Here is a 57,671-nt window from a genome sequence, read left to right as displayed (position 1 = left end):
ACATCATTACTGCGTTACGTTACAATAGGTACTTTAAAGCATTTAACTATAGCCAACCGCAGGACGACTTCATTTGTATAGCACTGATTTTAACCAAAAACGTAAATTTATTGTCAAATTAGGTAAGATGCTGCACAAGTACGGCACACCTGCATATCGGTTAGAGGCCCATTTAACGGAGCTAACTTCACATCTGGGTATAAAGGGTTCGTTTATTATCTCGCCAACGTCTATGACTTTTGTGCTTTGGACCGATGGTCATGAGCAAGAGTACACCCATGCTTCTCGTGTAAACCCAGGGGATTTAGATTTGGGCGCTTTATCTCGAACCGATGAACTGGTTGATCAGGTGCTCAGTGGCCAAGTTGGCTTAGTTGAAGCCGATTCGTTGCTCGACATTATTGATGCCCGCCCCAGCTCTTACGGTAAGCTGGCTACCGCCATTGCCATGATGGGATCCGGTGGTGCCTTTGCGATGTTAATGGCCACCAGTTGGAATGATGTGCTGTGGTCGTCTTTATTGTCGCTATTGGTTTACTTATTTATGCTATGGGCGGCACACTCGCCACGCATTAACAATATGCTGGAGCCTCTGGTTGCTCTGGCCGCAGCGATCGGTGCTTGTGCAATTAGCAGCTATATCGATCCGGGTATTAATATTCGTCTTACGGTGCTTTCGGCCATTATTTCATTTATTCCCGGCTTGGCGCTGACCATAGGTTTTGCCGAATTAGCTGCACGTCATCTGGTATCGGGTAATGCCCGGATCATGGACGCTTTAATGCTGTTGTTTAAATTATACTTTGGCGCTTTTTTAGGGATGGCGATTGGCTTTAAATTATTTGGTATTGTCGATTTTGTTAAACCCGAACCGATTTCACGGTATTTTGCCTGGTTGGCGGTGGGTATCTTAGTTAGCTCGTTGATTGTGTTATTTAAAAGTCGTGGAAAGTATACGCTGTGGTCTTTGGCTGCGGGCTTTATTGCTTATGGGGTTAGTATTACCGGCGCCAATGCTTTTGATTACACCATGGGGGCTTTTTTAGGCGCTTTCGCTGTTGGTATCTATAGCAACCTGTTTACCCGTTTAGCCAAGGCTCCGGCAGTTATTGTCGCCATGCATGGACTGATTGTGCTAGTACCAGGAAGTAAAACCTATATTGGCTTAAACTCTTTGATTTCTGGGCAAGACTTCGTTGTTTCAGATCGGGTGGGGCAACAAACCTTTTTGATTTTAATGGCGTTGGTCGGCGGGCTTATCTTTGCTAATGTGGCTTTACCGCCGAAGAAAAGCTTGTGATAAAACAGTAAAATGGAAACTTTTGGTAACAACTTAAAAAAAATGCCAGTCAGTTAAGCTGGCTGGCATTTTATAAGCAGAAATTAAAGGTATCATTCGTTGCCGCGTTGCGTATTAAACACATTACGGCTCGTTCGTTTTAATTAAAACTCAGCGTTTCCTGGAGTGCGCGGGAAGGCAATCACATCTCGTACGTTACCAACACCGGTAACATAAGAGACTAAACGCTCAAAACCCAACCCAAAGCCTGAGTGCGGCACGGTGCCATAACGACGTAAATCGCGATACCAGCCATAATCTTCTTTGTTTAAACCCATTTCAGCTAATCGTGCATCAAACTGCTCTAAACGCTCTTCACGTTGGCTACCACCGATAATCTCACCAATACCCGGGGCTAATACGTCCATCGCGGCGACGGTTTTACCATCGGCATTTAAACGCATATAGAAGGCTTTAATGTCTTTCGGGTAGTTTTGCATAATGATGGGTGCACCAATATGCTCTTCGGCAAGGTAACGCTCATGCTCTGATTGTAAATCGACACCCCATTCGACAGGGTATTCAAACTTCTTGCCACAGGTTTTTAAGATCTCAATGGCGTCGGTGTAATCCATCCGCACGAAATGAGAGTTAACCACCTGTTCTAAACGCTCAATGGCTTTAGGATCGATACGCTCAGCAAAGAAGGCCATATCATCAGCACGTTCAGTTAATACGGCTTTTAATACGTATTTCAGTAAGTCTTCAGCCAGTTGGGCAATGTCTTTTAATTCGGCAAACGCCACTTCGGGTTCAATCATCCAAAACTCAGCCAAATGCCGGCTAGTGTTAGAATTTTCAGCACGGAAGGTTGGGCCAAAGGTGTAGATTTTTGACATAGCACAGGCGTAAGTTTCTCCGTTTAATTGGCCGGATACGGTCAGGTAAGTTTCTTTACCAAAGAAATCTTTACTAAAATCAATAGCGCCTTTGTCATCACGCGGCAAGTTCTGTAAATCTAAGGTGCTGACCCGAAACATTTCGCCGGCGCCTTCGGTGTCAGAGCCGGTGATCAACGGCGTGCTGATCCAAAAATAGCCTTGTTCATGGAAAAACCGATGGATAGCTTGTGCTAAACAGTGACGAACGCGAGTTACCGCGCCCATGATATTAGTGCGAGCCCGCAAATGAGCATGCTCGCGCAGATATTCCATACTATGGCGTTTGGGGGCCATCGGGTAGGTGTCTGGATTTTCTACCCAGCCGACGACTTCAACATGATCTGCTTGAATTTCAAACGCTTGGCCTTGACCTTCTGAACGAGCAATAACGCCAGACACAATAACTGAACATGATGTCGTTAAGCGTTTAACTTCCGTTTCATAATTGGTTAATTCTGCGGGCACTACCGCCTGAACGGCATCGAAACAACTGCCGTCGTGCACAGCTAAAAAGGAAATGCCAGCTTTCGAATCGCGGCGGGTTCTGATCCAACCTTTTACAGTTACTTTATCGCCAATCGAATAGTGACCGGCCAAAACGTCTTTTATTACGGCATGCGTCATGCAAACAACTCCCGAAGGTGCAATGGGGCGAGGGCTAAGCCTCTAATGATAAAAACAGCAATGATACTTTGCTAGTGGCTGAAAACAAGCAAAAAGTGGCGCTGTAACCAAAAAGTCTTGTTATCAAAGCGAGTAGGTGTTTTGCGGCCAATCACGACACAGCGATTGAAGGGTTGTTAAGTGAGATGTGGCGGTTGCAGAAAAACAGCGCAAAACAGCTTAACCGCCGTGTTTATTGATAAATGCCGACTAATTGTACTTGCGCTTGTTCCAACGAAGGTAAGGCTAAAAGCTGTTGACCGCTGCTGTCTAAAATCACTGTTTGTCCGACAGCCCAAAGACGGCTGTAACGGCGATCTTTATCCACCACAAAAGCTTGCAAGGTATCGGTTAGACGCAAACGTTTCCCGTCGGCATGCGAGCTGATCAGGGTCAGTTTTGTACCTTTACGCTCTTGTAACTCGCCACTTTGATAACGCGCTTGAAAGGAAAAGCCGGCAATAAACAGCTCGTTACTGCCTGTTTTTAAATTACGGCCGCTAATCAGTACCGGCGTACCCGCCAAACCAAATTGTGTGGCGGTGACGCGCCAAACTGTGCCATCAGAGAGTGTCAGTTGATTGTTATCATAACTGGCGATCTCAGCGACTAAATAGCTCAGCGGATCGCCGGGTAAGGGGCTTTGCTGCTGTTGTGCTAAAGCGCTACCGGCAGCTAAGCCGATAGCGAATAGAAGCCAAGTCAGCGCTGCGGTTCTCAAGGTTGGGTTGCCTGATAAAGCGTTTTAATCCAGCGCGCTTCAGTAATAAAATTCCAATGCCACGCATTAAACTGCTCGCCTAAACCTCGGTCGATCATTTGTTGCTCGGTGAGTCCTTCAGCACGCCAAGCTACAACTTGTGCCATGGTTTGCTCCATCATCTTCAGTTCTTTAGCTAAACCGGCTTTGTTAGTTAAATCACCATGACCAGGGATGACTTGGGTGTTGTCATCAATACGCTGTAGCACATAACGGGTGTTTTCAATGTACTGCTGCACATTGCCGCCATTACCAAAATCGATGTACGGGAAACGACCTTGAAACATTAAATCGCCCATATGTACGATGTTAAACTGTGGGAACCAGACCAGGATATCGCCATCAGTGTGACTGGCAGGCATGGGCTCAAGCATTAATTCAATGTTGCCATGTTTGATGTTTAACACTTTATCAAAGGTCGTTTTAGGTAAGCCCGCTGGGTTGAAGTTACTGTCATTGCGTAGCCGAGTCAGTACATTTACATGCGCAATAATATCGGCATTAGCGGCTAAGGCTGCATTACCACCGACATGATCGCCGTGCATGTGGGTGTTAATCAGGGTTGTGAGCTCACCTGGGCTAAGGGTTTTTAACTTGGCGCGGATTTTATCTGCCAGCTCAACATACTGACTGTCAATTAACAGCACCGAATCGGCAGTGGTCACTGCCGCCATATTGCCACCGGCTCCGGTTAACATGTAAATATCTTTTGCTAGCGTTGCTGAATTAATTTGAACATCAGCAAAACGATCAGCGAAAGCGAATTGGCTGGTAACTAACAAACTAACCGCGGTGACTAGGGTACGCAACTTCATACAACACTCCTACTATAGGGAAGACAAGTTTAGGTTAGTTGTGCTTACGCTAGACTAACGCATCTGGTTCGATGTAGCGTATTTATTTTTGTACAGCCGCATTAAGCGGCTACCGTGAGCATCGCTGCTGTTAATTTACTCAGTTCCTGCGCGCTAATGGTAAAAGGCGGCATCACGTAAATCAAATGGTTAAACGGCCGGATCCAGACGCCTAGCTCGACAAACTGTGCTTGTAACAGCGCAACATCAACCGGCTGATGCATTTCAAATACGCCAATGGCACCTAACACCCGTACCTCTTTTACTTTAGCAAAGTGTTTAGCTGCTGCAAGCTCTGTGTTTAATTGCTGCGCTATGGCCGCAACTTGCTGCTGCCAGTCGTGCTGCGCAATCAGTTTTAAGCTGGCGAGTGCGACCGCACAGGCCAGCGGATTTGCCATAAAGGTGGGGCCATGCATTAAGCCACCCGCGGCACTTTGGCTAATACCCCGTGCTACTTCATCTGTGCACAGTGTCGCGGCCAAGGTTAAATAACCACCGCTGAGAGCTTTGCCTACACACATAATATCGGGTGCGATGTCCGCATGCTCACAAGCAAATAATTTGCCGGTACGGCCAAAGCCCGTGGCAATCTCATCGGCAATCAATAACACCCTATACTGATTACACAGCGCGCGAGCCCGGCGTAAGTACTCCGGATGATAAAAGCGCATACCCCCATAGCCTTGTACAATCGGCTCAAGGATTAATGCGGCAATGTGTTGGTGTTCAGCGGCAAGCAGCGTCTCGAGCGGTGCCATGCACTCTGCAGAAAATGGCTGGTCGAACGGGCACGCGGGTGCCGGCAAAAAGAAGTGTTGTGGTAATAGCTCACTGAACATGCTGTGCATGCTATCGGTAGGATCGCATACCGCCATCGCCGCAAACGTATCACCATGATAGCCCTTACGTAGGCTAATTAACTTGGTTTTCTGTGGCGTGTCACTGGCTTGCCAGTATTGCAGGGCCATTTTTATCGCTACTTCGACGGCAATTGACCCACTATCCGCTAAAAATACCTTGCTTAGGGGCGCGGGTACCATGCTGAGCAATTGCTGACACAACTGCACGGCGGGGGCATGCGTAATGCCGCCAAACATCACATGGGCCATCTTGGCGAGTTGCTCGGTAACGGCGGCATTTAATACGGGATGATTATAACCATGTACCGCCGACCACCATGACGCGGTGCCATCAATTAAGCGACGGCCATCTTCTAAAATGAGTGTACAGCCCTCAGCCGCTGCAACAGGATAAACAGGCAAAGGGTTTAGCATAGACGTGTAGGGATGCCAAATATGTTGCCGATCAAAAGCCAAATCAGTGCTCATAAAATAATCATTAGTAAAGTTTTTGGGGTGGTCAGCGTTGACAAGCTGGCCGCTAGCGCTAGACTAGCCGAAAAAAACCGTGATCACAAATCTCGCAGGGACCTATTATGCAGGCGAATACCGCAGCTCCATCACCACAAGATACCTCCGCTTCTACCGCTCAAGCCGCTGCGCCGGTGCGGCATAATTGGTCACTGGCCGAGGTTAATGCACTGTATGCATTACCCTTTAATGACTTATTATTTCAAGCACAAACTGTGCATCGTGCTCATTTTAAACCAAATGAAGTGCAAATCAGCACGCTGTTATCCATTAAAACAGGAGCTTGCGCCGAAGATTGTAAATATTGCCCACAAAGCGGCCATTACAATACCGGTTTAGAGCGCGAGCGCTTAATCGAAGTAGAAAAAGTGTTACAGCAAGCTCAAGCGGCTAAGCAAAAAGGCGCTAGCCGTTTTTGCATGGGCGCGGCTTGGAGTAACCCTAAGCAACGCGATATGCCTTACATTATTGAAATGGTGCGTGGCGTTAAAGCCATGGGGCTTGAAACCTGTATGACATTGGGTATGTTAGAAGCCGAGCAAGCTCAAACCTTAGCGTCCGCTGGTTTAGATTACTACAACCATAACCTCGATACATCGCCAGAATTTTACGGTGAAATTATTACGACCCGCACTTATCAAGACCGGCTGGATACCTTAACGCATGTGCGTGATGCCGGGATGAAAGTGTGTTGTGGCGGCATTGTCGGTATGGGGGAAACCGCCAATGATCGTTCAGCGCTATTAATGCAACTGGCTAATTTACCTGAGCATCCGCAAAGTGTGCCAATTAATATGTTGGTAAAAGTAAAAGGCACACCGCTGGAAAACGTTGATGATTTAGACGCTTTCGAATTTATTCGCACCATTGCCGTGGCACGTATTATGTTACCGCAAAGTCATGTACGTTTATCGGCGGGGCGCTCGCGGATGAATGAACAGATGCAAGCATTATGTTTCTTTGCAGGTGCCAACTCGATTTTCTATGGCGATAAATTACTAACCACAGAAAACCCAGAAGCGGATGCGGACATGCAGCTATTTGCTAAGTTAGGGATCAACTCAGCACAGCAGCATGATGTTTCAGATGAAGCGCATGAACTCGCTTTAGCGGATGCGATTAAAGAGCAGCAGAACCCACCGTTATATCACGCTGCTGGCTAGGAGTGGCGAATGCACCTGAGTCAGTTAGAGCATGCTTTACAACAACGCCGCAGCGAGGGTTTACTGCGGCAAAGCCAAGTAATAGCCGATTATAAAGGCCGCTATTTAGAAGTCGGTGGTCAATGTTATTTAAACTTTTCTGCCAATGATTATTTAGGCTTAGCGAATTCAAGTAAAGTAAAAGCCAGTTATGCCGCCGGCGCTGAGCGCTATGGTGCGGGCAGTACCGGCTCGCCGTTAGTCACTGGCTATCATCACATTCATCAGCAGCTGTCAGCGCAACTTGCCGCATGGCTCGGTTTTGAGCGTGTGCTGTTATTTAGCTCAGGTTTTGCCGCCAATCAAGCCATGTTACAAAGCTTGGTGGCCAGTAACGATCTCTTGCTGTTAGATAAGTTAAGTCATGCCTCATTAATTGACGCTGCCCTGGCACATAAAGGGCGTTTTCGCCGCTTTGCCCATAATGATTTAAACGCCTTAGCACGCCTGTTACCGGAAACACCTGACGCTGGAAATCACAGTCTTGTGGTCACGGAAGGCGTCTTTAGTATGGATGGTGATAGCCCCGATCTTGTGGCGCTATCTAAGCTCTGTCAGCAACGGCAAGCGGCTCTGCTGCTAGACGATGCACATGGCTTAGGGGTGCTAGGTGAACAAGGCCGCGGCAGTTGGCAGGCACAGGGATTAGCTTCGCAACAGTTGTATTGCTACATGGCTAACTTTGGAAAAGCGCTTGGCGTGGGTGGGGCTTTTTTGGCGGGAAGCAAAACAGTTATCGACTACATTGAACAATTTGCACGACATTATATTTACAGCACGGCTTTGTCACCTGCGTTATGTGCAGCGGTAAGCCAAAGCATTGAGTTGGTACAAACCGAACAATGGCGCCGGGATAAATTACAAGACAATATTCAATTATTCCGCAGCTTAGCGGCAGAGGCCGATTTACCCTGTTTACCCGCGACAGGGGCTATCCAAGCCATTATGCTGGGTAGCAGCGAGCGCGCTGTTGCCCTAAGTCAGCAATTGAAACAATTAGGTATTTGGCTTACCGCCATACGGCAACCGACGGTGCCCGCCGGCAGCGCCAGGTTACGCGTGACGCTTAGCGCGTCACATCAGGCCGAAGATATTCAGTTTTTAATCAAGATGTTAAAGCAGGCGTTAGCATGTTAGCGCAGCCGTTGCAAGTGGCCAGTTGTTTTAGTAAAGCCGCTGGTAGTTATGTCGATGCTGCGCGTTTGCAACGGCAAGTTGCGCAGGCGGCATTGACGCAATTAGTGTCTTTTGGCAAACCGCTGGGGCATTTACTGGACATCGGTTGTGGTCCTGGTTGGTTACACCCAGAGCTATTATCACTGGCTCAAAAAGTCACCGCGGTGGATTTAAGTAGCGGGATGTTAGCCCAGGCGCAAGCTCAGCAATTACCCATCCATTATTTGCAAGCTGATGCCGCGGCGTTGCCACTGCCAACGGCCAGTGTTGATCAGGTATTTTCGAGCCTGATGTTGCAATGGTGTCCTGCGCCGCAACAGGTGTTTGCTGAAATAGCCCGGGTACTTCGCCCTGGCGGGCAATTTGTGATCACCACCTTGATCGAGGGTACCCTGACTGAAATGGCACAAGCCTTTGCCGCCGTTGATGAGCAGCCGCATATCCATGCCTTTTTAAGCCTAGCCGATTTACAGCACGCCATCTCGGGCGTGGCGTTAGCCTGCTCAATACAAACGACCTGCTATCAGTTACCTTACGCTGATATTTTTGCTCTAGCCAAAGAATTAAAAGCCTTGGGGGCGAATCATCTGGCTAATCGAGCACAGCGCGGTCTCACAGGTAAAGGTTATTGGCAGCGGGTCAGTGCCGCTTATCCACAGTCTGCTGTCGGTATCCCCTTAATTGCCAGTTATTATGTGGTACAAATTAGCGGGACTAAACCGCTTTAAGTGTATTCAACACCCCGGTTATTTTCGTTTTAGGAACACAGGCTATGAGCGCAAACAGCTTTTTTGTTACAGGCACCGATACCGATGCGGGGAAAACCTTTGTCAGTACGTTATTACTGCAAGGTTTTCAATCACTTGGTATAAGTGCTGTTGGCGCGAAACCGATAGCGGCTGGCGCAGAAATCAATGAAGCCGGGCAACTTGTGAACAGTGACGCGTTACTGTTACAGCGGCATTCCGGTATCGCGTTACCTTATTCACAGCTTAATCCATTGTGTTTTGCCAAAGCATGCGCACCGCATTTTGCTGCGGCAGAGCTGCAACAACCGTTATCAGAAGCGGTATTATCCGCACAGCGACAACAGTTAGAGCAAAGCGGTGCCGAAATTGTGTTAATCGAAGGCGCGGGTGGCTGGTTATTACCGATCAGTGCTGATCGCTACCTGGCCGATTGGGTGCAAGCAGAAAACCTGCCGGTATTGCTGGTGGTAGGCGTAAAACTGGGCTGTTTAAATCATGCTGTACTGACCGCACGTGAGTTAACCCGCAGTGGTTGTCAGGTTATAGGTTGGGTAGCCAATATACTGCAGCCAGAGATGTTATTTCTTGCACAAAACATGGCTGATCTTACGGCACGATTACCTTGGCCGTTACTCGCTACGGTGCAATTTCAGCCCTCAGTGAGCGAGCAACAAGCCGTGGCACGCACGCTGGCGCACGCTACGGCTAAGCAATTGATACCAACTTAACTTGCGTTGTTTAATAAGGGGCGACTTAACGTGGCCGCAAACTGTGCCGTTAATTCAGTGTTCTCGGCAATCGCTTGTTTTGTTCCCGCCAAAAACCAATAGCCTCCGGCTTGACCTAATTGCACAATTTGATTGTCTGTGATCTTAAGTGCAGTGCCCTCGGGTAAGCCGATGATTGGCACACTGGGGTTTAACTGCATAAATTCAGCGAGACGCATATCACGCGTTTCACCATGAAAATCAGCGGTTACCACATCGGTATAATGCGGGTTTAATTGCGCATTTAAAAAATGCAAAGTGGCAAAAGACGGGGGTTCGACAATCGGCATGTCATTAGTGGTGCGGATAGTTTCACCTGCGATATTGGCGCCAGCACTCCAGCCAATATAGGGCATACCATTGGTTACGCGTTGCCGAATGGCGTTAATAAGATCGTTTTTATACAAGAGGTTAACTAGCTGGAAGGTATTACCACCGCCGATTAAAATGGCTTCGGCATTAAGAACCGCAGCTTTAGCATCGGCTTGTTGATGTAGTGCATCGACGCGGATATTCAAGCTCGCTAAGGCGGCTTTCACGTTAAGATAATATTGTTCGTGACTGATGGTCACGCCGGCATAAGGAATAAACAGTACCGAGGATACTTTACTCAAATGGGTTTTGATCCAGGCTAAGTAGGGTGTCAAATATTCGCTGTTATTGGCACGTGAGCTACTGAGTAATAACAAGTTCATAAACTAGTCCGAAAGGTCATTTTTGCAAATGTTACCTGAAAAAGTGAAATATTTCTGTGACTTTGTTAAACCTTAAATTGATTTTGTGGTCTTTGCCCATATATTACTAAACAGTGATCATTATGAGGTAAAAAAGCATGAAAAGAGTATTGTTGTTCTTAGCAACAAACTTAGCCGTTATTCTGGTGCTAAGTATTGTGCTCAATGTGGTATTCAGTGCGTTGGGTATTGATCCTAGCAGTATTGGTGGTTTATTGGTGTTTGCAGCCATTTTTGGTTTTGGTGGCTCCTTTATCTCACTATTAATGTCGAAATGGATGGCGAAACGTTCTACCGGTGCGGTAGTGATTACGCAACCACGAAATGCCACTGAACATTGGTTAGTTAACACGGTAGCAAAACAAGCCAAAGCGGCCGGCATTGGTATGCCAGAAGTGGCCATTTATGACTCGCCAGAGATGAATGCCTTTGCCACAGGGGCAAATCGTAATAATGCCTTGGTTGCGGTTTCAACCGGCTTGATGCGCAGTATGAGCGAAGATGAAGTTGAAGCGGTACTGGCACATGAAGTGTCGCATATCGCGAACGGTGACATGGTCACCTTAACCTTGATCCAAGGTGTGGTGAATACCTTTGTTATTTTCTTAGCACGCTTAATTGCTGGGGTGATCCGCAATAACAATCAGCAAATGGGTACCTTTGCTTATTACGGTATCGTGATTGTGTTAGAAATGGTGTTTGGCATCTTGGCTAGCATTATCGTGATGTGGTTCTCGCGTCAACGCGAATACCGTGCGGATGCCGGAGCGGCTCGGATTTCGGGTCCGAACAAAATGATTAAAGCGCTGCAGCGTTTACAGAATAATCATGAAAGTCAGCTTGAGGGCAGTTTAATGGCCTTTGGGATCTCAGGTAAGAAAGCTAAATCAGAATTGTTTTTAAGCCATCCGCCTTTAGAGAAACGGATTGCGGCACTGCGTAACAGCCGCGAATTTTAAGCTTAACTAGCCCTACGATTGTAGGGCTTTTTTTTTCTGTTTAGCTTGTTATGCTAAAGCCTATTTTATTGCTAAGGAGCTGTTATGTTTGCTGCACCGATGATCCCTGCCTTTTATCCACCACGGCGTATTTTAATGGGCCCAGGCCCTTCCGATGTGCATCCTCAGGTGTTAGCCGCCCAGGCCAAACCGATTATTGGCCATTTAGATCCGTTGTTTGTCAGCATGATGGATGAATTAAAACAGTTATTGCAATATACGTTTCAAACCCGCAATGAGATGACGCTGGCCATTTCAGCTCCGGGTTCAGCCGGTATGGAAGCCTGCTTTGTAAATTTGGTGGAAGCGGGTGACAAGGTTATCGTTTGTCGTAATGGTGTTTTTGGCGAGCGGATGCGCCAAAATGTTGAGCGTTGTGGCGGTATTGCGGTAACGGTTGATTTTAAATGGGGCGAGCCGGTGCAACCGGCTGCGGTGGAAGCGCTGCTAAAGGATCATCCGGATGCGCGTTTTTTAGCCTTCGTGCATGCTGAAACCTCCACCGGGGCGTTAAGTGATGCCAAAACACTGTGTGCTTTAGCCAAGCAATACGGCTGTTTAACTATCGTTGATGCGGTGACATCCCTAGGCGGTGTCGAATTACGAGTTGATGAGTGGGGCATTGATGCCATTTATTCGGGTAGTCAAAAATGCTTATCTTGTGTGCCAGGACTCTCGCCTATCTCATTTTCAGCGGCGGCAGTAGCAAAAATTACAGCAAGGACAACACCGGTACAAAGCTGGTTTTTAGATCAGAGTTTAGTGATGGCTTATTGGAGTGGCGGCGCTAAACGCGCTTACCATCATACGGCTCCGGTGAATGCGTTGTATGCCTTACATGAATCACTGCGCTTGTTAGCGGCCGAAGGTTTAGAAAATGCTTGGGCACGTCATCAGGTCATGCATCAAGAACTGCGGGCGGGTTTAGAGCAGTTAGGTATCGCATTTGTAGTAGAGGAACCGTATCGCTTGCCGCAACTGAATGCTATTTATATTCCGCAAGGTATCGATGATGCGAAGGTTCGTGCCACGCTATTAAACGAATTTAACTTAGAAATAGGGGCTGGTCTTGGTGAATTGGCGGGTAAAGCCTGGCGTATTGGTTTAATGGGGTTTGGGGCGCGTCGAGAAAATATCGCTTTGTGCTTACATGCCTTACGGCAGTTATTAAATTAAAACCCAACGACGTCGAGATTAGCGCATTGTTACCTTGCATTTTTTGGCTGACAGTCTAAGGTGTATAAAACAACAATAAGGATGTAACTATGCAGTTTAGCGCTGAATTAATTGATGAAATCCGTGTTTTAGCGATGTTTAATCTCGACAGTGTCAATTCAGGTATCAAAGCGCATAAGATGGCGGAGCCACAAATGCTCGCCGCCATCAGCCGGTTGTATAGCAAGGGGTTGATTAATCAACCTGATGGTGGCTATCTCACCGACTTAGGGATACATTGTGCTGAACAATTACAAACGGCATTACGTATTCTGGGTACGCCTGAATCAAGTTAATTTAAGTTACCGTGCTAAGCGCCGTAACGAGCGGCGCTGTAACCGCAGTTCCCGCCGCAGTAACCTCAGTGCTGCGGCATCATCATTAAATACCGCAGCCTCATATAATTTTCTTAATCGCTCTAAAGCTTGTTGTTGTGCCGGATTTTGTTCTGCTAGCGTAGTCAACCAGCTAGATAAAGTGCAGCCTGCAGCAGGAGCTGTGCCCAGTGCTTGCGTCAGCCAGCGCCATGCTTGATGAGCGTGATCAGCGCGTTGTGTAACGAATTGCCTAAGCATAACGGCTGCGCCTAACAACAATAAGGCGCCTAATGAATACAGCAGCACAGACCAATATTCCCAACGGCGTAAACGTTGCCATAACTGTTCTTGATCTTGTTGATTAAAACCCAGTACCCATACCGACCACACGTAATCCAGATGTGACCATTGCAAGGCAAGTTGACCCAGCCAATTATCTTGCCAGCCACTGAGTAAGGCGCGTTCATTGTCGCTCAGTGTTTGTTCAATACCCTCAAGGATGCGCTCAGGTGCGATAGCTGCGGTGGGATCATAACGTTGCCAGCTGCTTGCGGTTAAATATTCAACCCAAGCATGAGCATCGCGTTGCCTAACTTGCAGGTATTGCTGATTTTCTTGCCAGTTGCCCCCCAGATAACCGCCAACTACACGGGCAGGAATACCGGCGGCACGCAAGATCACAGCTGTTGCAGAGGCATAATGGCTACAAAAGCCGCTACGCGTTTCATATAAAAATTGATCGATAGCATTTTGACCAAGACGGGGTGGCGTTAAGGTGTAAAAAAACGGCTCTTGCTGAAAATACGCACTGAGTGCTTGCACCACTTTATCCGGTTGTGCTGGAAATTGAGTGGCTAAGGCTGCACCAAAAGCCCGCGCTTTAGGGTTTGCGTTGTCTTGTAACAAATTAAGCTGTTTTTCCCCATGCGAGGTTAAAGGCACTGCTTGTAAACGACTTTGTAAGCTGTAGCTGATGCGTTGCGTCAGCGGCGTTTGGCTGGCCATTAAGGCGGCAGGTTTTGCCACAAGGTTGGCTTGCCAGCTAACAGGTAAGCCCAAGCTGAATAAGTCTGTTTGATAGCTACTCTCTGCTAATATTTGATATTTTACCAACGGTGCACTGGCAGAAAATGCGGGTAATTCAGTTACCATGGCTCGGCGTTGCCGCGAATTAAAGCGTGCGTTGACCTGCCAACGGCGCCCATCGAAATCTTCGTAAACTTTAGCGCGCCAATACCAATCCGCTTTATCCGGTCGTTCATTTAAAAAGCTTACCCGAAAAGCCAAGGCATCGCTTTGCACTAACTTTTCAATACTGCCGGGGTCGAGTTCATCGCCTAAACCGGTACTTGCCATATTTTGATTGGGTAATTGCCATAGGGGCGGCAGGCGTGGAAATAATAAAAACATGCCTAGCCAGAGCGGAAAGCTCAGCGCAAAAATGCTCATTAGGCGTTTTGGCTGCAGCGTCGATTCAGCCGGGGCGAATAAGCGATACTGTAAATACAGGTTTAACAGCGCCAGCGCAAAAATCAGGATTGCCATACTCATTTGCTGGTAAAAAATAAAACAGCAGGCAATGGCAAAGTAATGCACCCATAATAATTGCAAGCCTTGGCCACGTTGTTGCACCGTTAAACTGCGCGCTACTGCGGCGAGCAATAAAATATGCAGCATTAAATTAAGCACACCTAATTGCCGTACCTGTAGCAGCATCAATAATAACAGCGGAGCTAACAACACGTTAATTTGTCGATTACTCAGTGCCGGTTTGTTTTGATAAAGTCGCCAAGCCTGAAAGGTCAGCAGTAAAGCAAATAGCAAGCTACTGGCAATACTTAAAGCCGGTTGATATAGCAAAAATAACAGCACTTGTAATAACAGGCCATAAACTGCCCAGTAGCGGGGTAAGGCTAGGTTCGCCATCAGCATAAAGCCAACTCCTGCAGGCAGCGTTCTAGGTGCAGTGCACCTTTTGCCGGGGCTAAAGTGACACTTTGTGTTTGTAAGCCATAACTATGGCCTTGTTGTTCTAACGCTAATAATTGAAAGCAGGCATGGCTTAAAACCGATTCCAGCGCTGCGCCTTGCAATGCCGGGATCTTGATCCAATGCGGTAATGGGCTGGCTTCACCACTGTAACTGCGTACCACCGGTTGCTCGGGTGTGCTGGCAAGCTTACGCCACAAAATGCGTTTGGGGCTGTCACCCGCTTGATAGCTTTTGACGTCGTCCGGCTCGAGTAAGGCATGGGGTGTAGTTTGTTTACTTGCTTGCTCGGCGAGTCGCTCGGTATTGGCGTGTATTTGTTCGATGGCTTCTGGATAAACCCAAATAGCACTGGTCAGCGCAGGATAGCTCCAGCAGCGAAATAAGCCCAGCGGAAAGGTGCTACTGAGCTCTAAACGCGGGAGTGGATAATAACCCCGACTTAGTGTGGGTAATGCTAATGCAAAGCGGTGTTGCTGGCTCAAGGATTCAACTAATTGCCGTTGTCGTTGACCGCGCAAGCCAATATGCAACATCTGGCAGCTTTTACTGCTCAGCGCGAGCGGTAACTGAGCGAGTTCAGGCGCAAAACAACGCGCATCTTGCTTTACGCTTAGTTTTAGCTGATGCATATTTAAAAATGCCAGTAACATCGTCACCATTAATAGGCTAAGCAACATAAAACTGAGCAATAGGATCAGGTTGTTTTGATAATTAGTCCCCATCAGATACAGTAAGGCGATCAAAAACACAAACCACCAACCAAAACGACTGGGCAGAATGTAAATGACACTTTGTGTCAGTTCGACCTCTGTTGCTGCAGGCTGGCGCTTGGCCAACCAAGCCGCAAATTTACGTTTAAACCAATCTTTACTGGCGTTAAACATCATAACTGACAGGGCGTGCGCTGTATTAAGAGTTGGCTTAACGGGTGTTCGCCGGCAAGGCTTTGAGGATTCAGCCGATGCTCTGCAATGTAAGGGAAGATCTGCTGGACATCATCCGCAGTAACAAAACTGCGGCCTTGCACAAATGCCATCGCTTTAGCGGCGCGGACAATCGCCTTTGCAGCACGCGGTGATAAGGGTAAAAACTCGTTACTATGCCGACTGGCATGCACCAACGCTAAAATGTAATCAAGTACCGCATCGTTAATCGCGACCTTGGGAACCTGTAATTGCAAGTGCCGCAACTGCTCGGGGCTTAATGGTTCGGTTAATAATTGCAAACGTGAGCCTGCCGATTCATCTTGTAATAACTGTTTTTCAGCGGCTTTATCTGGAAAACCTAAAGAAATCCGAAACAAAAAACGATCGAGTTGCGACTCGGGTAAGGCACTGGTCCCGGCATGAAACAGCGGGTTTTGCGTGGCGATAACAAAAAAAGGACTCGGTAAAGGCCGCGTTTCGCCATCTATTGAGACTTGGCGCTCTTCCATGGCTTCGAGTAAAGCACTTTGGGTTTTTGGGCTGGCGCGATTAATTTCATCGGCCAGTAACACCTGGCTAAATACCGGGCCCGCTTGAAAGTAAAATTGTGCTGAACGGGTATCATAAATATTGATACCAAGTAAATCGCCGGGTAATAAGTCATTGGTAAATTGCACCCGCTTGTAACTTAAACCAGCGGCATTCGCTAACGCATGGGCTAGGGTGGTTTTGCCCATACCGGGTAAGTCTTCGAGCAATAAATGCCCCTCGGCTAACAGGCAACATAAGGCTAATCTGATTTGTGTGGCTTTACCTAGAATAACCCGGTTCAGGTTTTGTTCTACTCGATGTAGTTCAGCGAGCAAGTGACCTCCGGCAAGATGGGTTTATGCAAAGAAAGGCTAACAGTGCAGCAGGGGGTTACTCATGCGGCTCCTGTAACCAACGCACTAATTCTGTGCGATTACGACTGTGTGTCTTCTTAAAAATAGCCGACACATGAACCTTTACGGTGTTAGCGCTGATTTGGAGCTGTTCAGCGATTTCTTTATTACGCGCTCCTTCGGCGATCAAACGGCTGACCCGTTGCTCTTGATCTGTCAGCAGCGCAGGTAATTTAATGCGTCGATTAGATTGTTCACGCAGTTGAAACAGGGCATCTAAGGCATCAGACATGACGTTACGGGCATAATAAAGTTGGCCTGCCATCATGCTTTGCAGCGCGCGTTTGATCATCTCGGCTTGTTCATCGCTGTAGATAACACCGCGTAAGCCGGCAAAAATAGCTCGGTTAGGGTCGACGAGTTGCCGTTCAGCATGAAATACAAAAAGCGGCACTTGGCGGCTAATACTCAATAAACGCGCAGAGAAGCCTTTTTTAGCAGTTGTATCCGAGCTGAACTGATAGCCGGCTAAAACACCCTTGTAGTGATGTAATTGGCTAAAGGCATTTACGGAGCATTGTTCAACATCTATGCCCACAGTTTTGGCATGACGGTAAGTACTCAGCGGTGTAGTCTCGTCTGTTAACAGCACAAGACGTGAAAACCTTTCCATAATCTTTACCTTTTACACAATTAAGGTAACTATATAACGACAGACCTTATTTTGAAAAGCAAAGTATGACAAAGAAAGTGTTATTTGTATGTTTAGGCAACATTTGCCGCTCTCCAACGGCTCATGCCATCCTCAGACACAAGCTTAATGCCGCTGGATTAGCGATTGAAGTGGAATCTGCAGGCACTAGCGCCAGCCATTCGGGTAATCCGCCGGATCCGCGCTCGGTGAAAGTGGCAGCCTTATCGGGCTATAGTTTTAAAGGGATCCGTTCGCGGCCAGTAAAAACCACTGACTTTAGCGATTACGATCTGATCCTGGCCATGGATAACGACAATCTGCACTCGCTAAAACAGCGTTGCCCCGAAGAGTTACAACATAAATTAGCCTTGTTTATGAGTTACCATCCTGATTTTAACAAATGGCCAGAAGTACCTGATCCTTACTATGGCGGTCAAAAAGGCTTTGAGTTGGTTTATCAATTAATTGAAGACGGTTGTGAGCATTTATTGCAACGTTTGCAAGGCAACCAAAACTAGCCGCTTGTACGTAAATGCAGCAGCTAGCATGTCGACAGCAGAAAAAGTCTATTTTTATGATTGAATTTACGTCCAGAAGTCTATAACTTTGCAGGGTGTTTAATCTATCTACAGGAATTTCATTGTGACCACCTGGACGCCACAAAGTTGGCGACAACTGCCGATCCAACAGCAACCGACTTATCAGGATCAGCAACTACTGCAGCAAGTAGAGCAACAATTACACAAGTACCCACCGTTAGTGTTTGCACAAGAAACGCGGGATTTGTATAGCCAACTCGGCCAAGTGGCTGAGGGAAATGGCTTTTTACTGCAAGGTGGCGACTGCGCCGAAAGTTTTAATGACTTTAATGCGCCCAAAATTCGCGATACGTTTAAAGTCTTACTGCAAATGGCAGTGGTATTAACCTTTGCCGGTGGTTTGCCAGTGGTTAAGGTTGCGCGGATGGCGGGTCAGTATGCCAAACCTCGTTCCAGTGATTTGGAAACCATTAATGGCATTTCCTTACCGAGTTATCGCGGTGATATCGTCAACAGTTTTGAATTTACCGAGCAAGCGCGCCAGCCTGATCCAAACCGTTTAATCACCGCTTATCATCATTCTGCAGCAACGCTTAATTTGCTGCGGGCTTTTGCCCAGGGTGGCTTAGCGGACTTGCATCAGGTTAGTCGCTGGAATATGGGGTTTGTTGAATCTAATCCGCTTAAAGAGCGCTACCAAAGTGTCGCTACTCGCATCCAAGAAGCGCTGCGTTTTATGGAAACCTGTGGCATTACTGCACAAAATTCACCGTCGATTCGGGAAACACAGTTATACACTTCGCATGAAGCGTTATTACTGAATTACGAAGAAGCCTTAACACGCCGTGATACCTTAACGGGTAAGTGGTATGACTGTTCTGCGCATATGGTGTGGATTGGTGAACGGACACGGCAACTCGACCATGCCCATTTAGCTTTTTTCAAAGGTATTCATAACCCGGTTGGCGTAAAAATTGGTCCAGGTATGCAAGAGGATGATTTAATTCGTCTGATTGATGCGTTAAACCCAGAAAATAACGCAGGTCGTTTAACGTTAATTACCCGGATGGGTGCCGATAAGTTAGCGGATAAGCTGCCCGCTTTGGTGCGACGCGTGAAACAAGAAGGTCGTAAGGTAGTCTGGAGTTCTGACCCGATGCATGGTAATACGGTTAAAGCCAGCAACGATTATAAAACCCGTGACTTTGAAGCGATCTTAAAAGAAATTCGCAATTTCTTTGCTGTGCACAAAGCTGAAGGCACCCATGCCGGTGGTATTCACCTAGAAATGACGGGTGAGCATGTAACGGAATGTACGGGTGGCGCTTATGGTTTAAGTGAAAACGATCTCTCTAAACGTTATTTCACGCAATGTGACCCGCGTTTAAATGCTGATCAAGTATTGGAACTAGCCTTTTTGATTGCCGATACGCTAAGTACGGCGCGTAAATAGCCTTCACCGTTAAGTGCTACCGCGCGAGCTAGGTTGCACGTCAACACAGGTAAAAGCCTTAAATTGCACGGCGATTTAAGGCTTTTTTATTGGTGCGAGATACGTGTTAGCGTGGTTAAAAGCGCCCAATCGCGGTTAGGCTTAGCCTGTAATGCTTCGCTACACTAATATTTTTGCCGTTTTAAGCCGGTACGCGAAATAATCTTTGCTGAGATCTCTTCAATTGATAGCTGGGTGGAATTGATAAAGGGGATTTGTTCTTTCAGGTATAACTGCTCTACTTCTTTTAATTCCAACGCACATTGATGTACCGAAGCATAACGTGAGTTAGGTCGGCGCTGTTGTCGAATTTGACTAAGCCGTTCTGCCGTAATGGTCAGGCCAAACAATTTAGCTTTATGTGCTGCTAACTCTGCAGGTAAGCGCAATTTCGCCATGTCTTCTTCGACAAAAGGGTAATTTGCTGCCTTAATGCCGTATTGCAAGGCTAAATATAGGCTGGTTGGGGTTTTACCCGAGCGACTTACCCCGACCAAAATAATGTCGGCATGACTAAAGTTTTTCATATTGGCACCATCGTCATTGGCCAATGCGTAATTAACAGCATCAATCCGAAAATCGTAGGTTTTTTCGTGCATGCTATGCGTCCGGTGGGTTTTTGGCACCGGAGCCATACCCAACTCTTTTTGCACAGGCTCAACGAGTGTATTCAGAAAGTCATAACAGACGCCGTCACTGTCGCTTATCAACTGCCTTAAACCTTCATCTACAAAGGTGTGAAATACCAGAGGCTTTAATCCTGTTGTTTTATAACAGTCATTTATACGATTTTTAACCTGCAATGCGAGATCCGGATTTTCGACAAAAGGGATGGTCACGTGAGCAAATTCCGCCGGAAACATCGTTAACAGTGCATGTCCAAACACTTCTGCGGTGATGGCGGTGCCATCTGAAACGTAAAAAGCTGTGCGCACAAAAAACTCCAAGTTTCGTAATAAATTTACATAAAAATTAAGGTTTTAATTAACCTGTAGCCGGGTGTAAAATCACTGTGTTGTATCAACTGCTGTAAGCTTACATGCTCAGCAACAAAAATTGGAGATAAAGGTGCAAGAATTTGTCATTTGGTATCAAGACCTCGGCATGCATGATGTCGATCGGGTAGGTGGTAAAAATGCTTCTCTAGGTGAAATGATCAGTAACTTGGCCTCGGCTGGGGTACAAGTGCCAGGGGGATTCGCAACAACGGCTTACGCCTTTAACCAGTTTTTAGAACAAAGCGGTGTGAATGAGCGCATTTATCAACTGTTAGACAGTTTAGATGTGGATGATGTCGCGGCTTTAGCGCAAGCCGGTAAACAAATTCGGCAATGGGTTATCGATACGCCGTTCCAGCCTGAGTTAGAACAAGCTATACGTGCTGCTTATCAACAATTACACCCAGATAGCGCTGCGGATATGTCTTTTGCCGTGCGCTCTTCGGCCACGGCTGAAGATATGCCAGATGCTTCGTTTGCTGGCCAACAAGAAACCTTTTTAAATGTGCGCGGTTACGATGCCGTTATTGTGGCCATTAAGCATGTATTTGCGTCGCTCTTTAATGATCGCGCTATTTCTTATCGTGTGCATCAAGGTTATGACCATCGCGGTGTGGCGTTATCGGCGGGTGTGCAGCGAATGGTGCGTTCTGATCTGTCGTCATCCGGTGTGATGTTCAGTATTGATACCGAATCGGGTTTTGAAGATGTGGTGTTTATTACCTCGTCGTACGGTTTAGGTGAAATGGTGGTCCAGGGGGCAGTGAACCCCGATGAGTTTTATGTACACAAACCTACGTTAGTGGCTAAGCGTCCGGCTGTGGTGAAACGCTCACTTGGCAGTAAATTACTGCAAATGGTGTATTCAACAGAGCAGGGGCACGGTAAACAAGTCACTATTACCGATGTGCCGCTTGCACAACAACGCACCTTTTCACTAAATGATACCGAAGTGGCACAATTAGCTGAGCAAGCGGTCATTATCGAACAGCATTATGGCCGGCCAATGGATATTGAATGGGCTAAAGATGGTATCGATGGCAAATTGTATATCGTACAGGCACGCCCAGAAACGGTGAAAAGTCGTGAAGACACCAATAGCATTGAACGTTATCAGTTAGTCGAGCAAAGCCCTGTATTGGTGGAAGGTCGGGCGATTGGTCATCGTATTGGTGCGGGAACCGCTAAGGTGCTAGCCGATATTTCGCAAATGGATCAAATCTTACCCGGCGATGTGCTGGTTACCGACATGACCGATCCAGATTGGGAACCTATTATGAAGCGTGCCTCAGCGATTGTGACGAATCGCGGCGGTCGAACTTGTCATGCGGCCATCATAGCCCGTGAATTGGGTATTCCTGCCGTAGTGGGGTGTGGTGATGCCACGGCAAAAATTACCCATGGCCAGGCGGTTACTGTGTCTTGTGCCGAAGGTGATACGGGTTATGTTTATCAAGATAAACTGGATTTTAATGTGATCACCAGCCAGGTTGATCAAATGCCGAAAATGGCTTTGAAAGTGATGATGAATGTGGGTAATCCAGAGCGGGCATTTGCCTTCTCGCGTTTACCCCATGCCGGTATTGGTTTGGCACGCTTAGAGTTTATTATCAATAAAATGATTGGCGTGCATCCTAAAGCCTTATTACATTATGCTGAGCAAACGCCAGAGCTTAAGGCGCGCATCGACGAGCTTACTGCAGGTTATGCCGATCCCGTTGAGTTTTATGTTGCCAAACTGACAGAGGGTATCGCCACCTTGGCTTGTGCCTTTGCGCCGCAAAAAGTCATTGTGCGCATGTCTGATTTTAAATCGAATGAATACGCTAATCTGGTGGGCGGTCAGCAATATGAACCGCATGAAGAAAACCCGATGATTGGATTTCGTGGTGCCGCCCGCTATTTATCAGAAGATTTTCAGCCTTGTTTTGCACTAGAGGTAGAAGCGCTAAAGCGCGTGCGTAATGTTATGGGCTTTACCAACGTGGAAGTGATGATCCCGTTTGTTAGAACCTTAGAAGAAGCGTCTGGTGTGATTGATTTACTGGCCGCACATGGCCTGAAACGCGGTGAAAATGGTTTGCGCATTATTATGATGTGTGAATTACCGTCTAATGCGTTACTGGCTGAAGCGTTCTTAGAATATTTTGATGGTTTCTCGATTGGTTCAAACGATTTAACCCAACTAACCCTCGGTTTAGATCGCGACAGTGGCCTAATCGCTCACTTATTTGATGAGCGAAACCCCGCCATCAAAAAGCTGTTAGAAATGGCCATTCAAACCTGTAAAGCCAAGGGGAAATACATCGGGATCTGTGGCCAGGGGCCATCTGATCACGAAGACTTTGCCGCTTGGCTGGTTGAGCAAGGTATTGAAAGTGTGTCATTAAACCCTGATACGGTAGTGGATACTTGGTTATATCTGGCTGATAAAGTCGCTAAACCAGCCTAATACCCGGTCAAATTTGCTGAACGCTTAACTAAGGCACTGTGTTTTTACTAACAGTGCCTTTTTTATGCTGATTTTCATGGTGAGTGTTTGGCGTGGTGTTTTGATTAGTTTTACAGCGATTAGCCTTTGCTGCGGCGGTATTGTTGTTGTCATGGCGTCATTTCACAGCAAAAAGCCGATTTTATCTGTTTGCTTCAAGCCTGTACCGTAGCTATATGCCGCAGCTTATGGCAAATTAATAAGGCGCGTTAAAAATAATAACCAAGACAACCAGGGGATTTCCATGCAGGAGTTGGTCAATACTATTAATAACTATGTCTGGAGCGAAGCACTGATTTATCTGTGTTTAGGCGCCGGCTTATTTTATTCAATCTTAACCCGGTTCGCACAAGTGCGGCATTTTCGGGAAATGTGGAGTTTATTACTCAATAACACAGAATCAGAAAAAGGTATTTCGTCTTTTCAAGCTTTAGCGGTTTCGCTGTCAGGTCGGGTGGGTGTCGGTAATATCGCCGGTGTTGCCGCTGCCATTGGTTTTGGTGGGCCAGGTGCCGTATTTTGGATGTGGGTAGTGGCCTTTTTAGGTGCTAGCACTGCCTTTGCCGAATCCACGCTGGGTCAGGTGTATAAGGTAGAAGAAAACGGCCAGTATCGCGGTGGCCCAGCTTATTATTTTGAGCGCTGCTTGGGCTGGCGTTGGCTTGGGGTATTATTTGCGATATCCGCCATCATAGGTTGCGGTATATTTTTACCCGGTGTGCAAGCCAATGCAGTGGGTAATGCCGTCACTCAAGTGTTTGGCGATGGCGCCATGGTCGTCACCAGTTTTGGTGAAGTGGGTACCCACAAGTTAGCGGCGTTAGCGGTGATCTTGATGGTATTAGCTTTTATCATCTTTGGTGGTATTCGCCGCATTGCTAACTTTACGCAAATCGTCGTGCCATTTATGGCACTCGGTTATATCGTGATGGCACTTATCGTGGTGTTTTTAAACTTGGATAAAGTTGGCAGCATTTTCAGCCTGATTATTTCTGATGCTTTCACAGCGCAAGCCGGTTTTGGTGCGGCGATAGGTTGGGGTGTTAAACGCGGTATTTATTCAAACGAAGCCGGTCAGGGTACAGGCCCACATGCCGCAGCGGCTGCAGAAGTGGCACACCCTGCGCAGCAAGGTTTAGTGCAGGCTTTCTCAGTTTATGTTGATACCTTGTTTGTGTGTACTGCCACCGCCTTGATGATTTTAATTACGCAACAGTACAACGTGGTCGGTGAGTTACCAGCAGGTCAATTTATCGTACAAAACGTGGCAGCAAACACTGAGATTGGCTCGGCTGCCTTTACGCAAATGGCTTTAAACAGTGTCTTTGGTAATTTTGGTCAGCTGTTTGTGGGTATTGCGTTATTCTTCTTCGCCTTTACTACCATTTTGGCGTATTACTACATTACTGAAACCAACGTGGCTTACCTTAACCGCGTATTCAATAACCGTCTGCCGTTAATTGTGTTTAAAATCATTTTAATGGCAATGGTGGCGTACGGTACCGTTAATGCTGCAGGTTATATCTGGGGGATTGGTGATATCGGTGTGGGTTTAATGGCGTGGATTAACGTGCTGGGTATTCTGTTAATTTTCTTTGTGCACAAGCCGGCTATTTTGTGCTTAAAAGACTATGAAGATCAGATGAAAGCGGGTGGCCCTATTACTTTCGACCCGGTGAAACTAGGCATTAAAAATGCCACTTTCTGGGAAGCAAGATTGGCAAAAACAAAAACTGAGGCCGCAGCCAACACTGAGCAATCTAAAACGGTATAAAATACCCTTTTAAGCTGTGGTTAAATTAACAAACCCCGCTAAATAGCGGGGTTTGTTGTTATCGGACCAGCGTGTATTACGCCATTAAATAAAACCACCGGTTTGATGCGCCCACAACTGCGCGTAGATGCCACCGGCTGCAATTAATTCGCTATGTGTACCTTGCTCAACAATTTGCCCTTGATCTAACACGATAAGCCGATCCATTTGCGCGATAGTCGATAAGCGATGAGCAATCGCTATGACCGTTTTATTTTGCATTAAACTATTTAAGCTTTGTTGAATGGCAGCTTCCACTTCAGAATCGAGCGCTGAAGTGGCTTCATCTAAAATCAACACCGGTGCGTTTTTCAATAATACCCGCGCAATAGCAATGCGCTGACGCTGGCCACCAGATAACTTAACACCGCGTTCGCCCACCTGAGCATCTAAACCCACATTGCCTTTTTGATCCGTTAGATCTTGAATAAACAAGCTGGCTTCCGCTTGCTCAGCCGCCGTCAACAATTCTTGTTCCGTGGCATCCGGCTTACCGTAGCTGATATTATCACGTACCGAGCGGTGTAATAACGACGTATCCTGCGTGACCATCGCAATATGTCGGCGTAAGCTCTCTTGCGATACTTGGCTGATATCTTGGCCATCAATTAAAATTCGACCTTGCTCAACATCGTAAAAGCGCAGCAGTAAATTGACTAAGGTTGATTTACCGGCACCTGAACGACCGACTAGACCGATTTTTTCACCGGGTTTAATCTCTAAGCTTAATGCGGATAGCACCGGCGCTTTATGGCTTTGGCTGGCATCTTTGCCATAGTTAAAACTTACCGCATCAAAACGAATTGCACCTTGGCTGACCTGTAAGCTCGGAGCATTGGCCTTATCTTGAATTTGTGCCGGCTGTGACAAGGTAGCAATACCATCGGCCACGGTACCAATGTTTTCAAATAAGCTGCTGACTTCCCACATGATCCATTGCGCCATACCATTAAGACGCAGTGCTAAACTGACCGCAATGGCAATAGCGCCAACGGTAATGGCACTGCCAGCCCATAGATACAACGCCAATGCTGCGATACAAAACACTAAAATATAGTTTAATGATTGCACCGACACACTTAAGCCGGTTGCCAAGCGCATTTGTTGATACACCGGCTTTAAGAACACTTCCATACTGTCTTTAGCGTAGCGCTCTTCGCGCTGGGTGTAAGAAAACAGCTTAATGGTATTAATGTTGGTATAGCTGTCGACTAAACGACCGGTCATCTCAGAGCGGGCATCTGCTTGCGCAGTAGAAACCCGCTTTAAGCGCGGTACAAAATACATTTGCAATGCGATATAAAGTACTAGCCACACCAACATCGGGATGATTAAACGCAGATCGGCATCGGCGACAAAAAATAACATTGCCGAGAAATACACGGTGACATACACCAGTACATCTAACAGTTTCATCACGGTTTCTCGCACTGCTAATGAGGTTTGCATGACCTTGGTAGCAATACGCCCAGCGAAATCATTTTGATAAAAACTGACGCTTTGCCTTAATAAATAGCGATGTGCCTGCCAGCGAATGGCCATGGGGTAATTACCTAACAATGTTTGATGCACTAAAGCCGAATGAAATAACGTTAACAGTGGTAACAACACCACCGTGACTAATGTCATCCAAATCAGGGTTGCGCGCTCATCGATAAAGAAACTTTCTGGATTTTGCGTCACCAGCCAGTCCACCAATTGCCCCATAAAGCTGAATAAAGACACTTCTAAGATGGCTAATAACGCTGAGCTTAATGACATGACAATTAAAGGCCATTCCATGCCTTTGGTATAGTGGCGACAAAAAGCCAAAACACCCTTAGGGGGTTGGGTCGGTTCACTGTCTGGAAAAGGGCGTGTGAGACGTTCAAAAAAACCAAGCATACAACATATCCATCAATAAAAAGACATCGGTAGTGATGTCGGCTGCACTATTGTAACCGAATTTGAACTGCATAGGGCCGACGATTGTCAGCACTCAGCAGCAAAACTGGCGGTAAGTCACTATCTGCTTAGGCTGCAAAGCAGTATACTGTCAAGCCTGAAGTCACTTGAATTGTGGTTACTGCGCCCCAACAAAGAGCATCCTGCCGTTGTTATAACTTTGAGATGATCCATGAGCATTAAACTTGTTACCTCAACCCTTTTACCTACGCCCTTTGCTGAATTTCGGTTACATGGTTTTGAAGCTGAAAATGGCAAAGAACATGTCGCGTTAACGCTGGGTGACATCACCACTGCTGAGCCCGTTTTAGCTCGCGTTCATTCAGAATGCTTAACCGGTGATGCTTTGTTTAGCTTGCGTTGCGATTGTGGTCCGCAATTAGAAGCGGCGATGAAAAAAATTGCTGAACAAGGGCGAGGCGTCATTTTATATTTACGCCAAGAAGGCCGGGGTATTGGTTTAATAAATAAAATTCGTGCTTATGCTGAACAAGATAAAGGTTTAGATACGGTGGAAGCGAATGAAATTCTTGGTTTCTTACCTGATCAGCGTGAATACGGGATCGCTGCTGAGATGTTTCAACAACTGGGGGTGGCGCAAATACGGTTATTAACCAACAACCCGCGTAAATTAAAAGCACTGCAAGATGTCGGGGTCAATGTATTAGAACGGGTACAGCACCGTGTAAAAACCACCGCACATAGCCATCGGTATTTAGCGACCAAGGCGGCAAAAATGGGCCATATGGACTGATTTATTGCCAGTGTTAGGATTGATTTACTATCAAGCAGTAAAGACGTCTGTTTTTTACTATTTAGCGCTTAAAGCCACTTAGCGGTTAGTGTTATACTGCCGCTATAACAAGTCTAAGTGGCCATGATGTATGATCCCCAAGCTTAATCCTGAGCTGGCGCTTGATGCCAGTATTGTTGCCTTCACTAAAGCGCTGTTGCACGCCGGCTTCACTGGCGACATTGAAACCAGTTATGCCAGTCGCTTAGCCGTAGCGACAGATAATAGTATCTATCAAGCCTTACCTCAGGCGGTGTTATTACCGCGCAGCACCGACGATCTGGTCATTATGACCTCGTTAGCCCAAACGTCTAGTTTTAGTCACATCAAATTTTGTCCGCGTGGCGGTGGCACCGGCACCAATGGCCAGGCGTTAACCGAGCAAGTAGTCGTCGACTTATCTCGTCATATGCGCCAAGTACTGGAGATTAACGTTGAACAACGTTGGGTGCGAGTGCAAGCCGGTGTCATTAAAGATCAGTTAAATGCCTTTTTAAAGCCTTATGGATTTTTCTTCGCTCCCGATTTATCTACCTCTAACCGAGCCACGATTGGCGGTATGATTAACACCGATGCCTCAGGCCAAGGCTCGTTAGTTTATGGTAAAACCAGTGATCATGTGTTGGCATTAAAAACCGTGCTTATCGACGGTAATGTGTTAAAAACCCATAAAATGCCGTTGTTCGAAGCCGAACATCGGGCTGAATTACCCAACAGTATTGGCCGTATTTATCAGCAGGTATTACGTTCTTGCCGGGAAAAACGTAGCGATATTTTAGCGACTTTTCCACGGCTTAATCGCTTTTTAACCGGTTATGATTTAGAGCATGTCTTTAACGATGAGATGACGGAGTTTGATCTGTCGCGCATTATTACCGGCTCGGAAGGCTCACTAGGTTTTGTTACGGAAGCCAAGCTGAATATCACGCCGATTGCTAAGTACAAATGCTTACTTAACATTAAATACGATAGCTTTGAAAGTGCGCTACGTAATTCACCATTCTTGGTTGAAGCACAAGCAACATCAGTTGAAACCGTTGATAGTAAAGTATTGAATCTCGCGCGAGGCGACATCATTTGGCATCAGGTAAAAGATCTGATCACCGATGTGCCAGGCAAGGATATGCAAGGCCTAAATATTGTTGAATACAATACTGAAGATGAGGCTGAGATTACCGAGAAAATTGCTGCGCTCACCTCAAAGCTGGATGCCGCTATGGCCGCTGGCGAGGGCGGTATTATTGGTTATCAGCTCACCTACGATGCTACTGCCATTAATGCTATTTATACCATGCGCAAAAAAGCCGTGGGCTTATTAGGTAATACCCCAGGCAGTCAAAAGCCACTGGCTTTTGCGGAAGATACTGCTGTGCCGCCGGAGAACTTAGCCGATTTCATTTTAGAGTTTCGCGCCTTACTGGATCAGCATGGTTTGCATTATGGTATGTTTGGTCATGTGGATGCCGGTGTACTTCACGTCAGGCCAGCGCTTGATCTGATTGACCCCGATCAAGAACGTTTGCTGCGCACCATATCCGATCAGGTGGTAGCGCTTACTGCTAAATACGGCGGCTTAATGTGGGGCGAGCACGGTAAAGGCTATCGTAGCGAATATGGCCCAGCCTTCTTTGGTGAAACCCTGTTTACGGAACTGCGTAAAATTAAAGCGGCCTTTGATCCGCGCAATCGACTTAACCCCGGTAAAATTTGCACGCCTTACCAAAATGGCGATAAGTTAGTCTCGGTAGATGGCCAAAAACGCGCGTGGTTCGATCGGCAAATTCCAATTGAAGTGCGCCAGAGCTTTGATAGCAGCTTAAATTGTAACGGTAACGGCCTATGCTTTAATTACGACGAAACCTCGCCGATGTGTCCGTCGAGCAAGATCACCAAAGATCGTCGCCACAGCCCCAAAGGGCGTGCCGGTTTGATGCGTGAATGGTTGCGTTTAAACCAGCAACAAGGGGTCGATGTATTAGCCGATGAACAACGCTTATTAACGCAAAGCCAAGGCCTGACTGCGCTGTGGCAGAAGATGAAACATAGTTGGGCCCAGCGCCAAGGTGAAGCTGATTTTTCGCATGAAGTAAAAGAAGCGATGGATGGCTGCTTAGCTTGTAAGGCGTGTGCTTCGCAGTGTCCTATTAACGTGGATGTGCCAACGTTTCGCTCGCGGTTTTTACAGCTCTACCATAGCCGTTATCTGCGCCCCGCTAAAGATCATATCGTGGGCAATATAGAGCGTATGGCCCCCATACTTGCCAAAGCCCCTAAGTTTGTTAATTTCTTCTTAAAACGTTCATTAGTACAAAAAACTTTGGCGCACGGTATTGGTTACGTCGATACGCCTTTGTTATCGGTACCCACTTTAGTCGAGCGATTAAACAATCGTTATGGCTTTGATTTAACGGCTTTACAGGCGTTAACAATAGCAGAGCGGCAAAAGACGGTACTGCTGGTGCAAGATCCTTTTACCAGCTTTTATGAAGCGGAGCTGGTTGCTGATGCATTAGCCTTAATCGAAAAACTCGGGTATCGACCGGTGCTATTGCCTTTTTTACCCAACGGCAAGCCGCAGCATGTGAAGGGCTTTTTGCGCGAGTTTGCTAAAACCGCGAAACGCGCGGCTGATTTTTTAAATCAGTTACACGCGCTACAGTTACCGTTAATTGGTTTAGATGCCTCCTTGGTGTTGGTGTATCGGGATGAATACGCTAAAACATTAGGCAACGAGCGGGGCGATTTTAATGTGCAACTGTTACACGAGTGGTTAGCCCCGTTGGCATTACCTGCGGCAAGTCGACCGGCACAGTTTTCATTGCTGGCGCATTGCACCGAAAAAACAGCTTTGCCTGCTACAGAAAAAACTTGGCAGCAGATCTTTGATAAAACCGGCTTATCTTTAAAAGTCGTCAGTGTCGGTTGCTGTGGTATGGCTGGCACCTACGGCCATGAGCAGGCACAGTTAGCCAATAGCAAAGCCTTGTTTGATCTCAGCTGGCGTGAGCCAGTCGAGCGCTTAGGCACAGAGCAGTTATTGGTAACGGGGTTTTCTTGTCGCAGCCAGGTAAAACGGTTAGTGGGAGATAAACCGCGCCATCCGTTGCAGGTTTTATTACAACACATATAAAAAAACACCCGGCTAAAGCCGGGTGTTTTTAGGATAAGCCGCGTTCTTTACAGAACGCGGGGCTTATCGTTAAAAACGATAGATGCCTTTTAGGTAGTAATAACCACCATTGATACCCATCGGTGAGGTCTCATAAAATTGAGCGCCGAGGATTTCGCTAAAGTCGCTGGGTAAGCGTTCAGCATCGGTATCGAACACGTTTTGTGCACCAACGGCGACAGAAAACTTGTCGTTAAGGTGGTAAGCCACTTCAACATCGAAGGTCATTTTTTCCGAGCCTTGACCGACTAAACCTGGATCATCAGCATGTACGCCTTGGAAGCTACCGTAGTAGTTACCACGAACAAACATGTCAATATCTTGCCATTGTTGATTCCAGGTTAAGGTTGCACGATGATTCGGTAAATCATTTTCTAAGCGTGATACTTTGAAGGCACCAGTAACGGCAGTAAAGCGTTTTACTTCGGTGTCTGTCCAGTTATAAGCTAAGCTGAACGTAGAACGACCATCAAATAAACTGGTGCTGTAATTGGCAACCAGGTCTAAGCCGGTAGTAACGGTATCAAAGTCGTTGGTCAAGAAAGTGATTTGCGACAGCGATTCAACACCACGTACACCGGCCGCTTGCAAGGCAATACGGTCAGCTGCGGTAACATCAAACTCAGCTGATTGGCCAATACGATCGTCTACTTCAATGCGGAATAAATCAGCAGTGAAAAAGAAACTTGCGCCACTATAGACTAAACCCACAGCAAAGCTTTTTGATTCTTCTGGCGTTAATTCTTTACCACCTTTTAACAACGATACTGGGCTGGTAGGGGGTAATAAAGCGATATCCACTAGCTCGCCACCAATTAACGCAGTACGCACGTTACGCACGTTAGATTGTCCGACCGTTGGCGCACGGAAACCGGTGCTGTGTGAACCACGAACAGCCAAGTCATCCGTTAAACGATATTGACCGGTAATTTTATAGTTGGTGGTGTTGCCAAAGCTATCGTAATCTTCAAAACGTAATGCGGTTGCCATTAACAGCTTTTCAGTAATTTCAGCTTCAACATCAATGTAAGCGGCATAGTTGCGACGATCATTTAATCCAGCATCATCAGGCTGGAAACCCGGGAAGCCGTTTGAACCATTGGTTAATTGGCTAACATAAGGGCCAATTTCCCAAGAGGCCACTTCACCGGCGACGATTTCGAAGCTTTCCTCTGTCCATTGCAAGCCGCTGGCAACTACAACATCGTTGTAAAAACCGGCTTCAACATATTTTACAAAGTCAGCTGAAAAGTTTTTTTCCAGTTGGATGTATTTACCCGCATTAAAACTGGTTGGCGTATCTGGGCCAAGCGAAGCGTTAACGGTGTTGATGATTTTAAAGTTAGATTCACTGCGACCAACAGAGGCAGAGAAATCGTAAAAGACATTGGCTAGTACGCCTTCTTTAAATTCACCCTTGGTACCTGCGGTTAATGAGGTATCTGTAATATTACCACCAAAATTTGGAGTAAAACCGCCAGGGAACATTGAGAAGAAGGTAAAACAGTTACTCGGTAAAGCCGCAACTCTGGCCGTGATTTGATCGTGGTTGAGTTTGTTGTCACCGTCAAATAACGAGACATTGCTACAGTTACCTTGGCCAGTGGTATCAACGACTTCCAGCGTTTCACCGCCGTCGTTAGAGAATACACCACCGCGAGTGTGTGGGTTACGATAGTAGAAACCACCGGTAACATCACGTTCTGAATAGTTACCAAAAATGTAGGCTTCACGATCATTGCCTAAATCTAAACCGGCATTACCAAAGAAAGTGAAATCATCTTTCAGCTCTGGTGAACCCCAAACTTGGGCAATCGGTGCGACAAACGGGTTACCGGCATCGATTAAACCTTGGGCATCAGCGCGCTGAACACTGCGGCTCGTAGCATCAACGTTTTTGTATTGCATGCTTAGGTTAACAAAGCCTGCATCAGTTAAAGGCATACCAACGTTGGCAGCAATCTCAGTTGAATTACCATCACCTTCATAGTATTCACCTTGTTTCACTTCAATACTGCCGCCTTGATCGGCATCTTTTAGAACAAAGTTGATTACACCGGCGATGGCGTCAGAGCCATATTGCGCAGCCGCACCATCACGTAGCACTTCAACTTGTTTTAAGGCGATACCCGGAATAACAGAGATATCTGGGCCTTGAGCACCATCATTTAAGCCGCCGCCTAAAAAGGTAATAACAGAGGCACGATGACGGCGCTTACCATTTAACAGAATTAAAGTACTGTCAGAAGATAAACCCCGCAGGTTAACTGGCCGGATCAGCGTTGCTGCATCGCTAATGGGGGTTGTTTGCACATTTAATGATGGCACAGTGGATGTCAGCATATTAAGCATATCGCTGCTACCACTCTTCATTAATTCATCACCACCGATAATGTCCACAGGTACTGGAGAATCAGCAATTGAGCGTGGGGCAGACCGTGAACCGACGACCGCAATTTTTTCCACTTTGGTTTCTGCTTCGGCAGCAGCAGTGTCTTGTGCTAAGGTGTTGGTTGAATAAACGCTTAATGCTAAACCTGATGCTAGCGCGTATTTTACTGCCCGGCTGACCGGGTGATAGTAATTACTTTTTTTCATGATAAATTTCCTGGATAGTAATAATTGTGTCTGCTAACGCTGCATTTTGTTTTTTGCGTCTTCTTAACCATATTGAATAATGTTGCTGTTGTCTATCTTATTTATTGTGTCGCTTGTCGCAACTGATGCTTTTTTAAACATGTTATTGAGTCAAAAGGGGCTTAATTTGTCCAAATTATCTTCTGCTAACTTTTCTGCAACCGCGGTTGACATTCTGCCTTTAACGATTAAACACTTTGATCAAGTGACCCTACTGGCGAACGAGGTGCATGGTGCCGGTTATATGGATAACGAAAAACTCGCTGTTATGCAGCAGCAAGGGGTTTGCCAAGGCCTCAATGCCAGCTTTGTTGCGCTGGCCGCACAGCAGGTGCTCGGTTACCGCCTGAGCTTTGCTGCCGGACAATGGCAGCCTGACGAATGGTGTAGTTGCGAACGTTGGCCGGTACCTGTTTCGACGATGGCTTACTTTAAATCGGTAGCGGTAAGTCCAAAACTACAAGGTCAAGGTATAGGCCAACGCTTACTGCAGCAATCAAGCTTAGCGTTAAAACAGCAAGGTGCGCGTGCTGGCTTGGCTCATCTATGGCGAGAATCACCCCATAACAGTGCGGTACGTTACTTTAGTAAAGCGGGTGGTGAACTGCTTAAAATCCATGAAAACCGTTGGCAAGCGCTATCCTATCAGGGGTATGCCTGTCCTGTATGTGAAGGGATCTGTTGCTGTAGTGCGGCTGAAATGGTCATTGTGTTTAAGTAGCGCCTTCGTTTAAGTTATGCATTTAGGCTTTTAACTGCATTGCTTTTCATAAGCTTAGACAAATGGTAAGTAGCCTTTGGCGCTGACAATCTTTACAATTACCGAAAAATTATTTACTGAGTGAATTTCATGAGTTTTTGGCCTGAATTTTTAGTGATTGCCGCTGCCCATTTGCTGGCGGTTGCCAGTCCCGGCCCTGATTTTGCTATTGTGCTGCGTTATGCCGTGCGTTATGGTCGTAAAACCGCTGTTTATGCCAGTTTAGGCATTGGTGCCGCTATTTTATTGCACGTCTCATATTCTTTGATTGGTATTGGGGTACTAATCAAAACCACCCCCTGGTTATTTCAATTAATGTCGCTTGCAGCCGCGTTGTATCTAATTTATTTAGGGCAGGGCGCTATTCGCGCGCAAGCCCCTAAATTAGGCGCCACTGCTGATGTCACTGCGGGTAATGAACAGCTACCTAGTGCTAAAAAAGCCTTTAGCACCGGTTTTATTACCAATGGCCTTAACCCTAAAGCCACGTTATTTTTCTTATCGTTATTTGCCGTGGTAATTTCTGCACAAACGCCATTGTTATTTAAAGCAATTTACGGCATTTACATGGCCGCGATGACCGCGGTGTGGTTTTGCATGCTCTCTTATTTACTGACCCAACAGCGTATTCGGCATTTTTTACTGTCTAAAGGATTTTGGTTTGACCGCCTGATGGGTGTGTTATTGTTGTTATTAGCAGGTCATTTGTTAATTAGCAGTTTTAGCTAAGACCTGCTTGGTGAGTGCGTGTATTGTCGATATAATGTGTGCTGTTTTTAATTGCACTGGATTTACGATCCAGCCGAGCAAGAGGATAGATAATGTTTGTTGTTGCTGCTTTATATAAGTTTGTTGATTTACCCGATTTCGAAGACCTGCGTGAACCTTTATATAATCAAATGGTTATGCATAAAGTCAAAGGCACCTTATTGCTGGCGGCGGAAGGCATTAATGGCACAATTTCTGGTCCGCGGCAGGGTATTGATGCGGTTAAAACTTGGTTAGAAAGTGACGAGCGCTTTGTTGGCATGAGTTACAAAGAGTCATTGGCGCAAGAACAAGCGTTTTACCGTACCAAGGTAAAATTAAAGAATGAAATCGTCACCATGGGTGTGCCTGGTATTGATCCTAAGCATATTGTGGGTACCTATGTAAAAGGCGAAGAATGGAACCAATTAATCAGCGATCCTGAGACTATCGTTATTGATACGCGCAATGATTATGAGGTGGCCATTGGTACCTTTGAAAATGCCATTAACCCCAACACTACAAATTTTCGTGAGTTCCCACAATGGGCTGCCGAGAACTTGGATAAAACCAAACACAAAAAAGTGGCTATGTTTTGTACTGGCGGTATTCGCTGTGAAAAATCCACGGCGTTTTTAAAAGAGCAGGGCTTTGCTGAGGTCTATCATCTTGATGGCGGTATTTTAAAGTATCTTGAAGAAATGCCTGAGCAACAAAGCAAATGGCAAGGCGAGTGTTTTGTTTTTGATCAGCGTGTCGCCGTAAAACACGGCCTTGCTCAAGGCAGTTATGATCAATGTTATGCTTGTCGGATGCCTTTGTCGGCTGTTGAAATGGCTTCAGAACATTATGCAAAAGGCCTTAGCTGCCCGCATTGTTATCAAAAGACCACTGACGAGCAAAAAGCCGCTTTTGCCGAGCGGCAACGTCAAGTTGAATTGGCTAAGTTACGCGGCGAAAAACACATCCGCGATGGTAAATTTGAATAAACGGTCATAGCCTCATTTTACTAACAACAAGCCAGCGTCTAGCTGGCTTGCTTGTTTTAGCTGTTCCACTGCCAATCCTGCCTATTAAATCGAATGAATATTACTGATTAATGCAATTTAACTTTAATTAAATTGATATATGATGACCTTGCACAGGAGATAAACATGCTTAAAAACAGTCAACACCATTATGGATTAATCAGTGTTTTACTGCATTGGCTAATGGCCTTTATGGTTACTGGTTTATTTAGTCTGGGTGTCTGGATGGTCGATTTAACGTACTACAGCAAATGGTACCGTATCGCCCCTGATTGGCATAAAAGTGTTGGGATGTTATTGGCTGTGTTGTGGTGTATTCGTTTGTTATGGCGCTTGTTCAGCCAACAACCCAAAAGCATCGCCAGCCACCGAGCTTGGCAGAGATTGCTCTCTAGCGTAGTGCAAGCTTATTTGTATTTGGCGATGGCATTGATGGTGTTGAGCGGTTATCTGATCTCTACTGAAGATGGCCGTGCTATCTCCGTATTTGGTTGGTTTGACGTGCCGTCACTTGGGGCATTGTTTAACCATCAAGCCGATATTGCGGGTTTAGTTCATGAATATGTCGCCTACAGCCTAATTGCCTTTGCTTCAATTCATGGCTTAGCGGCTTTAAAACATCACGTTATTGATAAAGATCAGACGTTAAGTCGCATGCTCGGCCGTAAACTTTAATCTTGGAGAATATGATGAAGAAATTATTATTGGCTGCAACGCTGGCTACATTGTCGGCTTTACCGGTTCATGCCGCTGATTATGTTATTGATACGCAAGGTGCCCATGCCTTTGTGCAATTTAAGATAAGTCATCTTGGCTACAGTTGGCTGTATGGGCGCTTTAATACCTTTGCCGGTGACTTTAGTTACGATGCTGCAGATCTCACCGCCTCTAAGATCCAGTTATCAATTGATACCAACAGTATTGACTCTAACCATGCAGAGCGCGACAAGCATTTGCGTGGTAGCGATTTTTTAAATGTCGCTAAACATCCCAAGGCGACATTTGTGAGTACTAAGGTTGTTGCCAAAGCTGGCGATAACTTTGATTTACACGGTAAGCTCACTTTAAATGGTGTGACAAAAGACGTGGTCATTGCGGCTGAGAAAATCGGTGAAGGCCAAGATCCGTGGGGCGGTTATCGCGCAGGTTTCGCGGGCACCACTTCTTTTGCTTTAAAAGATTTTGGGATTAATTACGATTTAGGCCCAGCATCTAACACTGTCTTTATGGAATTGAGCGTTGAAGGCATAAAGCAGTAAGGGACGGATAAAAAAGGCGACGCTGCTAGATGCCAGGTCGCCTTTATTTTTTAGTCGCTACTGACGCATTAGCTTATTGCTGTAATAAGCTTCCTAATTTAGAACGTGCATCTAAAAAGTCTTGCTCTTCAGTTAACACTTCTGCGATTTGCAGATACAAGCTACGTGCTTTGTCCTTGTTACCTTGCTGCAAATACAATTGTGCTAAGCGTAGTTTTGCACGGCTGACACGGCTTTGTTGGCTGCCTTGGTAATAAGCGAGATAACTTTCAAGTGCCTCAATACCTTGCTGCTGATACTGATTGGTAAATACCGCCAGTCGACCAATTTGAAAGCGACTGCTATATTGTTGTATCGGATCAGTTAAAAAGGGTAAGGCTTTTAAATAGGCTTCTTGCGCCGCTAAATAGGCATTTTGCTGGGCAAGTAAGGTTGCTTTGCGTAGTAACAAATCGGGTTGATTAATACTGATCTGCAGTTGCTGTTCCAGCATAGCTAAGGCTTCATTTAAGCGTGACTCATTCACCGCAATCATCACCTTGGCCAAAACCCCTTGTACCGCATTTAATTGCTGTAAACGGTTCGCTTGCTCAGCCGCTAATGATTTACTGCCGCCGACATTTGCTGGTGCGGTTTGGTAAAAAGTAATTAACGCTTGTTGTGCCGGATAGAAATGCGCATCGAGTTCAACCGCTTGTTGAAATAAAGCCAGGGCGTCAGTTGCGCGTTTTCTGGCTTGGAATAATGAACCGTCATTGGCTAAGGCCACTTTGTTTAGCGCCGCTTGGGTCAAAATGGCCACATCGTTTGGATAGGCAATAACTAACTCATTAAGCAGGGTGTTGGCTTCTTCACGTTGCTGCTGCTGGATCAGCGCTTTTGCTTTTAACAACTGTAAGGCGGCATTAGGTTCAACTTGCTGCAGTTGTTGCAATAATTGCGGATAGCGTGCTTGCTCAAACAGTTGTTGTAACTCAGTGGGTACAGTGCTGGTGGTAGGCAAACTTAACAGCAGGGAGAGCAAAACAGATTTCATGAATTAGCGGATCACCAAGAGAAACTAATGGGCTAATTTTGCGCGAAATAACAAAAAATAGCTATCCTATTTCGGAATTTCTATTTCAATGTTACTGGCAGGAACGCTACAACAAGGCAGGAATTCGCCACGACGAACATAGGCTAAAGGTTCTTGTAAATAGCGAACTTGGCCACTTATCAGCGTACAACGACAGGCTCCGCAAAATCCTTCACGGCACTGAAAGTTAAGGGTGTGTTGCTGTTTTTCCAGAAAATCGAGCAAATTGCGCTGGCCGCTATCGTACTGTAGCGGCGCTTGCGCATTAACGATCACTTCAGTCATTATGCTTAGAGATCAAAGTCGCCAAATGAGCCACTATCAACTTCATTATCAATTTGGCCAACCAAATAAGAGCTGATTTCTGACTCTTGAGGTGCAACTTGTACGTTATCAGATACTAACCAAGTATTGATCCACGGGATCGGATTTTGCGTGGTGCTAAAGCGCGCTTTTAAACCAACCGCTTGCATCCGGCTGTTGGTAATAAACTCCACATACTGACACAAGATGTCTTTGTTTAAGCCGATCATCGAGCCATCTTTAAATAGGTAAGCCGCCCAATCTTTTTCTTGCTCGGCAGCGCGCATAAAAATGGTATACGCTTCTTCTTCGCACTCTTTGGCGATCTCCGCCATTTCGGGGTCGTCATCACCGCTGGCCATAATATTCAGCATATGCTGTGTTCCGGTTAAATGCAGTGCTTCATCACGAGCAATTAAGCGGATAATTTTGGCGTTGCCTTCCATCAGCTCGCGTTCTGCAAAAGCAAAACTACATGCAAAGCTAACGTAAAAACGAATGGCTTCTAGTACGTTAACCGACATCAAACACAGATACAGCCGTTTTTTCAGTTCGCGCAGGGTGATACTGACCGTTTCACCATTGAGCACATGGGTACCGGCGCCATGGCGTTGATACAGGTTAATACCATCGATCAATTCATCGTAGTAACGTGAGACATCTTCAGCACGCTCTAAGATTTTCTGGTTCAACATAATGTCGTCGAACACTTTGTGCGGCTCAGACGAGATATTCCGCACGATATGCGTATAGCTGCGACTGTGGATGGTTTCGCTAAATGCCCAGGTTTCAATCCAGGTTTCAAGCTCTGGGATCGAAACGATAGGTAATAGCGCGATGTTAGGTGAGCGACCTTGCACGGAGTCCAGCAACGTTTGGTACTTTAAATTGCTTAAAAAGATATGTTTTTCATGTTCAGGTAACTGCTGAAAATCGATACGATCCTTGCTGACATCGATTTCTTCAGGCCGCCAGAAGAAGCTCAGTTGTTTTTCAATCAGCTTTTCAAAAATAGGATACTTTTGCTGGTCATACCGTGAAACATTGACAGAATTACCAAAGAACATCGGTTCTTTCATTTGGTCGTTCATGTTGCGGTTAAAAGTCGTATACGCCATGTTAGTTACTAATCCTGAGAAACAAAGTGATAAACATCATTGGGTTAAACAGCACCCTAAACGATTGTATTTATGGTGCTAGCCAAGCAGGCTAGCACCACACTGACTAAATTTTACAAGCACCGCCGGCACAACCATCATCTTCTTCTGCTGCGGCCGCTTTAATATCATCTTGTAAGTCTGCTGCACCATCACGAGTATTGTGGTAGTACATGGTTTTAACCCCAAGTTTGTAGGCGTTAAGCAGATCTTTCAGTAAGACTTTCATCGGTACTTTACCGCCAACAAACTTAGCGGGATCATAGTTGGTGTTCGCCGAAATGGTTTGGTCGATAAACTTCTGCATGATCGCGACTAAGGCTAAGTAACCATCGTTAGTCGGAATATCCCAAAGCAATTCGTACTGATCTTTTAAGCGTTCATATTCTGGAACAACTTGTTTTAAAATACCGTCTTTGCTGGCTTTCACACTGATATGGCCACGTGGTGGCTCGATACCATTGGTGGCGTTAGAGATCTGCGAAGAGGTCTCTGACGGCATTAAGGCCGATAAAGTAGAGTTACGTAAACCATATTGTTGAATATCTTTACGCAGCGTTTCCCAATCTAGATGTAAGGGTTCTTGGCAAACTTTATCTAAATCTTTTTTATAGGTATCAATTGGTAAAATACCTTGCGCATAAGTGGTCTCGTTAAACTTAGGACAAGGACCACGCTCTTGCGCTAGTTTCATTGACGCTTTTAATAGGTAAAATTGAATCGCTTCAAAGGTCCGGTGCGTTAAACCGTTAGCGGAACCGTCAGAGTATTTCACGCCATTTTTTGCCAGATAATAGGCATAGTTGATCACACCGACACCCAGAGTACGACGGGCAATCGATGCCGAGTAAGCCGCTGGGATAGGGTAGTCTTGATAATCTAACAAACTATCTAATGAACGTACGGCTAGGTCAGCCAACTCTTCTAATTCAGATAAATCAGTAATGGCCCCTAGGTTAAATGCAGATAAGGTGCACAGGGCAATTTCCCCATTAGGATCGTTTACATGCTCAAGTGGCTTAGTAGGTAAGGCAATTTCTAAACAGAGATTACTTTGACGCACTGGCGCAAGCTTAGGATTAAACGGGCTATGAGTATTACAGTGATCGACGTTCTGTAAGTAGATACGCCCGGTACTGGCACGCTCTTGCATGAACAAGGTGAATAGTTCAATGGCTTTAATCCGTTTTTTGCGAATTTTGCTGTCGGCTTCGTATTTCACATATAAAGCATCAAACTGCTCTTGATCTTCAAAGAAAGCGTCATACAAGCCTGGCACATCAGATGGGCTAAACAGGGTGATGTAGTCGTCTTTGATTAAACGGGTATACATTAAGCGGTTGAACTGCACACCGTAATCTAAATGACGCACGCGGTTTTCTTCTACACCACGGTTGTTTTTCAGAACAAGCAATGATTCTACTTCTAAATGCCAAAGCGGGTAGAATAAGGTTGCCGCGCCACCACGCACCCCCCCTTGTGAACAGCTTTTAACCGCGGTTTGAAAATGCTTATAAAACGGGATACAGCCAGTATGAAAGGCTTCACCATTACGAATAGCACTGCCTAAGGCGCGAATACGTCCGGCGTTAATACCGATACCCGCGCGCTGACTCACGTATTTGACGATAGCGCTTGAAGTTGCATTAATTGAGTCTAAGCTATCGCCACATTCAATTAACACGCATGAGCTAAATTGACGGGTTGGGGTACGCACACCAGACATGATGGGTGTGGGTAATGAAATTTTAAATAACGAAGTGGCGTCATAGAAACGGCGAATAAAATCCAAGCGTTGGCTCTTCGGATAATTCGCAAACAAGCAGGCCGCGACTAAAATATATAAAAACTGCGCACTTTCATAAATTTCACCGGTAACCCGGTTTTGCACCAGATATTTACCTTCTAATTGCTTCACCGCAGCATAACTGAAGTTCAAATCACGACCGTGATCAATAAAGCTATTCAGTTGATCTAATTCTGCTTCGCTGTAATCGGCCAGGATATGCGCATCATAACGTTTAGCTTCCACCATCTTAACCACATGCTTATAAAGATGAGGTGGCTCAAATTGACCGTAAGCTTTTTTACGCAGATGAAACACGGCTAAACGCGCCGCCATATATTGATAATCAGGGGTGTCTTTCGAAATTAAGTCAGCCGCTGCTTTAATAATGGTTTCATGAATGTCTGAAGATTTAATGCCATCATAAAACTGGATATGCGATTTCAATTCTACCTGTGATACCGACACGTTAGCTAAACCTTCGGCTGCCCAAGTGATAACTCGGTGGATTTTATCTAAATCGAGGGGTTCACGGCGGCCATCGCGCTTGGTCACAAAAAGAGTTTGAGTCATTGCTGAAGTATTCCGTTTCTTTTTAATCATAAAGGGATGCGTGTGCAAAACACGGCGATAAAATAAACCCATGTTGCTGCTGTATTACACAACATATGGGTGTATTTCTAAATTCGATCACAAGATAGAGTGGATTAATGATTTTTGCAAGAGAGGAAATGCGGCAAAATTTCGGAATGTTTAATCTAGTAAGTAGCTGCTAACCTGATAGTCAGTGTGCCGGGTATCACGCATTTTAGGCAAGTGTTTTATGCTAAAAATGCGTAAAAAAATCATTTGTTCTAATAAGCAGCGTTTTAAGTTTATCTAGTTATTAAGCCGCCTAGTTTAGGCGGCTAGCTGTCTTATGCGGGTTTGCGTGCCACCACAAAATAATTAACGTCTAATCCAGGGCCAATTTTAAAGCTGTTATAAACCGGATTAAAGTGTAAACCGGTCGCATCCACGACCTCTAAGCCGGCCGCTTCGATAAAGCGCATTAGTGTAGAGGGGCGAATAAATTTATCAAACTGATGCGTCCCTTTAGGCACGATCCGTAATAAATGCTCTGCACCTAAAATAGCCATTAAATAGGCTTTTGGCGTTTTATTAATCGTCGAAAAAATCAAAGTGGCGCCAGGCGCAGCTAAATCGGCACAGGCTTGAACCACTGAAGCGGGCTCAGGCACATGCTCTAACATTTCCATGCAAGTGACTAAATCAAACTTAGCGGGGTGCATTGCGGCAAACGCTTCGGCCGTGCTTTGTTGATAATCAATCGTCAGAGCGCTGTCTAAAGCATGCAAACGCGCCACATTTAAACTTTCGCTGGCCATATCAATTGCGGTGACGTTAGCACCGGCCCGTGCCATGCTTTCCGCTAAAATACCGCCGCCACAGCCCACATCAAGTGTTGTCGTTTCAAAAATGCCACCGACTTGATCGCAAATAAAGCCTAAACGCGTCGGGTTTAACAGATGTAAAGGCTTAAATTCACCTTCTGGATCCCACCAGCGGGCAGCGATATCATTGAATTTCGCGATCTCTGCGGGATCGACATTAGTATGCGTTGTCATAATGCTAACCTTGTTGTTTTTTGTCATTATAAGGCCTTGATCTGTTATGGCAAAGACAGCAATCTTTATACAAGGCATAAACAGGCATGGCAAGGCGCTGATTCTGTGGTAGAATCCCGCGTTGTCTCGCGCTGTAGAAGATCAAAAAAAGCGAGTTATCTATTTGATTTAAGGGAAAATAACGTTTTATGACAGATCTGGCCAAAGAAATAGTCCCGATTAATATCGAAGAAGAATTAAAAAATTCTTACCTCGATTACGCGATGAGCGTCATTGTAGGCCGCGCCTTACCCGATGTGCGGGACGGTTTGAAGCCAGTACACCGTCGTGTGTTATTCGCAATGAAGGAATTGGGCAACGATTGGAACAAAGCCTATAAAAAATCGGCGCGTGTTGTCGGCGATGTTATCGGTAAATATCACCCACACGGTGATAGTGCGGTATACGACACGATCGTCCGGATGGCTCAGCCATTCTCGTTACGTTATATGTTAGTAGATGGTCAGGGTAACTTTGGTTCCATCGACGGCGATTCTGCAGCGGCGATGCGTTACACCGAAGTTCGCATGGCGCGTATTGCACACGAATTGCTGGCTGACCTTGATAAAGAAACCGTAGACTTCGTGCCAAACTATGACGGCACCGAAATGATCCCTGCGGTTATGCCAACCAAAGTGCCTAATCTATTGATCAACGGCTCTTCGGGTATTGCTGTGGGTATGGCAACTAATATCCCGCCACACAACTTAACCGAAGTGATCGATGGCTGTTTAGCGTTAATTGCGAACCCAGATATCGAATTGCATGAATTAATGCAATATATCCCCGGTCCCGATTTCCCAACGTCTGCGATCATCAATGGCCGTAAGGGTATTGAAGAAGCTTACCGTACGGGTCGTGGAAAGGTGTATATCCGCGCGAAAACGTTTATCGAAACCGATGAAAAAACCGGTCGTGAAGCGATTATCGTGCACGAAATTCCTTACCAAGTGAACAAAGCCCGCTTAATTGAAAAAATTGCGGAATTAGTTAAAGAAAAACGTATTGAAGGCATATCGGCTTTACGTGACGAATCAGACAAAGACGGTATGCGTATCGTTATTGAATTGAAACGTGGCGAATCAAGCGACGTCATGTTAAACCAGCTGTATGCCAATACCCAAATGCAAACCGTGTTTGGTATCAATATGGTGGCCTTGGCCAACAATCAGCCGAAGTTACTGGGGCTGATCCCGATGCTGGAATACTTTATCCTGCATCGCCGTGAAGTGGTTACCCGTCGTACTGTTTATGACTTACGTAAAGCGCGTGATCGTGCCCATATCTTAGAAGGTTTAGCCATTGCACTGGCTAACATCGATGAAATTATTGAACTGATTAAAACCTCTGCCAGCCCAGCCGAAGCGAAAGCCGGTTTAGTTGAGCGCGGTTGGAAACTTGGTGGCGTAACGGCGATGTTAGAGCGCGCCGGTGAGGATGCCGCACGACCAGAGTGGTTAGAAGCACATTTTGGTATTCGTGATGGTTTTTACTTCTTAACGGAACAGCAAGCTCAAGCCATTCTTGATTTACGCTTACAAAAGCTGACCGGCCTGGAACATGAAAAGATCTTAGCTGAATATAAAGATCTGTTAGAACTGATTGCCGAGTTATTACATATTTTGGCCAGCCCTGAACGCTTAATGGAAGTGATTTGCGAAGAATTAGAAGCCATTAAAGCGCAGTATGGCGATGCTCGACGCACTGAGATCCAGGATAATATGCTGGATATCAATATCGAAGATTTGATCACCGAAGAAGATGTTGTGGTGACCTTATCACACCTTGGTTATGCCAAATATCAACCGTTAAGCGATTATGAAGCGCAGCGTCGTGGTGGTCGTGGTAAAGCGGCAACAACGGTTAAAGACGAAGATTTTGTTGATAAGCTGTTGGTCGCCAGTACCCATGATACGATTTTATGCTTCTCGAATCGTGGCCGGATGTATTGGATGAAAGTCTATCAATTACCACTGGCAAGCCGTACCGCGCGTGGTAAGCCGATTATCAACTTGTTACCACTGGAAGAAGGCGAGCGTATTAACGCCATTCTGCCAGTACGAGAATACGAAGAAGGCAAGTTTGTCTTTATGGCCACGGCTAACGGCACCGTGAAGAAAACGGCGTTAACCGATTATTCGCGTCCACGTGCCAACGGTATTATTGCGGTTAACCTAAACGAAGGCGATCACCTAATTGATGTCGCGATCACTGACGGTAGCAACGAAATCATGTTGTTCTCAGATGACGGTAAAGTGGTACGCTTTACTGAAGATCAAGTACGCGGCATGGGCCGAACGGCTACCGGTGTGCGCGGTATTCGTTTACGTGAAGGGGGCAGTGTTGTTTCACTGATTATCCCGAACGGCGATAACCCCATCTTAACAGTTACCGAGAACGGCTACGGTAAGCGAACAGCATTAAGCGAATACCCAGCGAAGAGCCGTGCCACACAAGGCGTGGTATCGATTAAAGTGTCTGAGCGTAACGGCTTGGTGGTGGGTGCTGTGCAAGTGTCAGAAAGCGATGAAATCATGATGATTTCAAACAAAGGCACCTTGGTACGTACTCGTGTGAAAGAAGTCTCTGAAGTCGGCCGTAACACGCAAGGTGTTATCTTGATCCGTACTCAAGAAGGTGAAAAAGTGGTTGGCGTGGAACGCATTGATGAGATCCAAGAGGATCAAATCTTAGCGGTAACCGAAGAAGGCGCAAGCCGTACGCCAGAAGTACAAGACAGCCAATTAGCACAAGATGCCAGTGGCGAAGAAGAGTAACCCCTAAAAACGAGCGCTTTGGCGCTCGTTTTGTTTTTAGAATAAAAAATAACCAAGGCCAGTTTGAAATTAACCAACAAAGAAGCGAGATATGACAATGACCACCTATAATTTTTGTGCTGGCCCAGCCATGTTACCTACAGCGGTGATGCAACAGGCACAGCAGGAATTTATTAACTGGCAAGGACAGGGTTGTTCGGTGATGGAATTGAGCCATCGCAGTAAAGTATTTATGCAACTGGCAGCACAAGCTGAGCAAGATCTCAGAGATCTGTTAGCCATTCCCGACAATTATAAAGTCTTATTTATGCACGGTGGCGGCCGTGGGCAGTTTTCAGCAGTGCCACTGAATTTATTGCACAGCGGCAAAACGGCTGAATATATCGTGTCAGGTGCTTGGTCACTAGCCGCAGTAGAAGAAGCGAAAAAGTTTGGCGCGGTTCGTGAGCACGATATTCGGCAAAAAACCGCTGCACAATTACGCAGTATGGTCGCCAGTAGTGACTGGCAGATACACGAAGATGCGGCTTACGTTCATTGCTGCCCCAATGAAACGGTGGATGGTTTAGAATTTACCGATTTACCGCAAACCCAGGTGCCGATTGTTGCAGATATGTCGTCGACCATTTTATCACGGCCCATTGATATTGCGCGTTATGGCGTTATTTATGCCGGCGCTCAGAAAAATATCGGCCCATCAGGTTTAACCCTGGTGATTGTGCGTGAAGATCTGTTACCTGCAAAAGATGCCGCCATTCCAGCGATCTTGGATTATCGCCTCGCTGCTGAAAATGACAGCATGTTTAATACACCACCCACCTACGCCTGGTATTTAGCGGGTTTAGTGTTCAAATGGCTAAAACAACAAGGTGGTTTAGCGGCCATGGCTCAACGTAATCAACGTAAAGCCGAAACACTGTATCGCTACATCGATGAAAGTGATTTTTATCGCAATGATGTTGACCCGGCCTATCGTTCTTGGATGAATGTACCGTTTTTCCTAGCTGATGAACAATTAAACGACAGCTTTGTAAAGCAAGCTGAGCAGCAAGGTTTATTGGCTTTAAAGGGCCATCGAATGGTGGGTGGGATGCGCGCCAGTTTATATAACGCTATGCCACAAGAAGGTGTTGAGGCTTTAGTGAGTTTTATGAAAGATTTTGCAAAGGTAAACGGATGAAGACGCTAACCTTAAACCCCATTGCTCATATCGCCGGTGAAGTGCATTTACCCGGTTCAAAAAGTATTTCTAACCGAGTGCTGCTGTTAGCAGCCTTAGCGAAAGGTACAACCGAAATCAGTAACTTACTCGACAGTGATGATGTTCGGCACATGCTTAGCGCGTTAACTGCTCTGGGTATTTCGTATCAATTATCTGCTTGTCGCACCCGTTGTACCTTAGTAGGCAATGGCGGCGTTTTTAACCAAGCTGAGCCTTTGTCTCTATTTTTAGGTAACGCTGGCACCGCAATGCGTCCGCTTACGGCGGTACTGGCTGCTTGCCAAGTAGATGTTACTTTAACCGGCGAGCCAAGAATGTACGAGCGACCCATTGGCCACTTGGTGGATGCATTGGTGCAGTGGCAAGCGGATATCGACTATTTAGGCGACGTTAATTATCCACCATTGCGTATTCGTGGTAAGCCATTGCAAGGGGGGCATTGCCTGATCGATGGCAGTGTCTCAAGTCAGTTTTTAACGGCAGTACTGATGGTCGCGCCTTTATTAGCCGGTGACAGTGTTATTGAGATCCAAGGTGAATTAGTCTCTAAACCCTACATTGATATTACCTTAGCGTTAATGTCTCGGTTTGGCATTGAAGTAGAAAACCAAGATTATAAGCGCTTTTTGGTTACGGGTAACCAGTGTTATCAGTCACCCGGCCAGTGGTTAGTTGAAGGTGATGCTTCATCGGCATCTTACTTTTTGGCCGCAGCGGCTATCAAAGGAGGCACCGTTAAGGTCACCGGAATTGGTAAACATGCTGTGCAAGGTGATATTCACTTTGCCGATGCGTTGGCTGAAATGGGCGCGATTGTTGATTGGGGTGACGATTACATATCAGTTACGCGTAACGAGTTGCGTGGCATTGACCGTGATTACAACGCTATTCCTGATGCAGCAATGACGATTGCCACCACTGCCTTGTTCGCCAAAGGCCCAACCGTAATCCGTAATGTTTATAATTGGCGGGTTAAAGAAACCGATCGCTTAACCGCGATGGCAACAGAATTGCGAAAAGTAGGCGCTGAGGTGGAAGAAGGCGAAGACTATTTAAAAATTATACCGCCAGCACAACTGCAACATGCCAGTATTGCGACCTATAATGATCACCGTGTGGCAATGTGTTTTTCGCTTGTGGCACTTAGTGATACGGCCGTTACAATAGAAGACCCGGATTGTACTGCAAAAACCTTTCCCAGCTACTTTACGGAATTCAATAAGCTAAGCCATTAAAACCCTTCACCTAACCTAAAAACGCGTAACCAAAATGATTGCGCGTTTTTGTTTTTATAAATTGCAGTTAAACCAGCAATCGTCATAAAAAGCTGTATAATAAACCGCGTTTTGAAACACCGAATTGACGTTTTAACTTAGGGGGTAGGATGCCACAATTAGCACCAGTCGTTACCATCGACGGACCAGGCGGTTCAGGTAAAGGAACCATTAGCCGTTTATTGGCGCAACACCTGGGATGGCAATTACTCGACAGCGGCGCTATATACCGCGTGTTAGCGTTAGCTGCCATGCACCATCAAATTAATCCAAGCGACGAGGCGGCACTGCAACCTTTAGCCGCGCATCTTGATGTGCAATTCAGTGGCGATGAACACGGTAACACGCGCGTGACGTTAGAAGGCGAAAATGTTAGCCAAACCATTCGAACTCAAGACGTTGCTGACATGGCTTCAAAAATTGCCTCACTGCCTACCGTACGTGAAGCATTGTTACGCCGGCAACGGGCTTTTGCTGAAGAGCCGGGCTTAGTGGCGGATGGTCGCGACATGGGAACCGTCGTTTTTCCACAAGCAGAAGTTAAAATATTTTTAACTGCAGACGCCGAAGAACGGGCGCAGCGTCGTTATTTAGAGTTGAAAGAAAAGGGCTTTGATGTTAACATCGGCGACCTTTTGAACGAAATCCAAGCTCGGGATGAGCGCGATATGAATCGTGCTACAGCGCCTTTAAAACCGGCAGCTGATGCCTACATGCTGGATTCGACCAATAAACCCATTGAACAGGTGCTGCAAGAGGTACTGCAGTTTGTTAACAGTAAGTTGTCGTTAACAAGCGTTTGAACCAGGCCAAGGCCGCATTTTGGACAGCCAGTAATAAGGATGTTATTGGTAAACTTAGCAACCCCACAACGCAAGATGCGACGTGGTGAACTTAACTGAAAAAGTGAATATGACTGAAAATTTTGCACTAATGTTTGAGGAAAGCCTCAAAACTATCGAAACTCGTCCTGGTGCCATCGTTAAAGGTACTGTTGTAGCGGTTCTGAAAGACGTTGTTATGGTTGACGCCGGTCTTAAATCAGAAGCAGCTATCCCGGTTGAACAGTTCAAGTCTTTGAGCGGTGAGATCGAGGTGAGTGTAGGTGACATCATCGACGTAGCATTAGACGCTATTGAAGATGGTTTCGGTGAAACCTTATTATCACGTGAAAAAGCTAAGCGCCATGAGGCCTGGGTTCGCCTGGAAAAAGCTTGCGATGATAAAGAAACGGTTATCGGTGTTATCACTGGTAAAGTTAAAGGTGGCTTCACAGTTGAAGTTGATGGTATCCGTGCGTTCCTGCCTGGTTCATTAGTTGACGTACGTCCAGTACGTGACACGCTGCACTTAGAAAACAAAGAGCTGGAATTCAAAGTTATCAAGCTTGATCAGAAGCGTAACAACGTCGTGGTTTCTCGTCGTGCTGTTATTGAATCTGAAAGCAGCCAAGAACGTGATCAGCTGTTAGAGAATTTAGAAGAAGGCATGGAAGTTAAAGGTATCGTTAAGAACCTGACTGACTACGGTGCATTCGTTGACTTAGGTGGCGTAGACGGCTTACTGCATATCACTGATATGGCATGGAAGCGCGTTAAACACCCAAGCGAAATCGTTAACGTTGGCGACGAGATTCCAGTAAAAGTACTGAAATTCGACCGCGAAAAGCAACGCGTTTCTTTAGGCCTGAAGCAAATGGGCGAAGATCCGTGGGCAGCTATCGCTTCACGTTACCCAGAAGGTGCTCGCATCACGGGTCGTGTAACTAACCTGACAGATTACGGCTGTTTCGTAGAAATCGAAGAAGGCGTAGAAGGCTTAGTTCACGTTTCAGAAATGGATTGGACCAACAAAAACATCCACCCATCTAAAGTGGTTAACTTAGGTGATTCAGTGGAAGTGATGGTTCTAGAAATTGACGAAGAACGTCGTCGTATTTCTTTAGGCTTGAAACAGTGTAAAGCTAACCCATGGGAAGAGTTCGCTAAGGGCTTCAACAAGGGTGATCGTGTAAGCGGTAAGATCAAGTCAATCACTGACTTCGGTATCTTTATCGGCTTAGACGGCGGTATCGATGGTCTGGTTCACTTATCAGACATCAGCTGGAACGCTACTGGCGAAGAAGCGGTTCGTGAATTCAAGAAAGGCGACGAAGTACACGCTGTTGTGTTACAAGTTGACCCAGAGCGCGAGCGTATTTCTTTAGGTATCAAACAACTGGATGAAGATCCGTTCAATGGTTACCTTGCTGATAACAAAAAAGGTGCTATCGTTAAAGGTGAAGTTACTGCCGTTGACGCGAAAGGCGCTACTGTTATGTTAGAAGGCGCTGTTGAAGGTTATGTTCGTGTATCTGATATTTCACGTGACCGTGTTGAAGATGCATCAACTGTATTGAAAGTTGGCGAAGAAATTGAAGCGCGTTTGATGGGTGTGGATCGTAAGAACCGCGTAATTAGCCTGTCTATCAAAGCGAAATTCGAAGCTGAAGAAAAAGAAGCTATGGACACTGTAAACAGCAAGCAACAACAAGAAGCTGATTTCGGTGGTAACGCTATGGCTGAAGCATTTAAAGCTGCTCAAAAGCAGGATTAATTGCTGATAAAGCAGGGGGCATTCGCCCCTTGCTTATTCTACTCGCAGGTTTGCCGGAGGGGCTATGACCAAGTCTGAATTGATTGAAAAGTTAGCTACTGATTTTCCCCATATTCAAGTCAAAGATGTAGAAGCGTCTGTGAAAGAGATTTTGGAACAGATGGCACAATCTTTAGCATCAAGTGAGCGTATTGAAATACGTGGCTTTGGTAGTTTCTCTTTGCATTATCGTGCTGCTCGTTTAGGCCGTAATCCAAAAACAGGCGACAAAGTAGAACTTGATGGCAAATACGTACCTCATTTCAAACCCGGTAAAGAGTTACGTGACCGCGTAAAAGACAACACGTAAGCGCTTTTTATTTCTTAAGCGGAGCTGAGTGTTGCGCAAAATATTATTTATTTTATTTATTGTAGCCGTAGTACTTTTTGGTTTTCTACTAGGCTCAACTAATCAGCAAACTGCCGAACTGAATTTGTTGGTTGTTAAGCTAACATTGCGAGTAATTGATATCGCAGTGATCTTTCTAGTTTTAGGCCTAATAATCGGACTGCTGTTAAGTTTGTTATTTGCGCTGCAACGAAAAACAAAACGTTGGCTAAATAAATCAACTGATAACACCTAATTCTTATGCCTGAGCTGCTATTTCTTTTGCTTCCCGTCGCCGTTGCTTACGGTTGGTTTATGGGACAAAATAGCCTCAAACACAAAGAGCTTAAGGGTAGGGCAAATATTACCCGAAACCTATCTTCGGGTTTAAATTTCCTCCTCACAGATCAAGAAGATAAAGCGATCGAGCAGTTGCTTGAACTTCTTGATATTGAAGCGGCAACCATCGACACCTACCTTGCATTAGCTAATTTATTCCGTCGCAAAGGTGATTGGGATAAGGCCATTCGTATTCACGAAAAACTGCACCAATTAAAACTGCCTAAAGTACAAGCGCAACACATTCAATTTGAGTTGGCTAAAGATTATTACTCTGCGGGTTTGTATGATCGGGCAGAGCATTTATTACTGCAGTTAGTTAACAGCGAAGCATTACGCGAAGCCTCGCTAAAGCAACTATTCAGTATTTTTATGGCGACGCATGAGTTAAGCAAAGCGGTTGCATTAACCACTGAAGTGGCCAATACCCAGTCTAAGTCGTTACGCATTGCGCTGGCTAATTTGCATACGGAAAGTTTAAAAGGGGCTGCGCTGGATCTGACTATCTTGGCGGAATTGGCCGAGCGTTATCCTCAGGCTATTCGTCCACGTTTTGAATTGGCAAAGTTAGCCTTAACTCAGCATGATGCGGCTACGGCTAAAGGTGCTTTGCTGAGCATTTTGAAACAAAAGCCACAATGGAGTGCGGATATTTTACCGCAATTAAGCCAATGCCATTTAGATGAAGATGAGTGGTATCAGTTGCTTACCTTGCTTGCAGATAAGCATCACAATACTAGCGCGCGTTTATTATTGTGCGATTGGTTAACTGAACATGGCTCAATTACCGCTGCAGAGCATTATGTGCTTGATAAATTACGGCAACAGCCGAACATTCGTTTATTTCAAAAATTGTTACAAATTCGGCAACAGCAATCTGCTCAAGCGGCAGAGGTACTCAGCTCAGTAGAAGAGCTGGTGAATGCTTATCTTGCCAGTAAAATTCTTTACAGCTGTCGCAGCTGTGGCTTTAAAACTCGTCAACCGTATTGGTTATGTCCTTCATGTCAGCAATGGGAAACGGTAGAGCCTATTGCTGGCGTAGATGGCCGTTAATTTTTTTCAAAGGATAATTCATGTCGTGCAAGTCTCCTGTCATTGTTGCTTTAGATTATGAAAAGCAAGCCGATGCTCTGGCGCTGGTCAGCCAACTTGATCCGTCATTATGTCGTTTAAAAGTCGGCAAAGAGATGTTTACTCATTTTGGGCCGCAATTTGTCAAAGCCTTACAACAACGTCACTTTGACGTTTTTCTTGATTTGAAATTTCATGATATTCCAAACACCGTAGCCAAAGCGGTGAGTGCAGCCGCGGATCTTGGTGTCTGGATGGTTAATGTGCATGCCAGTGGTGGTAGTCGTATGATGAAAGCAGCGCAAGAAGCTTTGCAACGCTTTGGAGACAACAGACCCAAATTAATTGCGGTCACGGTGTTAACCAGCATGGAACAACAAGATTTAACCGAACTGGGCATCACTTTAACACCGGCTGAGCAAGTGATGAAATTGGCAGGTTTAGCAGCACAATCGGGGTTAGATGGAGTAGTGTGCTCGGCACAAGAAGCCAGTATGTTAAAACAACAATTTGGAAGTGCGTTTCAGTTAGTGACACCCGGTATTCGTTTAGCCGATGCCGCAGCTGATGATCAACGCCGAGTCATGACACCGTCAGCAGCCAAAGCGGTTGGTGTGGATTACATGGTGATTGGTCGACCCATCACCAAAGCGGCAGATCCGTTAGCTGCATTACAGGCTATCATTGCAGAGCTGGCATAAGTATAGTCTGATTTCTTCGATATTTGGTGAGCTCTGTGAAATTGCCGCTGCATTTTCACAGAGCTAAAACACCGCCTCCCGCGTAAAACATCCTAAGCACTCAACGTAATATGTATATCTTAGCCATTAAGTAATGGGCAAAAAATGTCGAGTAGGGTGAGGCTAACGTTTAAAGCGAGAGGAGTTAACTATGCTGTTGGCGGTGAAACATTGTCAGCTTTGTCAGCGACAGACGTTACTGACCTTTCATCATCTTATTCCACGTAAAATGCATCGGCGTAGCCGTTTTAACAAAAAGTACAGCAAAGCAGAATTGCAGCAAGGTGTTTATTTGTGCCGATTGTGCCACAAAGCCATTCATAAACAATATGATGAAATCACTTTGGCGCAGCGTTTTAATACCTTAGAGTTATTACTTGCAGACGACGCTATACAGCGTCATTTACAGTGGGCAGCAAAACAAAAATAAGCCTTTAATATTTATACCTTTACCATTAATTTTCAGTGAGCAGTAACTGTAACTTCTTGATTTTAATAATTTATTTTATTGGTTAAATTGCAGATCATACAACTCAATCCGAAATGGTCCAGGGTTCTTATCTGCGAGCATTAAAGATACTTGCTGCACATCTTTAAAGTGAAGTTCTGGCATATTGGTTAAAGCTCGGCCGCGATAACGCCCTTGAAAATCAGCAAGATTAAAAGCATAGCGCTGTACATCAGCCGTTGTTTTAAACTCTGCAACATAAGCCACACCGCGAGGAATATAAGGTGTTTTTAAACGTAGTTGATAAGTTCTTCCATCAGCAACCGTGGCTAATACCACTTGCTGAAAACGTTGCTTGGGTAAGGCTTGCGCCAAATTAAATTCTATCGAGGCAAAACCGCCATTGTTTTCTAAAGATAAATCACCAACAAATAACACACCGTTATTTTCAGACATTAAGCGTGCATTTCCTTTAGAGCGACCACCCATAACGGTGTCATGGATTAACATCGCTTGATTGAAGTGTTGTTGATTATAAAATTGTAATGTTACTGGCTCTGACATAGCAGCGCTCGCAGATTGATTGTTTAAAGTGGTTTGCGCAAAAGCCTGACTAAAGACAAAAGCACATATCGCTAAAGAATAGTTAATACTGGTATTCCGCATAATAAAACACTCAAAGGTAAGATGCTTATCAATACGGTTTTATTAGTTAAATGGTGCAATATTGCATCAAAATGCTGTCAGCAGGTGCTTTTGCCTAACATAATCAATATAGCTCATAATGTATATTATGTTAAATTACTTATAGGTGTCTTTAAAGTTCATATCGATTTTGGGATGTTTCACAATAACTGGGATTTCCACTTTGAGTGATTAATGGTGCATAAAATTGGAAATAAAAATTTACGATTTTGGAATAATAGTAAATAAGAATTAACCTGGGGAATTTGTAGATATTCTGGATTAGTTGTACCGATTTTTAATTTAGTTAATCATTAGCTCTGTGTTTACTGAAATACTCGGTATTTTTGACACGTTTTCAAACTTGATTGCTACAGGTTTTGTTACCCTTCTCCTAGCCTTCGGCTTTGCGAATACTTGGCAAGAGGAATTTCAACTCTCTAGTAATGAGCAAGATTTATGGGGAGTCATACCAACGTTTAACATATGGGGGTTTTAGGAGCGCTTTTTCAACGAGTAAAACTCCCAACATAATGTTTTTGTTACACCTACTTTTTTTCGACACTGGTTTCCCACCCATCATACCTACCACCTAACTCTCGTGCTTTTTTGCCTAATTTAATCGTATGGTTGGTAATATCCACAAGATGCATAGCTCCAACATGAGTAAATTTTGTATAGCAATCAGAGCTGTCTTCGTCTTTACCTGTAAAGTGTAATTCATAATTTTCTGACTTTACCCATGCAGCAAATTGATTGTATGAAGAGTCACTTGGGAAATATGCCCAGTGCATAACTTCCCTCTCTTTATCTTTAAGATCGCCGTTTTCAGACAGTGAATCCAAAACTTTCAAATCCTGAATTACCTGCCAGTCGTCATCTGTTGGATAAAGCTGCTCCCAATAGAATTTTTTGTTAGTATCTTTTTCGTGCACGTATTGCATTTGGTAAGAAGTTTTGGCTGTTACTTCATCAATTATTTCTGATGCCTGCTTTTCTTCAATGTTTAGATAAAAATAAAAGAAACGATGACCATCAACGGTTACGCGCCCAACATAAACACCGCCAACCTCAGAAAATTTTTCATCTAACATTTCATCAATTTTAGATAATTGAGGATACTCCTCATTTGTTGGCATACCTGTTTCTGTGGGGTTTTTAAGCGTGAGCCTGATTCTTAAAACGTTGTGACGAGGGTCTGATTCTGCAACCTCTCCGTAACCGTGATTGTAGGATATCCAAGCTCGGTCCTCGCCCATCGTGGCAGGGAATGTATACCAAATATCTAGCACGATCTCTCCTTGTAGGTGTAACGCCCGACTTACCGAGCAAATTTTTGATGGCGGCTTTTTTGCCACGCAAAAAAGGTGACAGCGGAAATTTGTCCGGTGGAGCCGCTTGTTAAGCCTTTATTGCAACAACGAACGTAATAATGGTGCACGATAATCATTGTCTTTCTCGTTGAACTCTAGCTCTTTTGCAACAGTATCAATGTTTATAAAAACCTCAGAGTAAAGATCTTCCTCACCGTCGGGATTAAAAAAGAATTTCATTTTGCATGGCAATTCATCAATCTCTTCGGGATTACAGGCAAGCCCAACAACTTGGGCATATACCTTTTCCGAGACAGATACATTGTTTATAGTTTCGCCGTATAAAGTAGCCAGTGACTTTATGAAATTTTCAGATTCAGAACCAGTGCTTCTGAAGAATGCCTCCCCCCAATAGAAGGCATCGTCAATGCCTTCCACCGCTTGCGGGTTCCAAGAGGGCAAAAGCTCTATTGCAAACCCAACCTTATCGCCCTTCAGGTTGCCTTTTACGACAACCTGATATGAGCCAGATTCGAGTTTTTTTGAATTTGAGATCGTAAAGGTAAGATCAACAAAACCATCTTCCTCGCCGACAATTACTTCTGGATAGTCTTTAGCGGAAGAGAAAACACTCCAAATCATTATTAGAATTCCTAAAAGGTATTTCATGTGTACGCCTAGAGGCTTAACGCCCAAAGCAGGGGATTTTATGAGCGTTTTTCAGCGAGTAAAATTCCCGCTGGCTTGGTTTGTTATATGCCATTAATCACCTGAGGAACCACCTGCAATCCCATCTCTTGGGCCTTCACCAAAGTTTTTGTGCTTTTTAGTCGGAGCATCCTGACTGCGGTGAAATAAACATAACCCAATAGCAGCGAAAAATGGGATTAACCAAACAATAAATATCTGAGCACCTTTTTGAAAGGTTTCCAAATCATCACGACGCGCCAGAAATATAGAAACAACTATATTGAGTAGAATCGCAATACCTACGACTAAGTACCAAATTTCAAATTCCATTTAAAAGCTCCCGTGGCATATAACGCCCAAATTTACCGCGGAAAGCCGCGCAGCGGGTTGACGTCGCAGCCAGCGCTTTTTGCTGGCGATAATATTTGTTTGTTAGGGCAATTTAAATTTTGCACGCTGCATAGGCCTCAGCATGATTAACTGACTTTTGAGTAGTGAAGTCTAATTGTATCGTTGTTAGAACTTGCTGCTTTTGAGTATTGCTAGCAGCGGGTGTCCACTGCCATTTTCTCAATGCTTCATAGGCCTTTTTGTTGAAGGTTGAACCAGGGAAACTTTTAATTACCGTCAAGTTTTGAGGCTTACCGTCACCATCAATTAAAAGCGTAAATTCCACGCAACCCGATATACCATTTTTGCCAGCCGCCAGCGGATATTCTGGAGCAACTTTACGCTCAACTACCCAATACTTTTCAACGGCTTCTTTGTTACCAACTAAAACTAGAGATTCCGATACAACTGTTTGATTTACTGTTGAACAGGCACTTAGCGCAAAGAGCGCCGAAACTGCTAATAGTTTTGATTTGTTCACTGAACTTCCTTATTGCCCTAACGCAAAGCACATGGGTGACGACCGCATCGCGGTTGGCATCCCAGCGACCGAAGGGAGCGAATGGTGCGCCTTGT

49 protein-coding genes and 1 pseudogene are annotated in these 57,671 nt (G+C 45.5%); 28 read left to right on the top strand and 22 right to left on the bottom strand.

The annotated features are described in order from the left end of the window. The first annotated feature begins 73 nt into the window (after positions 1-73). The gene (locus ORJ01_RS14875) at positions 74-1,300 is read left to right on the top strand and encodes a threonine/serine exporter ThrE family protein (protein WP_306178702.1); all 1,227 of its coding nucleotides are present in this window, start codon (positions 74-76) and stop codon (positions 1,298-1,300) included. 143 nt (positions 1,301-1,443) lie between these two features. Here ORJ01_RS14875 and asnS read toward each other — a convergent pair whose 3' ends face one another. From asnS to bioA, 4 genes are all read right to left on the bottom strand, one after another. Beyond that, positions 1,444-2,844, bottom strand: coding sequence for an asparagine--tRNA ligase (gene asnS / locus ORJ01_RS14870; RefSeq protein WP_226751633.1), 1,401 nt, complete (start codon positions 2,842-2,844; stop codon positions 1,444-1,446). A gap of 232 nt (positions 2,845-3,076) precedes the next feature. Next, complete coding sequence (locus ORJ01_RS14865) at positions 3,077-3,604, bottom strand: hypothetical protein (RefSeq protein ID WP_306178699.1); 528 nt, start codon at positions 3,602-3,604, stop codon at positions 3,077-3,079. Then, positions 3,601-4,458 (bottom strand): MBL fold metallo-hydrolase, encoded by an 858-nt coding sequence (locus ORJ01_RS14860; RefSeq protein ID WP_226751631.1) that lies wholly within the window; start codon positions 4,456-4,458, stop codon positions 3,601-3,603. The genes ORJ01_RS14865 and ORJ01_RS14860 overlap by 4 nt, the downstream gene beginning before the upstream one ends. Before the next feature lie 101 nt (positions 4,459-4,559). After that, the gene (bioA, locus tag ORJ01_RS14855; RefSeq protein WP_306178698.1) at positions 4,560-5,828 is read right to left on the bottom strand and encodes an adenosylmethionine--8-amino-7-oxononanoate transaminase; all 1,269 of its coding nucleotides are present in this window, start codon (positions 5,826-5,828) and stop codon (positions 4,560-4,562) included. 107 nt (positions 5,829-5,935) lie between these two features. Between bioA and bioB the strand changes: the two genes are divergently transcribed. Genes bioB through bioD form a run of 4 tightly spaced genes read left to right on the top strand, consistent with a single transcriptional unit; the run spans position 5,936 to position 9,725 of the window. After that, entirely contained in the window at positions 5,936-7,033 is a 1,098-nt protein-coding gene (gene bioB, locus ORJ01_RS14850) for a biotin synthase BioB (RefSeq protein WP_306178697.1), read from the top strand. A 9-nt stretch (positions 7,034-7,042) separates the two neighbouring features. Beyond that, positions 7,043-8,209 (top strand): 8-amino-7-oxononanoate synthase, encoded by a 1,167-nt coding sequence (locus ORJ01_RS14845; RefSeq protein WP_306178696.1) that lies wholly within the window; start codon positions 7,043-7,045, stop codon positions 8,207-8,209. Then, a complete protein-coding gene (locus ORJ01_RS14840) occupies positions 8,203-8,976 on the top strand; it encodes a methyltransferase domain-containing protein (protein ID WP_306178695.1) in 774 nt (257 codons plus the stop codon). The genes ORJ01_RS14845 and ORJ01_RS14840 overlap by 7 nt, the downstream gene beginning before the upstream one ends. A gap of 44 nt (positions 8,977-9,020) precedes the next feature. Continuing rightward, positions 9,021-9,725, top strand: a complete 705-nt coding sequence (gene bioD, locus ORJ01_RS14835) for a dethiobiotin synthase (RefSeq protein WP_306178694.1) — start codon at positions 9,021-9,023, stop codon at positions 9,723-9,725. Here the strand turns inward: bioD and pepE are convergent. Beyond that, positions 9,722-10,459: a dipeptidase PepE gene (pepE, locus tag ORJ01_RS14830; protein ID WP_226751625.1), complete on the bottom strand. Its 738-nt coding sequence runs from the start codon at positions 10,457-10,459 to the stop codon at positions 9,722-9,724. The genes bioD and pepE overlap by 4 nt on opposite strands. Positions 10,460-10,596: 137 nt before the next feature. On the opposite strand from pepE, the gene htpX reads away from it, so the two are divergent. From htpX to ORJ01_RS14815, 3 genes are all read left to right on the top strand, one after another. Then, positions 10,597-11,457, top strand: a complete 861-nt coding sequence (gene htpX, locus ORJ01_RS14825) for a protease HtpX (RefSeq protein ID WP_226751624.1) — start codon at positions 10,597-10,599, stop codon at positions 11,455-11,457. 84 nt (positions 11,458-11,541) lie between these two features. Further along, on the top strand, positions 11,542-12,672 hold the full coding sequence (locus ORJ01_RS14820; protein WP_306178693.1) for an alanine--glyoxylate aminotransferase family protein: 1,131 nt from the start codon (positions 11,542-11,544) through the stop codon (positions 12,670-12,672). A gap of 89 nt (positions 12,673-12,761) precedes the next feature. After that, positions 12,762-13,007: a TIGR02647 family protein gene (locus ORJ01_RS14815; protein ID WP_226751622.1), complete on the top strand. Its 246-nt coding sequence runs from the start codon at positions 12,762-12,764 to the stop codon at positions 13,005-13,007. A gap of 6 nt (positions 13,008-13,013) precedes the next feature. Here ORJ01_RS14815 and ORJ01_RS14810 read toward each other — a convergent pair whose 3' ends face one another. From ORJ01_RS14810 to ORJ01_RS14795, 4 genes are read right to left on the bottom strand one after another with little or no spacing between them, the layout of a single operon-like run. Beyond that, on the bottom strand, positions 13,014-14,960 hold the full coding sequence (locus tag ORJ01_RS14810; protein WP_306178692.1) for a DUF3488 and transglutaminase-like domain-containing protein: 1,947 nt from the start codon (positions 14,958-14,960) through the stop codon (positions 13,014-13,016). Further along, entirely contained in the window at positions 14,954-15,907 is a 954-nt protein-coding gene (locus tag ORJ01_RS14805; protein ID WP_306178691.1) for a DUF58 domain-containing protein, read from the bottom strand. The genes ORJ01_RS14810 and ORJ01_RS14805 overlap by 7 nt, the downstream gene beginning before the upstream one ends. After that, positions 15,904-16,812, bottom strand: a complete 909-nt coding sequence (locus tag ORJ01_RS14800) for a MoxR family ATPase (protein WP_306178690.1) — start codon at positions 16,810-16,812, stop codon at positions 15,904-15,906. Before ORJ01_RS14800 ends, ORJ01_RS14805 begins: the two co-directional genes overlap by 4 nt. A gap of 55 nt (positions 16,813-16,867) precedes the next feature. After that, positions 16,868-17,503: a response regulator transcription factor gene (locus tag ORJ01_RS14795; RefSeq protein ID WP_226751618.1), complete on the bottom strand. Its 636-nt coding sequence runs from the start codon at positions 17,501-17,503 to the stop codon at positions 16,868-16,870. Positions 17,504-17,568: 65 nt separating this feature from the next. Here ORJ01_RS14795 and ORJ01_RS14790 point away from each other — a divergent pair, with 65 nt between their 5' ends. Beyond that, positions 17,569-18,042, top strand: a complete 474-nt coding sequence (locus tag ORJ01_RS14790) for a low molecular weight protein-tyrosine-phosphatase (protein WP_306178689.1) — start codon at positions 17,569-17,571, stop codon at positions 18,040-18,042. Positions 18,043-18,166: 124 nt separating this feature from the next. Next, positions 18,167-19,516: a class II 3-deoxy-7-phosphoheptulonate synthase gene (locus tag ORJ01_RS14785; RefSeq protein WP_226751616.1), complete on the top strand. Its 1,350-nt coding sequence runs from the start codon at positions 18,167-18,169 to the stop codon at positions 19,514-19,516. 164 nt (positions 19,517-19,680) lie between these two features. Here the strand turns inward: ORJ01_RS14785 and ORJ01_RS14780 are convergent, their stop codons facing one another. Further along, the gene (locus tag ORJ01_RS14780) at positions 19,681-20,490 is read right to left on the bottom strand and encodes a pyruvate, water dikinase regulatory protein (RefSeq protein ID WP_226751615.1); all 810 of its coding nucleotides are present in this window, start codon (positions 20,488-20,490) and stop codon (positions 19,681-19,683) included. A gap of 133 nt (positions 20,491-20,623) precedes the next feature. Between ORJ01_RS14780 and ppsA the strand changes: the two genes are divergently transcribed. After that, positions 20,624-23,005, top strand: coding sequence for a phosphoenolpyruvate synthase (gene ppsA / locus ORJ01_RS14775; protein ID WP_226751614.1), 2,382 nt, complete (start codon positions 20,624-20,626; stop codon positions 23,003-23,005). Positions 23,006-23,288: 283 nt separating this feature from the next. After that, positions 23,289-24,818: a sodium:alanine symporter family protein gene (locus ORJ01_RS14770; RefSeq protein WP_306178688.1), complete on the top strand. Its 1,530-nt coding sequence runs from the start codon at positions 23,289-23,291 to the stop codon at positions 24,816-24,818. Positions 24,819-24,902: 84 nt separating this feature from the next. Here the strand turns inward: ORJ01_RS14770 and ORJ01_RS14765 are convergent, their stop codons facing one another. After that, complete coding sequence (locus ORJ01_RS14765) at positions 24,903-26,741, bottom strand: ABC transporter ATP-binding protein (RefSeq protein ID WP_306178686.1); 1,839 nt, start codon at positions 26,739-26,741, stop codon at positions 24,903-24,905. Positions 26,742-26,973: 232 nt separating this feature from the next. Here ORJ01_RS14765 and ribA point away from each other — a divergent pair, with 232 nt between their 5' ends. Then, positions 26,974-27,555 carry a GTP cyclohydrolase II gene (ribA, locus tag ORJ01_RS14760; protein WP_226751611.1) on the top strand — a complete coding sequence of 194 codons (582 nt, stop codon included), beginning with the start codon at positions 26,974-26,976 and terminating at the stop codon, positions 27,553-27,555. Positions 27,556-27,685: 130 nt separating this feature from the next. After that, positions 27,686-30,724, top strand: a complete 3,039-nt coding sequence (locus tag ORJ01_RS14755) for an FAD-binding and (Fe-S)-binding domain-containing protein (protein WP_306178684.1) — start codon at positions 27,686-27,688, stop codon at positions 30,722-30,724. Between the two features lie 69 nt (positions 30,725-30,793). Here ORJ01_RS14755 and ORJ01_RS14750 read toward each other — a convergent pair whose 3' ends face one another. Next, entirely contained in the window at positions 30,794-33,361 is a 2,568-nt protein-coding gene (locus ORJ01_RS14750) for a TonB-dependent siderophore receptor (protein ID WP_306178683.1), read from the bottom strand. A gap of 166 nt (positions 33,362-33,527) precedes the next feature. Here ORJ01_RS14750 and ORJ01_RS14745 point away from each other — a divergent pair, with 166 nt between their 5' ends. The 5 genes from ORJ01_RS14745 to ORJ01_RS14725 all read left to right on the top strand — a co-directional run bounded on the left by ORJ01_RS14745 (position 33,528) and on the right by ORJ01_RS14725 (position 37,194). Continuing rightward, complete coding sequence (locus ORJ01_RS14745) at positions 33,528-34,121, top strand: GNAT family N-acetyltransferase (RefSeq protein WP_226751608.1); 594 nt, start codon at positions 33,528-33,530, stop codon at positions 34,119-34,121. A gap of 129 nt (positions 34,122-34,250) precedes the next feature. After that, complete coding sequence (locus ORJ01_RS14740; protein WP_306178681.1) at positions 34,251-34,889, top strand: LysE family translocator; 639 nt, start codon at positions 34,251-34,253, stop codon at positions 34,887-34,889. Positions 34,890-34,981: 92 nt separating this feature from the next. Continuing rightward, positions 34,982-35,896: a rhodanese-related sulfurtransferase gene (locus ORJ01_RS14735; RefSeq protein ID WP_306178679.1), complete on the top strand. Its 915-nt coding sequence runs from the start codon at positions 34,982-34,984 to the stop codon at positions 35,894-35,896. Positions 35,897-36,061: 165 nt separating this feature from the next. Next, positions 36,062-36,610 carry a cytochrome b gene (locus tag ORJ01_RS14730; protein ID WP_306178678.1) on the top strand — a complete coding sequence of 183 codons (549 nt, stop codon included), beginning with the start codon at positions 36,062-36,064 and terminating at the stop codon, positions 36,608-36,610. Between the two features lie 14 nt (positions 36,611-36,624). Further along, on the top strand, positions 36,625-37,194 hold the full coding sequence (locus ORJ01_RS14725) for a YceI family protein (RefSeq protein WP_306178750.1): 570 nt from the start codon (positions 36,625-36,627) through the stop codon (positions 37,192-37,194). Between the two features lie 73 nt (positions 37,195-37,267). On the opposite strand, the gene ORJ01_RS14720 is transcribed toward ORJ01_RS14725, so the two are convergent. The 5 genes from ORJ01_RS14720 to ubiG form a co-directional block, all read right to left on the bottom strand. Beyond that, on the bottom strand, positions 37,268-38,230 hold the full coding sequence (locus tag ORJ01_RS14720) for a hypothetical protein (protein ID WP_306178677.1): 963 nt from the start codon (positions 38,228-38,230) through the stop codon (positions 37,268-37,270). A 66-nt stretch (positions 38,231-38,296) separates the two neighbouring features. Further along, positions 38,297-38,554: a class I ribonucleotide reductase maintenance protein YfaE gene (gene yfaE / locus ORJ01_RS14715; RefSeq protein WP_226751602.1), complete on the bottom strand. Its 258-nt coding sequence runs from the start codon at positions 38,552-38,554 to the stop codon at positions 38,297-38,299. A gap of 5 nt (positions 38,555-38,559) precedes the next feature. Then, a complete protein-coding gene (gene nrdB / locus ORJ01_RS14710) occupies positions 38,560-39,690 on the bottom strand; it encodes a class Ia ribonucleoside-diphosphate reductase subunit beta (protein ID WP_226751601.1) in 1,131 nt (376 codons plus the stop codon). A 106-nt stretch (positions 39,691-39,796) separates the two neighbouring features. Then, positions 39,797-42,088: a class 1a ribonucleoside-diphosphate reductase subunit alpha gene (gene nrdA / locus ORJ01_RS14705; protein ID WP_226751600.1), complete on the bottom strand. Its 2,292-nt coding sequence runs from the start codon at positions 42,086-42,088 to the stop codon at positions 39,797-39,799. A 344-nt stretch (positions 42,089-42,432) separates the two neighbouring features. Further along, a complete protein-coding gene (gene ubiG / locus ORJ01_RS14700) occupies positions 42,433-43,143 on the bottom strand; it encodes a bifunctional 2-polyprenyl-6-hydroxyphenol methylase/3-demethylubiquinol 3-O-methyltransferase UbiG (RefSeq protein ID WP_226751599.1) in 711 nt (236 codons plus the stop codon). Between the two features lie 188 nt (positions 43,144-43,331). Here ubiG and gyrA point away from each other — a divergent pair, with 188 nt between their 5' ends. From gyrA to ORJ01_RS14655, 9 genes and pseudogenes are all read left to right on the top strand, one after another. After that, positions 43,332-45,959 carry a DNA gyrase subunit A gene (gyrA, locus tag ORJ01_RS14695; protein ID WP_306178676.1) on the top strand — a complete coding sequence of 876 codons (2,628 nt, stop codon included), beginning with the start codon at positions 43,332-43,334 and terminating at the stop codon, positions 45,957-45,959. A gap of 97 nt (positions 45,960-46,056) precedes the next feature. Further along, positions 46,057-47,139, top strand: coding sequence for a 3-phosphoserine/phosphohydroxythreonine transaminase (gene serC / locus ORJ01_RS14690; protein WP_226751686.1), 1,083 nt, complete (start codon positions 46,057-46,059; stop codon positions 47,137-47,139). After that, positions 47,136-48,416 carry a 3-phosphoshikimate 1-carboxyvinyltransferase gene (gene aroA / locus ORJ01_RS14685; protein ID WP_226751597.1) on the top strand — a complete coding sequence of 427 codons (1,281 nt, stop codon included), beginning with the start codon at positions 47,136-47,138 and terminating at the stop codon, positions 48,414-48,416. Before serC ends, aroA begins: the two co-directional genes overlap by 4 nt. A 149-nt stretch (positions 48,417-48,565) precedes the next feature. Next, the gene (gene cmk, locus ORJ01_RS14680) at positions 48,566-49,258 is read left to right on the top strand and encodes a (d)CMP kinase (protein ID WP_306178675.1); all 693 of its coding nucleotides are present in this window, start codon (positions 48,566-48,568) and stop codon (positions 49,256-49,258) included. Between the two features lie 109 nt (positions 49,259-49,367). Beyond that, positions 49,368-51,050: a 30S ribosomal protein S1 gene (rpsA, locus tag ORJ01_RS14675; RefSeq protein ID WP_226751685.1), complete on the top strand. Its 1,683-nt coding sequence runs from the start codon at positions 49,368-49,370 to the stop codon at positions 51,048-51,050. 55 nt (positions 51,051-51,105) lie between these two features. Then, positions 51,106-51,399 (top strand): annotated as a pseudogene (gene ihfB / locus ORJ01_RS14670) (integration host factor subunit beta); the annotation flags it as partial. A 333-nt stretch (positions 51,400-51,732) separates the two neighbouring features. Then, positions 51,733-52,812: an N-acetylglucosaminyl transferase gene (locus tag ORJ01_RS14665; protein WP_306178674.1), complete on the top strand. Its 1,080-nt coding sequence runs from the start codon at positions 51,733-51,735 to the stop codon at positions 52,810-52,812. A 20-nt stretch (positions 52,813-52,832) separates the two neighbouring features. After that, complete coding sequence (gene pyrF, locus ORJ01_RS14660; protein ID WP_306178673.1) at positions 52,833-53,531, top strand: orotidine-5'-phosphate decarboxylase; 699 nt, start codon at positions 52,833-52,835, stop codon at positions 53,529-53,531. Positions 53,532-53,721: 190 nt separating this feature from the next. Then, positions 53,722-54,000: an HNH endonuclease gene (locus ORJ01_RS14655; RefSeq protein WP_306178672.1), complete on the top strand. Its 279-nt coding sequence runs from the start codon at positions 53,722-53,724 to the stop codon at positions 53,998-54,000. Between the two features lie 75 nt (positions 54,001-54,075). Here the strand turns inward: ORJ01_RS14655 and ORJ01_RS14650 are convergent, their stop codons facing one another. From ORJ01_RS14650 to ORJ01_RS14630, 5 genes are all read right to left on the bottom strand, one after another. Then, entirely contained in the window at positions 54,076-54,582 is a 507-nt protein-coding gene (locus ORJ01_RS14650) for a CIA30 family protein (protein WP_306178671.1), read from the bottom strand. 668 nt (positions 54,583-55,250) lie between these two features. Then, positions 55,251-55,994, bottom strand: a complete 744-nt coding sequence (locus ORJ01_RS14645; RefSeq protein ID WP_306178669.1) for a DUF695 domain-containing protein — start codon at positions 55,992-55,994, stop codon at positions 55,251-55,253. Positions 55,995-56,111: 117 nt separating this feature from the next. After that, complete coding sequence (locus ORJ01_RS14640; RefSeq protein WP_306178667.1) at positions 56,112-56,684, bottom strand: hypothetical protein; 573 nt, start codon at positions 56,682-56,684, stop codon at positions 56,112-56,114. A 93-nt stretch (positions 56,685-56,777) separates the two neighbouring features. Continuing rightward, entirely contained in the window at positions 56,778-57,035 is a 258-nt protein-coding gene (locus tag ORJ01_RS14635; protein WP_306178666.1) for a hypothetical protein, read from the bottom strand. A gap of 112 nt (positions 57,036-57,147) precedes the next feature. Beyond that, a complete protein-coding gene (locus tag ORJ01_RS14630) occupies positions 57,148-57,576 on the bottom strand; it encodes an energy transducer TonB (RefSeq protein WP_306178665.1) in 429 nt (142 codons plus the stop codon). Between the last annotated feature and the right edge of the window lie 95 nt (positions 57,577-57,671).

Origin of the sequence: Alishewanella sp. SMS8, assembly GCF_030737935.1 — a bacterium.
Classification (GTDB): Bacteria; Pseudomonadota; Gammaproteobacteria; order Enterobacterales; family Alteromonadaceae; genus Alishewanella; species Alishewanella maricola.
Note: the sequence above shows the minus strand (reverse complement) of the source record. Positions and strands in the feature narration are given on the sequence as shown.

Excerpts from the sequence above, each read along its gene's own strand:
- ORJ01_RS14755 (WP_306178684.1), top strand. The coding sequence starts at position 27,686 with ATGATCCCCAAGCTTAATCCTGAGCTGGCGCTTGATGCCAGTATTGTT.
- ribA (WP_226751611.1), top strand. The coding sequence starts at position 26,974 with ATGAGCATTAAACTTGTTACCTCAACCCTTTTACCTACGCCCTTTGCT.
- rpsA (WP_226751685.1), top strand. The coding sequence starts at position 49,368 with ATGACTGAAAATTTTGCACTAATGTTTGAGGAAAGCCTCAAAACTATC.
- ORJ01_RS14805 (WP_306178691.1), bottom strand. The coding sequence starts at position 15,907 with ATGATGTTTAACGCCAGTAAAGATTGGTTTAAACGTAAATTTGCGGCT.
- aroA (WP_226751597.1), top strand. The coding sequence starts at position 47,136 with ATGAAGACGCTAACCTTAAACCCCATTGCTCATATCGCCGGTGAAGTG.
- ORJ01_RS14655 (WP_306178672.1), top strand. The coding sequence starts at position 53,722 with ATGCTGTTGGCGGTGAAACATTGTCAGCTTTGTCAGCGACAGACGTTA.
- ORJ01_RS14665 (WP_306178674.1), top strand. The coding sequence starts at position 51,733 with ATGGGACAAAATAGCCTCAAACACAAAGAGCTTAAGGGTAGGGCAAAT.
- ORJ01_RS14740 (WP_306178681.1), top strand. The coding sequence starts at position 34,251 with ATGAGTTTTTGGCCTGAATTTTTAGTGATTGCCGCTGCCCATTTGCTG.
- ORJ01_RS14820 (WP_306178693.1), top strand. The coding sequence starts at position 11,542 with ATGTTTGCTGCACCGATGATCCCTGCCTTTTATCCACCACGGCGTATT.
- yfaE (WP_226751602.1), bottom strand. The coding sequence starts at position 38,554 with ATGACTGAAGTGATCGTTAATGCGCAAGCGCCGCTACAGTACGATAGC.
- ORJ01_RS14635 (WP_306178666.1), bottom strand. The coding sequence starts at position 57,035 with ATGGAATTTGAAATTTGGTACTTAGTCGTAGGTATTGCGATTCTACTC.
- bioA (WP_306178698.1), bottom strand. The coding sequence starts at position 5,828 with ATGAGCACTGATTTGGCTTTTGATCGGCAACATATTTGGCATCCCTAC.
- gyrA (WP_306178676.1), top strand. The coding sequence starts at position 43,332 with ATGACAGATCTGGCCAAAGAAATAGTCCCGATTAATATCGAAGAAGAA.
- ORJ01_RS14735 (WP_306178679.1), top strand. The coding sequence starts at position 34,982 with ATGTTTGTTGTTGCTGCTTTATATAAGTTTGTTGATTTACCCGATTTC.
- ORJ01_RS14845 (WP_306178696.1), top strand. The coding sequence starts at position 7,043 with ATGCACCTGAGTCAGTTAGAGCATGCTTTACAACAACGCCGCAGCGAG.
- nrdB (WP_226751601.1), bottom strand. The coding sequence starts at position 39,690 with ATGGCGTATACGACTTTTAACCGCAACATGAACGACCAAATGAAAGAA.
- ORJ01_RS14860 (WP_226751631.1), bottom strand. The coding sequence starts at position 4,458 with ATGAAGTTGCGTACCCTAGTCACCGCGGTTAGTTTGTTAGTTACCAGC.
- ORJ01_RS14640 (WP_306178667.1), bottom strand. The coding sequence starts at position 56,684 with ATGAAATACCTTTTAGGAATTCTAATAATGATTTGGAGTGTTTTCTCT.
- pepE (WP_226751625.1), bottom strand. The coding sequence starts at position 10,459 with ATGAACTTGTTATTACTCAGTAGCTCACGTGCCAATAACAGCGAATAT.
- ORJ01_RS14765 (WP_306178686.1), bottom strand. The coding sequence starts at position 26,741 with ATGCTTGGTTTTTTTGAACGTCTCACACGCCCTTTTCCAGACAGTGAA.
- serC (WP_226751686.1), top strand. The coding sequence starts at position 46,057 with ATGACCACCTATAATTTTTGTGCTGGCCCAGCCATGTTACCTACAGCG.
- ORJ01_RS14725 (WP_306178750.1), top strand. The coding sequence starts at position 36,625 with ATGAAGAAATTATTATTGGCTGCAACGCTGGCTACATTGTCGGCTTTA.
- ORJ01_RS14650 (WP_306178671.1), bottom strand. The coding sequence starts at position 54,582 with ATGTCAGAGCCAGTAACATTACAATTTTATAATCAACAACACTTCAAT.
- htpX (WP_226751624.1), top strand. The coding sequence starts at position 10,597 with ATGAAAAGAGTATTGTTGTTCTTAGCAACAAACTTAGCCGTTATTCTG.
- ORJ01_RS14815 (WP_226751622.1), top strand. The coding sequence starts at position 12,762 with ATGCAGTTTAGCGCTGAATTAATTGATGAAATCCGTGTTTTAGCGATG.
- ORJ01_RS14770 (WP_306178688.1), top strand. The coding sequence starts at position 23,289 with ATGCAGGAGTTGGTCAATACTATTAATAACTATGTCTGGAGCGAAGCA.
- ORJ01_RS14810 (WP_306178692.1), bottom strand. The coding sequence starts at position 14,960 with ATGCTGATGGCGAACCTAGCCTTACCCCGCTACTGGGCAGTTTATGGC.
- ORJ01_RS14730 (WP_306178678.1), top strand. The coding sequence starts at position 36,062 with ATGCTTAAAAACAGTCAACACCATTATGGATTAATCAGTGTTTTACTG.
- ORJ01_RS14795 (WP_226751618.1), bottom strand. The coding sequence starts at position 17,503 with ATGGAAAGGTTTTCACGTCTTGTGCTGTTAACAGACGAGACTACACCG.
- ORJ01_RS14790 (WP_306178689.1), top strand. The coding sequence starts at position 17,569 with ATGACAAAGAAAGTGTTATTTGTATGTTTAGGCAACATTTGCCGCTCT.
- ORJ01_RS14840 (WP_306178695.1), top strand. The coding sequence starts at position 8,203 with ATGTTAGCGCAGCCGTTGCAAGTGGCCAGTTGTTTTAGTAAAGCCGCT.
- ORJ01_RS14750 (WP_306178683.1), bottom strand. The coding sequence starts at position 33,361 with ATGAAAAAAAGTAATTACTATCACCCGGTCAGCCGGGCAGTAAAATAC.
- bioB (WP_306178697.1), top strand. The coding sequence starts at position 5,936 with ATGCAGGCGAATACCGCAGCTCCATCACCACAAGATACCTCCGCTTCT.
- asnS (WP_226751633.1), bottom strand. The coding sequence starts at position 2,844 with ATGACGCATGCCGTAATAAAAGACGTTTTGGCCGGTCACTATTCGATT.
- nrdA (WP_226751600.1), bottom strand. The coding sequence starts at position 42,088 with ATGACTCAAACTCTTTTTGTGACCAAGCGCGATGGCCGCCGTGAACCC.
- ubiG (WP_226751599.1), bottom strand. The coding sequence starts at position 43,143 with ATGACAACGCATACTAATGTCGATCCCGCAGAGATCGCGAAATTCAAT.
- cmk (WP_306178675.1), top strand. The coding sequence starts at position 48,566 with ATGCCACAATTAGCACCAGTCGTTACCATCGACGGACCAGGCGGTTCA.
- ORJ01_RS14720 (WP_306178677.1), bottom strand. The coding sequence starts at position 38,230 with ATGAAATCTGTTTTGCTCTCCCTGCTGTTAAGTTTGCCTACCACCAGC.
- bioD (WP_306178694.1), top strand. The coding sequence starts at position 9,021 with ATGAGCGCAAACAGCTTTTTTGTTACAGGCACCGATACCGATGCGGGG.
- pyrF (WP_306178673.1), top strand. The coding sequence starts at position 52,833 with ATGTCGTGCAAGTCTCCTGTCATTGTTGCTTTAGATTATGAAAAGCAA.